45 protein-coding genes and 1 pseudogene are annotated in these 54051 nt (G+C 70.1%); 21 read left to right on the top strand and 25 right to left on the bottom strand.

What is annotated here, in order from left to right; all coding sequences use genetic code 11:
- Nucleotides 1–213: 213 nt before the first annotated feature.
- The 6 genes from LCE31_RS02860 to LCE31_RS02835 are packed head-to-tail and all read right to left on the bottom strand — an operon-like array spanning nucleotide 214 to nucleotide 5043.
- The gene (locus LCE31_RS02860) at nucleotides 214–1446 is read right to left on the bottom strand and encodes an acyl-CoA dehydrogenase family protein (protein WP_225012330.1); all 1233 of its coding nucleotides are present in this window, start codon (nucleotides 1444–1446) and stop codon (nucleotides 214–216) included.
- Nucleotides 1447–1505: 59 nt separating this feature from the next.
- Entirely contained in the window at nucleotides 1506–2126 is a 621-nt protein-coding gene (locus LCE31_RS02855) for a GAF domain-containing protein (RefSeq protein WP_225012329.1), read from the bottom strand.
- Nucleotides 2113–2733: a GTP-binding protein gene (locus LCE31_RS02850; RefSeq protein ID WP_225012328.1), complete on the bottom strand. Its 621-nt coding sequence runs from the start codon at nucleotides 2731–2733 to the stop codon at nucleotides 2113–2115. The genes LCE31_RS02855 and LCE31_RS02850 overlap by 14 nt, the downstream gene beginning before the upstream one ends.
- Complete coding sequence (locus tag LCE31_RS02845; RefSeq protein WP_308042176.1) at nucleotides 2720–3043, bottom strand: DUF742 domain-containing protein; 324 nt, start codon at nucleotides 3041–3043, stop codon at nucleotides 2720–2722. The genes LCE31_RS02850 and LCE31_RS02845 overlap by 14 nt, the downstream gene beginning before the upstream one ends.
- Nucleotides 3044–3074: 31 nt before the next feature.
- Entirely contained in the window at nucleotides 3075–3503 is a 429-nt protein-coding gene (locus tag LCE31_RS02840) for a roadblock/LC7 domain-containing protein (RefSeq protein ID WP_225012326.1), read from the bottom strand.
- On the bottom strand, nucleotides 3481–5043 hold the full coding sequence (locus LCE31_RS02835; protein WP_225012325.1) for a sensor histidine kinase: 1563 nt from the start codon (nucleotides 5041–5043) through the stop codon (nucleotides 3481–3483). Before LCE31_RS02835 ends, LCE31_RS02840 begins: the two co-directional genes overlap by 23 nt.
- 1076 nt (nucleotides 5044–6119) lie before the next feature.
- Here LCE31_RS02835 and LCE31_RS02830 point away from each other — a divergent pair.
- Nucleotides 6120–6533, top strand: a complete 414-nt coding sequence (locus tag LCE31_RS02830) for an ATP-binding protein (protein ID WP_225012324.1) — start codon at nucleotides 6120–6122, stop codon at nucleotides 6531–6533.
- On the top strand, nucleotides 6520–7557 hold the full coding sequence (locus LCE31_RS02825; protein WP_225012323.1) for an aldo/keto reductase: 1038 nt from the start codon (nucleotides 6520–6522) through the stop codon (nucleotides 7555–7557). The genes LCE31_RS02830 and LCE31_RS02825 overlap by 14 nt, the downstream gene beginning before the upstream one ends.
- A 22-nt stretch (nucleotides 7558–7579) precedes the next feature.
- Here the strand turns inward: LCE31_RS02825 and LCE31_RS02820 are convergent, their stop codons facing one another.
- Nucleotides 7580–8077, bottom strand: a complete 498-nt coding sequence (locus tag LCE31_RS02820; protein WP_225012322.1) for an NUDIX domain-containing protein — start codon at nucleotides 8075–8077, stop codon at nucleotides 7580–7582.
- An 11-nt stretch (nucleotides 8078–8088) separates the two neighbouring features.
- On the bottom strand, nucleotides 8089–9300 hold the full coding sequence (locus LCE31_RS02815) for a hypothetical protein (RefSeq protein WP_225012321.1): 1212 nt from the start codon (nucleotides 9298–9300) through the stop codon (nucleotides 8089–8091).
- Nucleotides 9301–9709: 409 nt separating this feature from the next.
- Between LCE31_RS02815 and LCE31_RS02810 the strand changes: the two genes are divergently transcribed.
- Nucleotides 9710–10585, top strand: coding sequence for a helix-turn-helix domain-containing protein (locus LCE31_RS02810; RefSeq protein ID WP_225012320.1), 876 nt, complete (start codon nucleotides 9710–9712; stop codon nucleotides 10583–10585).
- A complete protein-coding gene (locus LCE31_RS02805) occupies nucleotides 10582–10842 on the top strand; it encodes a DUF397 domain-containing protein (protein ID WP_225012319.1) in 261 nt (86 codons plus the stop codon). Before LCE31_RS02810 ends, LCE31_RS02805 begins: the two co-directional genes overlap by 4 nt.
- Nucleotides 10843–11226: 384 nt before the next feature.
- Here LCE31_RS02805 and egtD read toward each other — a convergent pair whose 3' ends face one another.
- The 6 genes from egtD to LCE31_RS02775 form a co-directional block, all read right to left on the bottom strand.
- Nucleotides 11227–12186, bottom strand: a complete 960-nt coding sequence (gene egtD / locus LCE31_RS02800; RefSeq protein ID WP_225012318.1) for an L-histidine N(alpha)-methyltransferase — start codon at nucleotides 12184–12186, stop codon at nucleotides 11227–11229.
- On the bottom strand, nucleotides 12146–13303 hold the full coding sequence (locus LCE31_RS02795) for an MFS transporter (protein ID WP_225012317.1): 1158 nt from the start codon (nucleotides 13301–13303) through the stop codon (nucleotides 12146–12148). Before LCE31_RS02795 ends, egtD begins: the two co-directional genes overlap by 41 nt.
- A 188-nt stretch (nucleotides 13304–13491) precedes the next feature.
- On the bottom strand, nucleotides 13492–14796 hold the full coding sequence (locus LCE31_RS02790) for an ATP-grasp domain-containing protein (protein WP_225012316.1): 1305 nt from the start codon (nucleotides 14794–14796) through the stop codon (nucleotides 13492–13494).
- A 4-nt stretch (nucleotides 14797–14800) separates the two neighbouring features.
- The gene (locus tag LCE31_RS02785; RefSeq protein ID WP_225012315.1) at nucleotides 14801–15670 is read right to left on the bottom strand and encodes a GNAT family N-acetyltransferase; all 870 of its coding nucleotides are present in this window, start codon (nucleotides 15668–15670) and stop codon (nucleotides 14801–14803) included.
- Nucleotides 15671–15926: 256 nt separating this feature from the next.
- Nucleotides 15927–17141 (bottom strand): MFS transporter, encoded by a 1215-nt coding sequence (locus LCE31_RS02780; RefSeq protein WP_225012335.1) that lies wholly within the window; start codon nucleotides 17139–17141, stop codon nucleotides 15927–15929.
- Between the two features lie 133 nt (nucleotides 17142–17274).
- Nucleotides 17275–17541 carry an SH3 domain-containing protein gene (locus LCE31_RS02775; protein ID WP_225012314.1) on the bottom strand — a complete coding sequence of 89 codons (267 nt, stop codon included), beginning with the start codon at nucleotides 17539–17541 and terminating at the stop codon, nucleotides 17275–17277.
- A gap of 1234 nt (nucleotides 17542–18775) precedes the next feature.
- Here LCE31_RS02775 and LCE31_RS02770 point away from each other — a divergent pair.
- From LCE31_RS02770 to LCE31_RS02760, 3 genes and pseudogenes are all read left to right on the top strand, one after another.
- Entirely contained in the window at nucleotides 18776–19702 is a 927-nt protein-coding gene (locus LCE31_RS02770) for a helix-turn-helix domain-containing protein (RefSeq protein WP_225012313.1), read from the top strand.
- A 421-nt stretch (nucleotides 19703–20123) separates the two neighbouring features.
- On the top strand, nucleotides 20124–21368 hold the full coding sequence (locus tag LCE31_RS02765) for a tyrosine-type recombinase/integrase (protein WP_225012312.1): 1245 nt from the start codon (nucleotides 20124–20126) through the stop codon (nucleotides 21366–21368).
- 231 nt (nucleotides 21369–21599) lie between these two features.
- Nucleotides 21600–22046, top strand: a pseudogene (locus LCE31_RS02760) (alpha/beta fold hydrolase); the annotation flags it as partial.
- Between the two features lie 110 nt (nucleotides 22047–22156).
- Here LCE31_RS02760 and LCE31_RS02755 read toward each other — a convergent pair.
- Complete coding sequence (locus LCE31_RS02755; RefSeq protein WP_225012334.1) at nucleotides 22157–23770, bottom strand: tannase/feruloyl esterase family alpha/beta hydrolase; 1614 nt, start codon at nucleotides 23768–23770, stop codon at nucleotides 22157–22159.
- A gap of 564 nt (nucleotides 23771–24334) precedes the next feature.
- Here LCE31_RS02755 and LCE31_RS02750 point away from each other — a divergent pair.
- On the top strand, nucleotides 24335–24892 hold the full coding sequence (locus LCE31_RS02750; RefSeq protein WP_225012311.1) for a CGNR zinc finger domain-containing protein: 558 nt from the start codon (nucleotides 24335–24337) through the stop codon (nucleotides 24890–24892).
- Between the two features lie 114 nt (nucleotides 24893–25006).
- On the opposite strand, the gene LCE31_RS02745 is transcribed toward LCE31_RS02750, so the two are convergent.
- The 5 genes from LCE31_RS02745 to LCE31_RS02725 form a co-directional block, all read right to left on the bottom strand.
- Complete coding sequence (locus LCE31_RS02745) at nucleotides 25007–25855, bottom strand: Gfo/Idh/MocA family protein (RefSeq protein ID WP_225012310.1); 849 nt, start codon at nucleotides 25853–25855, stop codon at nucleotides 25007–25009.
- 246 nt (nucleotides 25856–26101) lie between these two features.
- A complete protein-coding gene (locus LCE31_RS02740; RefSeq protein ID WP_225012309.1) occupies nucleotides 26102–27301 on the bottom strand; it encodes an ROK family protein in 1200 nt (399 codons plus the stop codon).
- A 51-nt stretch (nucleotides 27302–27352) separates the two neighbouring features.
- The gene (locus tag LCE31_RS02735; protein ID WP_225012308.1) at nucleotides 27353–28219 is read right to left on the bottom strand and encodes a carbohydrate ABC transporter permease; all 867 of its coding nucleotides are present in this window, start codon (nucleotides 28217–28219) and stop codon (nucleotides 27353–27355) included.
- On the bottom strand, nucleotides 28219–29190 hold the full coding sequence (locus LCE31_RS02730) for a carbohydrate ABC transporter permease (protein ID WP_225012307.1): 972 nt from the start codon (nucleotides 29188–29190) through the stop codon (nucleotides 28219–28221). Before LCE31_RS02730 ends, LCE31_RS02735 begins: the two co-directional genes overlap by 1 nt.
- Before the next feature lie 61 nt (nucleotides 29191–29251).
- Nucleotides 29252–30670 carry an ABC transporter substrate-binding protein gene (locus LCE31_RS02725; protein ID WP_225012306.1) on the bottom strand — a complete coding sequence of 473 codons (1419 nt, stop codon included), beginning with the start codon at nucleotides 30668–30670 and terminating at the stop codon, nucleotides 29252–29254.
- 147 nt (nucleotides 30671–30817) lie between these two features.
- On the opposite strand from LCE31_RS02725, the gene LCE31_RS02720 reads away from it, so the two are divergent.
- From LCE31_RS02720 to LCE31_RS02705, 4 genes are read left to right on the top strand one after another with little or no spacing between them, the layout of a single operon-like run.
- Complete coding sequence (locus LCE31_RS02720; protein ID WP_225012305.1) at nucleotides 30818–31864, top strand: zinc-dependent alcohol dehydrogenase; 1047 nt, start codon at nucleotides 30818–30820, stop codon at nucleotides 31862–31864.
- A gap of 14 nt (nucleotides 31865–31878) precedes the next feature.
- Nucleotides 31879–32679: a sugar phosphate isomerase/epimerase family protein gene (locus LCE31_RS02715; protein ID WP_225012304.1), complete on the top strand. Its 801-nt coding sequence runs from the start codon at nucleotides 31879–31881 to the stop codon at nucleotides 32677–32679.
- Nucleotides 32676–34031 (top strand): MGH1-like glycoside hydrolase domain-containing protein, encoded by a 1356-nt coding sequence (locus tag LCE31_RS02710; protein WP_374118385.1) that lies wholly within the window; start codon nucleotides 32676–32678, stop codon nucleotides 34029–34031. Before LCE31_RS02715 ends, LCE31_RS02710 begins: the two co-directional genes overlap by 4 nt.
- Nucleotides 34031–36061, top strand: coding sequence for an amylo-alpha-1,6-glucosidase (locus tag LCE31_RS02705; protein ID WP_225012303.1), 2031 nt, complete (start codon nucleotides 34031–34033; stop codon nucleotides 36059–36061). The genes LCE31_RS02710 and LCE31_RS02705 overlap by 1 nt, the downstream gene beginning before the upstream one ends.
- Before the next feature lie 499 nt (nucleotides 36062–36560).
- On the opposite strand, the gene LCE31_RS02700 is transcribed toward LCE31_RS02705, so the two are convergent.
- Entirely contained in the window at nucleotides 36561–36815 is a 255-nt protein-coding gene (locus LCE31_RS02700; RefSeq protein ID WP_225012302.1) for a DUF6158 family protein, read from the bottom strand.
- Between the two features lie 179 nt (nucleotides 36816–36994).
- On the opposite strand from LCE31_RS02700, the gene LCE31_RS02695 reads away from it, so the two are divergent.
- The 8 genes from LCE31_RS02695 to LCE31_RS02660 all read left to right on the top strand — a co-directional run bounded on the left by LCE31_RS02695 (nucleotide 36995) and on the right by LCE31_RS02660 (nucleotide 48654).
- The gene (locus tag LCE31_RS02695) at nucleotides 36995–38293 is read left to right on the top strand and encodes an NAD(P)/FAD-dependent oxidoreductase (protein ID WP_225012301.1); all 1299 of its coding nucleotides are present in this window, start codon (nucleotides 36995–36997) and stop codon (nucleotides 38291–38293) included.
- 440 nt (nucleotides 38294–38733) lie between these two features.
- A complete protein-coding gene (locus LCE31_RS02690) occupies nucleotides 38734–38943 on the top strand; it encodes a type A2 lantipeptide (RefSeq protein WP_225012300.1) in 210 nt (69 codons plus the stop codon).
- 259 nt (nucleotides 38944–39202) lie between these two features.
- Nucleotides 39203–40012 carry an HlyD family efflux transporter periplasmic adaptor subunit gene (locus LCE31_RS02685; RefSeq protein WP_225012299.1) on the top strand — a complete coding sequence of 270 codons (810 nt, stop codon included), beginning with the start codon at nucleotides 39203–39205 and terminating at the stop codon, nucleotides 40010–40012.
- Nucleotides 40009–42282, top strand: coding sequence for an NHLP family bacteriocin export ABC transporter peptidase/permease/ATPase subunit (locus LCE31_RS02680; RefSeq protein WP_225012298.1), 2274 nt, complete (start codon nucleotides 40009–40011; stop codon nucleotides 42280–42282). Before LCE31_RS02685 ends, LCE31_RS02680 begins: the two co-directional genes overlap by 4 nt.
- 1 nt (nucleotide 42283) lies before the next feature.
- A complete protein-coding gene (locus LCE31_RS02675) occupies nucleotides 42284–45142 on the top strand; it encodes an NHLP bacteriocin export ABC transporter permease/ATPase subunit (RefSeq protein ID WP_225012297.1) in 2859 nt (952 codons plus the stop codon).
- Between the two features lie 308 nt (nucleotides 45143–45450).
- Entirely contained in the window at nucleotides 45451–47037 is a 1587-nt protein-coding gene (locus LCE31_RS02670) for a hypothetical protein (RefSeq protein WP_225012296.1), read from the top strand.
- Between the two features lie 109 nt (nucleotides 47038–47146).
- Complete coding sequence (locus LCE31_RS02665; protein WP_225012295.1) at nucleotides 47147–47563, top strand: hypothetical protein; 417 nt, start codon at nucleotides 47147–47149, stop codon at nucleotides 47561–47563.
- A gap of 2 nt (nucleotides 47564–47565) precedes the next feature.
- Nucleotides 47566–48654 (top strand): glycoside hydrolase family 26 protein, encoded by a 1089-nt coding sequence (locus LCE31_RS02660; protein ID WP_225012294.1) that lies wholly within the window; start codon nucleotides 47566–47568, stop codon nucleotides 48652–48654.
- Between the two features lie 262 nt (nucleotides 48655–48916).
- Here LCE31_RS02660 and LCE31_RS02650 read toward each other — a convergent pair whose 3' ends face one another.
- From LCE31_RS02650 to LCE31_RS02640, 3 genes are read right to left on the bottom strand one after another with little or no spacing between them, the layout of a single operon-like run.
- Nucleotides 48917–50128, bottom strand: a complete 1212-nt coding sequence (locus LCE31_RS02650; RefSeq protein ID WP_225012332.1) for a dipeptidase — start codon at nucleotides 50126–50128, stop codon at nucleotides 48917–48919.
- A 60-nt stretch (nucleotides 50129–50188) separates the two neighbouring features.
- The gene (gene purE, locus LCE31_RS02645; RefSeq protein ID WP_225012293.1) at nucleotides 50189–50722 is read right to left on the bottom strand and encodes a 5-(carboxyamino)imidazole ribonucleotide mutase; all 534 of its coding nucleotides are present in this window, start codon (nucleotides 50720–50722) and stop codon (nucleotides 50189–50191) included.
- Entirely contained in the window at nucleotides 50719–51900 is a 1182-nt protein-coding gene (locus LCE31_RS02640) for a 5-(carboxyamino)imidazole ribonucleotide synthase (RefSeq protein ID WP_225012292.1), read from the bottom strand. Before LCE31_RS02640 ends, purE begins: the two co-directional genes overlap by 4 nt.
- Nucleotides 51901–52067: 167 nt before the next feature.
- Here LCE31_RS02640 and LCE31_RS02635 point away from each other — a divergent pair, with 167 nt between their 5' ends.
- Nucleotides 52068–52595, top strand: a complete 528-nt coding sequence (locus LCE31_RS02635; protein ID WP_225012291.1) for a GtrA family protein — start codon at nucleotides 52068–52070, stop codon at nucleotides 52593–52595.
- Between the two features lie 99 nt (nucleotides 52596–52694).
- Here LCE31_RS02635 and LCE31_RS02630 read toward each other — a convergent pair whose 3' ends face one another.
- Nucleotides 52695–53960, bottom strand: coding sequence for an ATP-binding protein (locus tag LCE31_RS02630; protein ID WP_225012331.1), 1266 nt, complete (start codon nucleotides 53958–53960; stop codon nucleotides 52695–52697).
- Between the last annotated feature and the right edge of the window lie 91 nt (nucleotides 53961–54051).

The following is a 54051-nucleotide window of genomic DNA, read 5'->3' as shown; positions in this document are numbered from 1 at the left end:
TCCGTCGCCTGGCCTGACGGGAGCACGAGTCGGGCGACGGAGTTGTGGGGCGCGGTAGTTCGGCGTCTGAGTGAACGGGCCGGGAGGTGGGTGGGATGGATCGACAGTCGGTGAGGTGTGGTGTCCCATCTCCGGCTGCTGGATCGGGGGTATCGCTGCAGCCGTGGATGGGGGTCTGTGTGCCGGCACAGAGGGCTGGCTGGGAGGGGTCGGTCAGGCAGTGGCGGCCACGGTGTCGGGCCGGGCCGGGCGGCGCGCATATTCCGTGGACCACTGGATGGGGTGGCGGCCGACGACGGCCTTGCCGAGCCGGTCGATCTGGATGTCGTCGGGTCCGGCCGGCGCCTCCAGGAAGCTGACGTCGCGCCGGATCCGATCGAGGACGGTGTCAGCGAGTATCGCGTGGCCGCCGTGCAGAGAGACGGCGATGGCGACGGCTTCGCGGGCGCATCGGGTGGCGACGAGCTTCGCGTTGAACAAGTGCTCGTCGCACCCCTCGCCGGTGTCCAGTTTCTGTGCCGCGGTCTGGGTCACTGACTGCGCGGTCACCAGCAGCGATTCCATCTCGCCGAGGTGGTACCGAACGATGGGTTGGTCTGCGAGACGTGTGCCGTATCGCGGGCGTGCGGAGAGGAATTCACGGGTCGTGTCCAGGACGCGGCGGATCATGCCCACGGCCATGGCCGCGAAATTCAGCCGCCCGCACACGATCGACGCCACGTGTGCCACACGCATCCCCTCTCCCATCGCGCCCAGCAGGTTCCCATCCGGCACCTGGACTTGGTCCAGGTGCACGGTGCCGGCGGTGAATCCGTGCATCCCGACCATCTTGGGCTGCTCCACGATCACCCCCGCCCGGTCGGACTCCATCAGGAAAGCTGACAGGCACCGTGCGTCTCGGGAATCGCCCTCGTCCGTGCGTGCGATCACTACGTACAGATGCGCGATGCCCGAGTTCCCGATGAGGCACTTGGTGCCGTCGATCACCCAGCTGCCGCTGCTGGTACGTGTTGCCGTGGTGCCGATCTCCAGGAGGTTGCCGCCGTGTTCAGGCTCGGTGACCGCGATCGTGGGATATACGGCGCCGGAGGCCACTTTCGGCAGCCAGTAGTGCTGCTGGCTCTGGCTGCCGGCGTAGTCGATCGCCAGGCTCGGAATCAAAGACGCCTGCAAGATCGCTGCCGCTGCACCGCTGGAGTAGGAGAGTTCGTCCAGAAGAATGCACCGGGCCACGTGGCCGGCGCCCATCCCGCCGTGCTCGGTGCCGAGGAGGATGCCGAACCAGCCGCGGGCGCCCATCATGGCGGGCAGTGCCCGGTCGGTGTGCGTGCCGGTGGCCTCCAACTGCTCAACGCGAGGCTGGATTTCCTTCCTGGCGACCTGCCGCACTTCGGTGCGCAGGAGCAGGTGGGCATCGGTGATCTGAGGGGGGACCATGATGGACATCCGTGCATCGCCTCCCTGGGGCGTGTCGGCCGAGCCGGGGGATCGGGGATCAAGGTCTTTCAGGAGGCATTCGCCGAATTGCCCGGCGGACCGCAGATGGCGTGGGCGATCTGGTGAGCGTGCCGCTTGATCAGCTCCACGCCGGGCGTGCCCCACGGGGTCTGCGTCTGGCTGACGATCGCCACCGTGCCGAAGATGACGCTGCTGGTGGGATCGACGAGCTGGGCGCCCAGGTAGGCACGGGCCCCGATCTTGTAGATCGCGCCGTTGCTGGCGGCGCGGGTCCAGGCGTAGACGTCCCCCAGAGGGAGGGCTTTGCTGCGCCCCACGGTGATGACGCACCAGCCGTCCTTGAGCTCCATGAACCGTTCTTCATGGCGTCCGGAAGTCGACACGCCGACCGCGTCGGCGAAGCCGGGTGTGGCATACCAGCCTGCGAAGTACTGGTGATCATCCTTGATGAAGTTGATCACGCACAGCAGAGCGACGGGTGCTTCACGGGGCGCGGCCAGCGCAGGGAGGTGGTCGACTGCATCCTTGATCACAAGGCCGGCCATCCGATCCAGCTCGGGGATGGGCTGGTCCTCCCACAAGCCAAGCCGTATCAGCATGTTCTTGCGTTCGGCGGGGTCGACGATCGGCTCGTCGTCTCTACTGGGCGATACGTCAAGGTTGGACATTTTCGGCTCCGACGGAGGTGGCGGTCAGGGACGCACGGTTGTAGGCGTGTTGGACGAGGGCGATGAGCACTGACCGGGCCGACCGCTCTCGGCGGGCGTCGCAGGACACCACGGGCACGGTCGGATTCAGCCGGATGGCGGACCTGACCTTGTCCTCCGGGTAGGGGTAGGCGTCCTCGAAGCGGTTGATGGCCACGACGAAGGGCAGACCGCGCCGTTCGAAGTACTCCACGGCGGCGAAGCAGTCCGCCAGGCGCCGGGTGTCCACCAGGACAACAGCTCCGACAGCCCCGTCGGCCAAGTCGTCCCACATAAACCAGAAGCGGTCCTGCCCAGGTGTTCCGAACAACAGCAGTTGCAGGTCGGGGGCGGACTCGGAGCGCCTGTCCAGCGTCCTGCGGCCGAAGTCCATGGCTACGGTGGTCGTGGACTTGTCCGGGATGCCGTCAAGGTCGTCCGTGCCGACGCCGGCGAGAGTGAGTGTTTCCTCCGTGCGCAGCGGTGTGATCTCGCTGACCGCTCCGACGAAGGTTGTTTTCCCCGCACCGAAGCCGCCTGCGATCACGATCTTGAAAGGGATCGCGTCCCGTGCGCTAGGCGCGCTCAAGACCTTCAAGGACGCTCCTCAGAAAGACTGGGTCAGTGGGGTCGCTGGTGAAGCCGCTAGGCGTGGGCACCACCAGGTAATGCTGGTCGAGCAGATCGGACACCCAGATCTTGGTGACCTGGAGGGGCTGGGCGATGCGTCCGGCGACCTCGTGGACCGACAGCAACCGTCCTCGGCACAGGTTGACGATCCTGGCCTGGTGCGGTCCGAGGAGGGACTTGGGAGGGGAGCTGCTGGCCCGCACCAAGGACGTCCGGTCCAGTTGATGTCTGGGCTCGGTGCGACCGCCCGTCAGCACATAGGGGCGCACCGGCCCGAGGCTGTCGTCGTCGGGGGCCATCTCAGCCTGCCTGGCCGTCCGAGCGAGCCTGAGGGTGGCGCGCCTCGACCGACATGACGTGGGAGACCTGCTTGACCAGGAGCGCGATGTCGTAGCCGATCTGGCCGACGTCGACGGTGGAGTCCGTGAGCACGGTGACGTTGGCGCCCGGCCCCCCGGGGACGACGAACAGGAAGCCGCCGCCGAACTCGGCGACGTTCTGCTTGAGGGTGCCGTCGCCGTCCAGAAGGGAGCCCACGCCCTTGGTCAGGGAGAACAAGCCGCTGGTGACCGCGCTGAGCCTGTCAGAGGCCCCATCCTCCACGAGGTTGTGCGCGGCCAGTTGCAGCCCGTCCTTGGAGGACACCAGAACGCTCGTTACACCGGCCATCTTCGAGGCGAAGGTCTCCAGGAGGAAGGAGAGTTGCTCACTGACGTTCGCGGATGCCATCGGTGTCTCCAGGCAGTTGGGGGGCGGAATGCTCGGTAGTGTGCGTTGTGTACCCGGTGGATCGGTCGGTGTCGGCGTCCTGGCGCCCTCGGGTGAACCGGGCCAGGAGAGTGGGGTCGTGCTCCTGCTTCGAGGGCGGCGTCGGTGGAGCGGCTGGATGCTGCAGGCCGGACGCCAGGTAGCTCCTGTTGGATTGCCGGACCGGCAGATCCGGCACCGGGCCCCCACTCCGGTGCGCACCGGATGGGGCGGGGCCCGATGACGGCCCGTCGCCGGAATCCGCCCCCCGGTTGAGAGGCAGGCGGACACGGGGGCCGACTGTGTGCTGAGGGTGTGTCCGCTGTGCGGATTCCGCTGCCGGGGGTACGGCGTGGGCAGCTTCCGTCGGGAGAGGGACAGCCACCGGTCGTTGGCCCGCGTCTTGGCGGGGCTCGAACAGGCCGTGCGGGATGACGACGTTGGCCTGATTTCCTCCGTGCGGCGTCGACTCAAGGGTCACCTGCAGGCCCAGTGAGTTGGCGTATTCGGTAACGACCCAGATCCCCATCTGGCCGCCGTCCTGGAGGGGATTGCTCGCCTGGTGTGCGGCGGGATCGGACAGGTGCAGGTTCAGCGCGTGGCGTCGCTCCTCCGGCATCGGCACGCCCCGGTCTTCGATCTCGACGAGCACTCCGTCAGGGACCAGCGTGCCGCGGACCTTTACGTTCGTGTGGGGTGGGGAGAAATTCGTGGCGTTGTCGATGAGTTCCGCCAGCAGGTGAGCGATGCCCGCGGCAGCCTCGCCTCGAATGATGCCCAGGTCCAGTGCACCATGCGTGACGCGGCGGTAGTGCTCCACCTCGCCGAGGGCGTGGCCGACTACCTCGAACAGCGAGACCGGTCGTGAGGAACGCTGTGGGCGGGCGCCCCCCACCAGTGCGAAACTCTGGGCCATGCGGCGCACCCGGACGACCGTGTGGTCGAGCCGCCACGCCTGCTCAAGGAGGGCTGGGTCTTCGTTGGTGCGCACCAGGGCATCGAACCCCGCCGAGGCGGTGCTGAGCAGGCTGATCATCCGGCGCCCGATGGTCACCAGCGCGGCCCGCTCTTGCCGGCCGGCAGTGTCAACGACTGTCTGGGCGCGTGCGAGGAACATGCCTACTTGGGACTGCAGGACGGTGAGGTTCTCCACGAGCCCCGAGGCAACAGGGAACCTGTGCTGTGTCTCCGCGGCGATGCCTTTTCGCTGCAGTGTCTCCTCGATGGTGTGGATACCCTCCGCCAGGTCCGTCGTCATCTGCTGGACGATGCGCTCGGCGATCCTGCGTTCTTCCTCCCGTTGCGCATGCCACGCGGCGTCCGTTGCGCGCTGTCTGAACGCAGAGGCCACGGTCCGTCCCACCGCAACCCAGCCAGCGGCCATCGTGATGCAGCTGAGCGCGACCGCAACACCCAAGGCCTGGCCGGCGTCCACAGGCGTCGAGGGGTGGCGGAGCAGGTAGTCCGCTGACAGGGCCACGGCACCTGATGCGGCCGCCGGCACGACGATCAGCGCACGCATCCGGGCACGAAGCGCGGAGTCGGTGGCCAGCCCCTCAGCCGGTCTCCCGTGCCGTCGGCGGGAAGCAGATGGAGTGTCAGACATCGTGATCCTCGGTGGGTGGGTCGTCATCGATGCGGCCTCGCCTCTGCCAGTTGCGCTGCAGTGTTGATGAGGCCGATGTGCCGCCATGGACGAAGTGCGCATGGTTGCTGGAGCAAGCGGCCTTTCTGCGTGTACGTGGTGAGCGAGAGGCGCAGCGTGAGCCAAGCGCCGATCTCTCCCGGGCAGAGGGCTGTCCTTGCCTTGCGGGGGGCCACGGAGGGGAGCCCCAGGGCGTGCCGGCTGCCGGCGGCCATGTGAGGAGAAGGCCGCCAGGCAGCGTTCATGGGTTCTCCGGCCGGGCCTGCGGAGCTGGCCAGGAGACCTCCAGCGCGGGGGAGGGCGCCGGGAACCGACCAGACGAGAGTCACCACGGCAGCAACCTTTCCGCGACGGGGACGAAGGAACTGCGCATAGCCTTGCCGATTCTTGGCATGCTCCGATAGCTCATTCGGCCCCCACTTCTCCCCACTTCGGGGGTGCGGCGGAAAGCAGAGAACCCCCGTCCAGCTCTCGCCGAGGTGCCTACAAATAGGCCTAATTCCGTCGTCATGCCCGGCGTTGATGCCGTACCTGGGACCTCGCAGCTGAGGAATGGGCTTCGCCACCCCACTTCTCCCCACTTCTCTGGAAGTGCTTGACTGGATGTGAGCGCAGTGGTACATGCGTTTGGCCGAGTGTGTTGGTAATTGTGATCAGATCCCCAGGTGGGAGCGGGTTTTCGGCACACTGCGCCGGTCGCGCCGATGGGTGGCTGCCTGCTCCCCTCCGCACGCCGATCGTGTCCGAGCGCATGAATGTTGCTCGTCAGGCGAAGTGGGGAGAAGTGGGGTGGCGAATGAGCTATCGCCTGCACTGCGACATGGGCCACGGTATGCAGCAGGACTTCCTGTCCACGCCCCCCGGGCATCGCGAATGCAGGAGGAGTGATCCCCGTGCTTGGTCCCACCAGCACTGTCTTGCCATGCGGTCAAGAACGCGACGACCGTCGCGAGATGATGCTGCACGCCGCGATCGACCTCCGCGACCTCGAAGCACCGCAGAGCGCCGCTCGCCGCATAGTCCGAACGACCCTCGCGGGGAAGGCCGACAGCGGATACACGGATGACGTGGTTCTGGTGGCCGACGAGCTGGTGGGCAACGCCCTGGAGCACGCTGGGGCGGCGCTCGACATCTGCCTCGATGTGTACAGCTGGGGAGTGTCGATCCAGGTTCGCGACGGTGGTGAAGACACCACGGCAGTTCCGGGGACGCCCCTGGTCGCCGCCGAAGGTGATGAAGGCGGGAGAGGTTTGTTTCTGGTGGACGTACTGGCGAGCGCCTGGGGAGTCCAGCGCGACGAGAAAGGGAAGCGGGTCATCGCGATCTTTCTTTACCGGGCGGGGGTGTTGACCGATGTCACTGAGTGATCTCGCGCCCCGCCGTCTGGCCCCGGGGTTGATGGTGCGGCCCCTGGGTGTTAGCAGCGGAACGTCCCGATGGGCGCCGAACGCCCGTCCACTGCGGGACGCACGGCTGCTCGACGGGCTGCGCCGTGTTCTGGACACCGGCGGCGACGGACTGCAACTGCTCGACACGGCTGACAGTCACTGCCGTGGCCACGCCGAGCGGCTGGTCGGCAAGATCCTCAAGGATCACCGGGGTCACAACGTGCAGGTCGCGAGCAAGGTCGGCCGGGTACTGGGCTCTGCTGCCCACCCCTACGCCGGCCCGCGGGTCCGTCACCAGCTCGAACAGACTCTGGAGAACCTGTACTCGGACCAGTTGGCCCTCTATACCCTGGAGTCCTACGATTTCGGGCGCGGCGACCGGTATCTCGACCCGGTCGTTGAGCAGATGCGGGCCCTGCGCGATCTCGGCGAGATCCGGGCCATCGGGCTGCGGGGTCCGTGCTTCGGCTCCTCGCCCCGTTCGCTACGACGTTTCCTGGATCTGTTCGACTGGATCCGTCCTGATGTGGTTTGGACGCAGGCGAGTGGGTTGCTGCCGCTGGCCGACCTTGGGGACGGCGAGGACCTCGGGGCCTTCGCAGTGCGCCGTGGTGTGGGTCTGGTGATCGCCTCGCCCTTGGCCCACGGGGTGCTCGCGCGGGGCTCAGTAGACCGTGCTCTGGCCGCGTGGCCGGGCACGGCGGCCGATCGAGAGGCGGCAGCGGAAGCAGTCAGACACGGTCTCGCACAGCTGGCCGACCGGTTCGGTCCTTCTCCGCAAGCCCTGGCCCGGGTGGCCCTACGATCCATCCTCCAGCGCGCGCACAATGCCGTGGTGGTGGTCGGCGTCGGAGACGAGGAGCAACACCGGCACGACCTCGGCCTCCTCGGCATGCCTCTGTCCGAGCAGGAGCTCACAGTGGCCGACGAACAGTTCACCCGCATGCGGAATGTGCTATTCACGCCCGTGGAGCCTGCTCCATTCGTGGAAGTCGTCGTGTGACCGCCCGATGGGCCGGTCTCTTTCAGAGAGCGACACCGTTTCGGAGGTAGCGCGGAACTCCGTCTCCCAGGATCTCCAGGGCGTTGACGGCCCGGGCTCGCTGACGTCCGGGAAGTAGCTCTAGTGCTTCCGGGATCTCGAAAAAGCGGTGCTCAGAGATCTCCTCGTCGCTCGGCTTGAGCCCGGTAACCTGCTTGGGTGACAGAACACCGGCGTCGAAGACGAAGCCGAAGAGGTCGTCCCACGGGCCGTGGCGCCCGACCCAGTCGACGCACAGAAACCGCAGACCGGCGACGGTGAGGTCGAGCTCTTCCCACAGTTCGCGCCGAAGGGCGTCATCGGGAGCCTCGTTCTCCTCGGCCATGCCACCGGGCAGATCCCATTTCGATTTGTAGGTCGGGTTCACCAGAAGGAGTCTGCCGGCCTGGTCCCGGATCAGCGCGTCCGCGGCGGTACGCTTCCGGGCCTGCTGGGCATTGCCCTGGGCAAGGTATGCCTCACGGCCGGGTTCGCCTGGCATCGGTGCATCGTTCACTGTGGACCTTCCGGGAGCGCGAGACTGCCGAGCAGCAATCTACGGTGCTGTCCGGTGGCAGTCATCCACGTGAGGAGCTCGCCTACCTTGGAAACCTGTCGATAGGGATCGAAATCGGCCTGCAACGCGGCGAGTTGACCGCTGAGGCGCACAGATGTCACCGACTGGCAGGCGTGGAGCAACTCTCTGCCGACCGCGCACGCCGCGTCGGGCTCCCCTTGCGCGAGGAGGACTCGTGCCAAGGTGACCTGCCCGAACGCGCGGCTGCGGACCCGGCTCGCATCACGCAACGCCAAGGCGTACTCGGCTTCCTTGACTGCCTCCTTGAGCGCGCCGAGCTCCAGGAGGACGGAGGCTGCCTCGCTGGCGAGCGCCGCTTCATCGAAGGGAGCCGCCCAGCGGGACGGCGGCGCGGTCCGCGCGAGCACGAGGGCTTCGCGTGCGCATTCGAGCGCGCGCTGCGCCTCGCGCTCGGCGTTGAGCTGGGCCAGCGCGCGGGCCTCCATGGCGTGGAGACGGGCCGTGATGGTGGGTACCCGCGGGCCGGCCGTGAGGCGGGCGAGTCCGCTGCGGGCGAGATCGGCGGCGGCGTCGGCCTGATTGGTCTGCAGGGCCAGGTGGCTCATGCCGGCCATCACGTTCGCGCCGGCCGTCACGTCGGTCAGGCTCTGCGACAGCCGAAGGGCCCGGTCGAAGTGGGCGGACGCCAGATCGTCTCGGCCGGCGTCGTGGGCCATCCACGCTGCCATCTCGGTGAGGACCACCGCTGCGCCGAAGGTGGTCTCGCTGTCGTCGCTCTCCGTTGTGCTGAACAAATCCGGGGCGACGACCGCGTTGAGGTAGTGCACCACGGACCGGTAGACGTGCGCGCCGCCGAGCTGACGGTCAGCGAGGCGGAATGACTCCATCGCGACCAGGTGCGGCGACATGAAGTCGTGCCCCGCCTCGCGAGCGAAGAGCTGCTCCGCCGGTTCGCCGAACAGATGCTCAAGGACACGGCATGTCGTGGGCCGTGGAAGGGTCTTGATGTCTCCGACCATCCAGCGGTCCCAGGTGGACTGTGCGACGTGCACGGAGGCGAGGGAGGCGTTGCCGTCGATCTGGGCAACATCCCTGGCTGCCCGCTTGAAATGGATCGTGAACGTCTCGAAGAGGCCCATGCGGTGGGCCTCGACCACCTGTGGGAAGCGGATTGCCCTGCGCATCATCACCTACCGCCTTCAGATGTCCGTGCCGAAGCCGAGGAGGGGTACGTCCAGGTTCCCGCCACGCCGGCGCGCAGTGACGCTGCTGGTAACGGCCCTGCAGCGGGCCTGGGACCATCGATTCGATGCACGACGGACGTTGACCCAGTGGTGCATGTGCCCCTCAGTGACATGGTGTTGGCCTCCGTCCGCAGAGGTTTGGCTTCAAGCCATTGCACACGGGGGCAGGTGCAGCCCAGCCCAATGACGCGGTGGCTGACATGGACATGTGCATATGCGACATGACGCCACGGCGATGTCGCATGCTGTTACCCGAGTAGCATGCTCCTCACAGCATGGCTCTGGCAATGTGACTGGTCAAATTGCCTCGCGCCGGTTGTCCCGACCGATGCCAGACGGCAGACTGACAGCCATGGTCCAGTCGAAGAGCACGGTGCCGGCCTCTGTGCCGCGGCGGGAGCTGGCGCAGATCTTGAAGGATCTCCGAGTCGCGAGTGGTTGGACGCTAAAACAGGTTGCGGATGAAGCTGGAGTGGATCACGGACACCTCAGCCGGGTCGAGCGAGCCACCCGCGGCATCTCGGAGGAACTGCTCGGCAAGCTGATGGACGGCCCGTACGAACAACTCGCCTCAGTCGGCGAGCGGGACCGTGCCTTCGAACTGCTGCACGCCGACCTCGCCGAAGAGGATCCGTACAAGCGGCACAGCCACCTCCTGACTCCGACCCAGTACGGCGGCTACCTCAAGTTCGAAGCGGGTGCTTCGTCCTTCAGCGCCTACGAGATCGCCCTGATCCCAGGCCTGTTGCAGACGAAGGAGTATGCCGCAGCGGTGATCGAGGCGATGCGCCCCGATCTCAATAGCCGTGGCGTGACCACTTTGGTGGAGATCCGAATGCAACGGCAGGAACGCCTCCTCGGCGGCCACAAACCATTCAAGGTCGTCATCGACGAGGCCGCCCTGCGCCGACCGGTCATCGCGAGCGAGGCGATGAAGCGCCAGTTGCAGCGCCTCATCGACATCGTCGAGTACCCCTCCGTCTCCGTGAGCCTCCTACCGATGACGACTGGGTGCCACGCAGGCCTGTACGGCTCCTTCATGATCATGGACTTCCCCGAACCGACACCCAGCGTGGTGTGGGTCGAGGGGCTGGCGGAGTCGACATACTTCGCGAAGCAGGACCACGTCGATAGCTACATGGCGGCATTCGACAGCCTCTGGGAGTGGGCGGTCCCCCTGACCGCCGGCTCCGCCCTCGTTGAGAACGTGATCAAGGAGCTTACGTGAGCAGCAAGTCCCCCGTCGAGTCCGCGCGCGCCGGAAAGCCGACCGCGGATGATCTCGATCTTGGAAACGTCGAATGGCGGCGTACGTCGTTCACCGGCGGCAACAACAACTGCGCCGAGTTCGGGCGCGCCGGTGACTTCATCGTCTGGCGGGACTCGAAACGCCCCGAGCAGGAGCCACTCGTCTACACCCAGGCTGAAGTGAAGGCCCTCATCGACGGCGTACGGGCCGGCGAGCTGGACTACCTGCTCGACTAACCGCCTAACTCGAACCGTCCCTCACGGGAGGTGACCCACGGGTAGTGGGGTCACCTCCCACGCTTTCTCCCCTTCCGCTGCGGCCACCGACACCGAGCAGTTCACATTCTCAGTGTGAGACCCGACCGTGTACCCCTCCTTCCGCTCCCACGGAGAGCCAAGCCGCAACCCTGTATGCGGCTTCGGGCGCGCACCGTTTTTCTTCCTGAACGACGTGGAACGGGAGCTGATGGAAGACCGTCCAACTGCCCACCGATTCCTGCTGACTAGTCGGAACATGTCGGCCGGGTCAGTGATCGCTAACGAGCTCTACGCCGCACTGCGACGGGCCGTCGAAAAGACTGGGGCACGATCGAGTTGGGCCAGCGCTCGGGGTTGTGCTAGTTACCCTGCGCGATGAGACGCGGTGGGGGTCGCGAGCGTGAGACCGTAATACTCGTGCGGGTCAGTCCACCAGTGCTGGGTGGTTAGGCCCGACGCAGCGAGCTCGCGGGACAAACTCGTGGGACGGAACTTCGCCGAGACCTCCGTACGCAATTCCTCGCCGGTTGCGAAGCCGATAGTCAGGCCTCCTGCCAGGGTCGTGACCGTCTGTTCGCGTCGGGAGTGCAGCCGCATCTCGATCCACTCGTGGTCCGCGTCCCATACGGCGCGGTGCTCGAAGGCCTCCAGATCGAAGTCGGCTCCGAGTTCACGGTTGAGGCGGGCCAGAAGGTTGAGGTTGAAGGCTGCCGTAACGCCCGTGGCGTCGTCGTAGGCGCGCACGAGGGTGTCTGGGTCCTTGACGAGGTCGACACCGAGCAGCAGGGCGTCGCCGGGCTGCATCTGGCCCCGCAGTGAGATGAGGAATCGGGACCGTTCGGCGGGCAGCAGGTTGCCGAACGTGCCGCCGAGGAACGCCACCAGCCGCGTACCCTTCGGGAGGCGGAAAGTCGTGAAGTCGGCGACCACCGGCTCGATGGTCAGACCCTGGTAGGACGGGGCGAGGGAGCTGGCCGCTGCGTCGAGGGCGCTGGTGCTGATGTCGACTGGGCAGTACCGCTGTAGGTTGCCGATACTGCCCATCGTGTCGAGGAGCAGGCGGGTCTTCTCGGAGAAGCCCGACCCGAGCTCGATCAGCGTGTCGGCTTGGGTGAAGCGGGCGATGGTTGTGCTGTGTTCGGCGAGGATCGTCGCCTCTGCCCGGGTGGGGTAGTACTCGGGGAGGTGGGTGATCGCCTCGAACAGGTAGCTGCCCACCGCGTCGTAGAGCCATTTGGGCGACAGCGTCTTCGGTGTCGAACATAGCCCTTTGCGTACATCGCTAAGCAGATCGAGATCGATTGTGGCTGTCTGCGTGCTCATGGTGTCCTCCAGCCAGATGGTGCGGTCGGGAGCGGGGGCGGGCCGATGCTGTGGCGGCCGTCACGGCTGCGGCGGCAGCGGCAGCGGGCAAGAACAGGTCGCTGGCGAACACGCCTGCCGCGGCAGTTCCCAGGGCGCAGCCGATGCCCAGTGACGACGTCACGAGCGCGGTAGTCTCGGTCGCGTGCCCGGCGGGAGCCAGGGTGCTCGCAGACAGGTAGGCGGCAGAGATCATGGGAGCCATGACCAATCCTGGCGCTACCGTGGCGATAGTCAGGGCGGTCGCGCTGCTCGCTGCCAGCGGCAGCAGCCACCCGGCCGCGAACAGGGAGGCGAGCCAGGCGAGTTGGACGAGCGGACTCGTGAGCCACGCGCGCCGCCCGTATGCCAGGCCGCCAGTGACAGCGCCGACGGACAGCGCGGCGGGCAGCACGCTTGACAGCGAAGCCGTGTCCAGGCGGGCCGCAGCACGCACCGCCACGACTGTGATCGCCCCCATTGGGCCGCCTGCGCACAGCATGGCGAGGCAGACGAGGCGGAGGCGGACGGAGCGCAGTGGCCCGATCCAGTCGTACCGTGGCGACACGGGGCGACGGCGCGCTGGGGGAGTCCGAATGATCAGGACGGTCCCGAGAGTGCTTGCCAGGGCACAAGCGATGAACGCTAGGCGTGCGGATGCCGCCGTGGTGATACCGGCGGCGGCCAGGGGGCCCATCACGTAGATCATTTCTTGGGACGCGGTGTCGAGGGCGAGGACGACGTGTAGATGGCGGCGGCTGGGCATCGTGACCGGCCATAGTGCTCGCGTTGTGGCGTCCAGTGGCGGAGCGATCGCCCCAGCAGCCAGGATCAAACCGACGGCGAGAGCCGCGTGGTTGATCACGCCGAAGGCGAGGCAGAGCATCGCCAGGGCGCTCACCGTGTTTGCGGCCGGCAGGACCACCTGCGTGCCGAGTCTGTCGATGAGGCGCCCCAGCACAGGCCCGCTGACCGCGCCAGCACCCAGATACATTGCGGCCAAAGCGCCCGTCCACGCCAGATGCTCTGCCCGGACGGACATCAGCAGGCTCAAGGGAATCATTCCGCCAGGCAGGCGCCCGACCAGACTGCCAATCATCAACTGGGCGGTATGTGGCAGCTGCCAGACTTCTCGGTACCGGACGCCCTCTCTCGGCTCTGCCGGGCGTGCCATGAGTGCGCTCGGGGAACCGTCTGGGCGGTCGTGGGGTAGAGGTGAAGAGTTCATGGCGAGGCCACCGACAGGGCGTCGACGAGGGCCTGGTGGCGTGTCTGGGCCGGGGGAGGTTATGCGACGCATGCCTGACCGCGGGTGGGGGCGATTGTGACGTCGATGTTGCGGATGGTCAGTGAGAGGCGGTCGTGGCAGATGTCGGGGCTGTCGCCGGTGACGACGACGTGGGCGAGGCGATCCAGGATGGTGGCGTGCGGGGGCGCGCTGACCTCGTCGCCGGGGTGGGCTGTCGCGGTGCAGGTGTCAAGCCAGGATGTGTAAAAGCTTGGGAGCGTCAGCCGTACGACTCGTCCTGAGCTGCTGGGGTAGATAAATCGGACTGCCGCGGTGCCGGCGCGGGTGTGCTGCAAGTCCAGGGCTCGCACCCGTTGCCCGCTGGCGAGAGCGGCGGCGACGATGGGTAGGTTCACGCCGGTGGCCAAGTAGACGAGGTGGGGGATGAGGTCGCCGCCAAGGCGGGCGTTGATCTCGATGATGTGCGGGTTGATGCCGTCGATGAGCCGCATCTCCAGATGCATCACACCGTGGGTGATCCCGACCGCGTCGAGGGCGGCGGTGGCCACCTGGTGGATGCGCGGGTCCGAGGTGAGCGGATCGGTTGCGTCCACGACGTGCCCGACCTCTTCGAAGACGGGCTCCGGGCCGAGCTGTTTGTGGGTGACGGCGACGACGTGGACATCGCCGGGACCGAGGACGACACACTCAACGGAGATTTCCGGCCCGTGCAGGTACTCCTCCAGCAGTACGCCAGGTTCGCCTGTCGCTTCCAGGCCTAGGGCCCGCGCAAAGCGTGCGGCGCGAAAGGCCTCGCGGACCTCGGCTTCGGAGTCTGCTCGCCGCACACCGGCGCTGCCGCCCATGGAACGCGGCTTGAGTACCACCGGGTAGCCGAGCTCGGCGGCGTTGCGCGCTGCGGCGTCCTCCGAAGCCACCAGCAGGGAGCGGGCGGAGGGGACGGTCGCTGCCGCGAGCAGGGTCCGCGTGGCGTGCTTGTCGCGGGCCGCGGCGACGGACTCCGACGGGCTTCCGGGCGTATGCAGGTGTTCGGCCAGACGGGCGGCGAGGTGGACATGATGCTCCATGTAAGTCATCACGCCGGCGATCTCATGCCGGTAGCCCAGCTCCCGCGTCGCGGCGAAGACTGCCTCGTGATCATGCAGGTCGACGGCGCGCGATACGGCAGCGTAGGTCATCGCCCAGGCCGGCGGTCGCTCGTCCAGCAGCGCGACAGAGAACCGTTCACCGATGGAACGCAGGCCATAGGACCTGAATTGCTGATTTCCGGCGCCGACCACGATGGTGAGGGGCCCGGGGGCGCGTGTTTTCATGTGCGTGACCTGTTCTGTCGTGTCGGACAAGGGCCTAGGCAGCGGATCGGGCGCCGGTCTGCCCCCAGGCGCGGTGAACTTGCGTCTCCAGCGCGGTGTTGAAGGCGCGCAGGCGGGAGATGGGGCGAGTGTTGTGCCGGGGCAGGTAGACCAGGCTGGTCAGGGGCTCCGCACGGAAACCCATACGCCGTTTGTAGAGGTAGTTCGAGCGTCCGGCGTCAATGGTTCGGGCCCCGGTCTCTGCCGCGTACACGACGCTTTGATGCATCAACCAGCCGTACGTGTGAAGCCGGGAGTTGCGCGTTTGGTCGATCGCTGCTGCCCACAGGTACAGGCCAGAGCCGTAGCGGAAGGCGAAGAAGCCGCCGGCCAGGTCGCCATCCCTGTCCAGCGCGAGCAAGCCCACGGCGCCGGGCACCTGGAGAAGACGCTCCAGCATCTCCTCTCCGTAGAGGGCAGGACGACGACGCTCGCTCGTGGCCCGAGCCTGCTGCGTGAAGACGGACAGATAGCGGCGCAGCTGGGGGCCGCGGGCTATGTGCAATCGCAGCCCCGCCTCGCTCCCGCGGCGGTACTGACGCAGGAACTCGCTACGGTGCTTGGCCGAGGTTCCGCCGAGAAAGTCGCGGACTCCGTTGCCGACCAGGGCCTGATGTGCCCAGTACAAGGTCACCTGCGCATCGGCCGGCCGCGCGGTGTGCCACTGGGCACACTGGGAGGGCGGCAGATTGGAGACCACCAATGCCTCAGCGCTCAGCTCCCTGGTCAGCTGCCGCCCACGGTCGATCGCCTCGGCCTTGACAGCGAAGGGTGCCGACGGCAGGCCTCCGTACTCGCCGTAGACGGACGGCGCGTACAGCACAGGACCGGTGAAGGCAGGAGCGACGCCAGCGTCGTGCTCCATCGCTCGCCACAGCGGCGACCCATCCACCAAGGAGAACGATAGGCGGTAGCCCGGGTTCGAACTGGGGTCATTGGGGCGTAGGTACAGGTGTCGGTGTGACAGCACCGGCTCCGTGCGCACGGACTGCCAGGCCGCAGCCCACTCACGCGTTTGAAAGGGGGTGGGGGCCGGTCGCTCCCGTGGCACGCTCGTGAGCGTCGAGTACCAGTGGGAGGTGACGGTAGTGGGCAAGGACACAACAGTGGACATGGACGGCTCACTCTTCAAGATGAGTAGAAGTGAAAGCCGCGCGTACGCGCGCGAGAGCGGCCAAAGGCGCGCTGAGGGCGGCACCGAGGACCCCCGTAGCGAGCGTCGTGAGCGCGACCAGTTCTCCACCGCCCGTCGCAAGGGACCACGACGCCAAGACGGGGGCGACAATGACGGCGACCGCGAGAGATGACCCCCAGACCCCTGCGTAGGCGCCGCGTAGATGCGGAGGAGAGATCTTTGACAAGACATCGGACGCCCCGAGATAGAGCAGGATTTCACCGGGTACGGCCGCGCCCACCGCGGCGCTGTACTGCCACGTGGTGTGCGCTAGACCCGCGCTGCCCATGCCAGCGCCCAGCAGCAGGGAGCTCAGTGCGAGCATGCCCACCCTGGGGCGGTGGCCGGCGCAAAGTCGGCTGAGCCACGGCGTCAATAGCGGAGTCAGGATGAGCACTGCAGCGCTGTTGGCGACTTGAGTCCACCCGTAGGAGGTCGCGGGAAGACGATCACTTTGCATCAACAGCGGCAGGGCGCTGAACATGTCGCTGGCGCAGGTGAGTGCACACAGGCTGGCTGCCCACAGCAGCCACAGCAGCGGATCGAGCCGCAATCGCGGTTGATCGGGAGTCAGCGCTCGCGGGTCAGCGGCCAGACGGTCAGGGGGCAAAACCCGCACCACAGCCAGTGCACACATTGCAGAAGCCGCGCCGTTGAGCCAGAACAGGGCCGCGTAGCCAGCAGCGGAGGCGAGAAGGCCCCCCGCGGCACCAGTGAAAGCCGCCCCGACATTCACGGCTCCGTAACGCCATCCTGACACGGCTGCCTGACGCGCCGGATCTGGCAGCAGCTCCGCGATCAGCGATGTGATGACCGGCCGCGGGGCATCGTAGACCGTCCCGGCAATGAACGTTCCGATACACACCATGTCCAGATCCCGGGCCTGCGCGAGCAGCGGCAGCGCGAAGGCCGCTGTCGTCAAGACAGTGACCAAGACGCGGCGCCGGCCGAACCGGTCCGCCGCCCACCCGGTCGTCAACTGCCCAACTAGCCAACCGACACCGAATAGTGAGGCGATCTGACCAGCCATCGTGGCTGAATACCCGATGTCCGACAGGTGATAAGTCAAGAACGGGTACGAGAATCCGGCGCTTCTGGTGACGAGGGTAGTGACCAGAAGAGCTCGAATCCCGGGTGGCCAGCGATCTGTGCGGGTGCGCAAAACGATTACAGACAAGGGTGCTCTCCGCGAGTAGGCCGGGCCAGCTGAATACCGAAAGGAAAAGGTCGCCCGCCTGCCCGTCCTTCGGGGCAGGCCCCGAAGGACGGGCAGGCAGCCTTCAACCGCCGGATGTTCAGCAGTACTCAGGAATGCACGTGTGTACGTCCCCGGACCCGTGCACGAGGTCCTCGCGCACATAGCCCACGACGCCGGTCTTGGTGATCCTGAGGTGGTACCACCAGTAGCTACCGGTGAACTTCCCACCGGTGAGCTCCGTGCAGCTGTAGTTCTTGTAGGCGACCCCGACGATCGGCGCGCCGGTCGACGCGGAGGCTCGTACGTTGGCTGCGCTGGCCGTGATGTAGCAGCTCGGTGCCGCACTTGCAGAGGTAGCGGCCACTGCGCCCGCTCCCCCCAAAGCGGCCGTCATCGCCAGGGCCGTACATACTCGGGCAGTTTTCATGCGCATGACAGAACTCCTCGTGGATGTTGGAAACGAGCAAGGGAGGGAGCCCGAGCTAAACCGGTTCATTGCGCGGAACTCCCCCTATGTCGGCAGTCCTCGGATGAGATCGCAGAGCTGGGTCGAAGTAAGCGCAGCCATCCGCCGATTTCTGTGACGTGGTCGCACATGCCAGAACATCTCCGGACTCAAGTAATTCTTCAGGTAATGAAGCAGTACTCGTCTATGGCGAGCCGGCCGCGACCTGACCTACTCGAAAAGGTCAGTTGTGATGCGCTGCCTCTGCCTAGCCAGGACCGGGAGTCACGGCGATGACATTCCTTGACGCCGCGTCAGGCGGCGCGTTGTTCGGTGCCACCACGGACATGCCGAGGATGCTTCTTCCTCCTAACTAGCGCGGACGCCACAGTTGTGAGCCGTCTGGCCGGCAAGCGGTTAGTGCCGAGTTTCATTCCAGACCATCCGCAGAATTTTCGCCAGTGCGAACTTATTTCCTGAAATTCAATTTCAGGAAAATGTGCTTCCTTTGGGTGATGGACGAGGAATGCGGCGTCCTAACTGCCCGCGCCGGGCGTGGAGGGTGGTGGCGTGACCCCGCGTCGGGGCCGCAGGAACGGACTCTCTAGAGGTTCGGTGTGGGAGAGGTCTTGCTGAGCAGGACGCTGCTGCGGGCGTGTGCCTGGAGCGGGCGTGGCCACTGCGGCTACGGAACCGAAACGCGTCACCCCACCGACCGAAAAATGCACGTGAACCGGTCAAAGCGCGGGGCTGGAGCAAGCGGATTGATCGCAGGAGCCCTCACCCCGCTGGACTCGATGGTGAGGCTGCTTGGCGGCTTCATTTCGGCTTGTGACCTGCGTAAACACGTTCATGAGGCAGAGTCAGGACAACGACTGCTCGCCGAGCCTGAGTAATTAGGCGCACCAATCAGTCACCTTATTCGTCTTCCCAAAGGCCTCGACACTGTTAGAGGCTTGCCGTGGCAGCCGTTGTCCTTGGCCGAGGAAGAGGGTCGGGCATCGAGGTGAAGTGGCTGCGGTAACACGGGCAGAGGTGGCCAGCGTGATGCGATTAGATCGGCAGCGTGTGTAAGTAGACCGCGCGAAAACGATCACATCGTTAGTCATCGAATTCACCCTTCTATGGGGCAGTCGCCAGTTTCCTTGTCGTGATGGAGCGCGCGGACGGCGGAGCTGCAAAGTCTTGGGAGTTTGAAGTGACCAGTCGTCAGTGCCTGCGGCAGCTACTTGCGGAAAAGCGGGATGCTCTCGCGCCGGAGGATCTCCTCCCTCCCGGCTCGTGCCAACCCGTCGGTCCCCGGCGCGGAAGACGTCAACACGGCGTCTCTCAAAGGCAAGTGGCAGAGGCCATAAAGGTCAGTGAGAGAACCTACGGAGACTTTGAACGAGGCCTTACTGTGCCGACGGTCGAGTTCTTGGAAAAAGTCGCCGTCAAGCTGCGTATGAACGATGGTGAGCGATTTGCGCTTTTCGCCTATGCTTTGAGGAGAGACCCGCCCATTCGGCATGACACGTCGAGTTCTCCGCTACTGTCAGAAGCCTGGATCAGAGCGCTGGCCAACACCTCTGGACAGCCGATCTATATCGGTGACATTGCCTGGAACATACTCGCGTGCAACTCCGATTTTAAGTCGATCTTTCCTCGTGTAATCGGCCGCCCGCAGCACCGGCTTCCGGAAAGCAACCTGATGCGCTGGATACTGCTCTCAACTGCTGCCCGCGAACACCACCTGGTCGACTGGGAGAGATCTTGGGCGCGGCCCTTCGCCGCCAAACTACGGATGAGTGTCGCCGCTTATCCGGAGAGTCAGGATCTTAGGGCGCTAGATCGGGCTGCATCGTCCGACCCAATCGTCGGGGCAATCTACCGCGAGAGGGGTCTGCCGTACGGCGGCGTTGACGCCGGCGCCTTGCCCATCCGCAGTTATCGCTCAGCCAGGGGCAACCGCTGCTGTAACCGGCATGACCGATCGGAACTCACTACCGCCGCCTTGTGCACTGCACAGCTGGCAGGGGCCAGGGGAACGCACCTCGGCTTCATCGTCTTCGACGAAGGTGAAAATACGAGCGGTACCTAGCCGACTCGAAACGAACCGGCAATCCTGGGGACAAAAGATTTCCACTTAGTCGATTTCACAGCTGAGGACGCGACGATGACAAGTCTAAGCAAGAAAGCCAACATTGTTTCTTCGCCCCCTGTGGACCGGTATATGATGCCAAGGGAGGTGGAGGAGCGACTTGGTATTTCACCTTCAACTCGGCGTAGGTGGACGAATCGTGGTCTGCTGCGCGCCATTCCTCTTGGCCCGTACTACCGGCCCGGTCCAGGAGGTGGCCGCAAAGGGAACAGGAATGGTAGTCGGGTGCGCTACAGTGAGCTTGAGGTAAATGATCTCTTCGAGCGAATAAAGAAAGGTGAGCTTGCCCGCCCACCCAAACCTGTAGATCCTTAGATGTGGCAGTCTTGGACGAGCTGGATCTTTCGAAGGAAGCGAAAATATGGCTGAGTCTGACGCGCCATTTGATCGATGGCACAAGAAGCATCCGAAGGTGGGTGATGTGAAGTGTAAATGTGGCACGAAGAAGAATCCGCTGTACCCGTCGGCCGATCACGGGCGCGGTCTGCAGTGGCAGGCCCGCTACAAGGACTCGAACGGCCGGCCGCGTCGGCCGATGTTCGCTACGTGGGAGGAAGCCCGGGATCATCTGGACAAGGTTCGTGCAGCCCTGCGCACCAATTCGTGGGTGGATCCTGAGCCCGGGAGGAAGCCCGTGGCGTTCTACGCGGACGAGATGATCGCGCGGCGGAGGAAGATGAGGGGGAACGAAAATACGCTCGTCGGCTATGAGGGGCATATACGACGCTACATCAAGCCATTTGCGGGCTTCAGGCCTGCGCAAAGTCTTGCTCGCCGGGACACGGCCGCCTTCATTGACTTCTTGTTGGAGCGGCCAGCTCTCAAAGAGGCGTCCAGCGTGGTCCAAGTCTTCAGGACTTGGCGCATCCTCATGAACTACATGATTGACGAGGATGTTCCACTGCCCGCTAATATCTGTGCCCGCATCGCACTTCCAGAGGTTGTGCCGCGAGTCAGTGTTGCGCTGTCTCCAGAGCAGGTGGTCGATCTTGCCACGGCCATGCGTGAAGTGGAGCCGCGGCTGGAGATCCTAGTGTGGATCGGATGTTGTGCCGGGCTTCGTGAGGGGGAGGCCTTCGGACTCACCAGGCAGGCCGTGGAGTGGGACCAGGACCTGCTCTATGTAAGGGAGCAGCGCCAACGAGGCAAATCCGTGAAGCTTAAGACGCGGGCGAGCTACGCGACGCTTCCGGTGGATCATTTCCTCATCATGCGGCTGAAGGAGCACCTTGAGACTTTTCCTCAGGTGGCTCCGGTCTGCGCTGACACCAAACGTCTGCAGCGGGCGAGGGGATATGCTCCGCCGCCGGATGAAGGCCTGATCGTCACCAATCGGCTAGGGCGGCCCCTCACTCCAGGGGCTTTCGAGCTCCACTGGAAGCGGGCCGTGCGATTGGCGGGGCTCCCTGGCGAGACCCGGTTTCACGATCTGAAGCACTTCTACACGACGCGCCTCGGCGCTTCCGGCCAGTTCGACCCCAAGACGGTGCAGGCTCTCTCGCGACACGCCAAGTTCACCGAGACCTGGGACAGGTATGCCCACCCTCCGCTTGCGGTTCAGGGCGTCAGGGTGAGCACCTTCGGATCCCTGTTCACCGTGTCGTGACCGACGTCCCCGCCGGCGCGCAGTCGCACTGTGGGGACTTGACCCGACCCGGCCCTGTTGTGCGAGACTTCCTGCCAGTTCGAGGCTTCCCATCGCGACGCGAGGGGACACCGGTCCGTGGAACGACCGGTGCACTTGATTCGACCCCGATTCGACCCCGTGAGTATCAGCAGAGTGGATCAATGCTCTGACCAGGGAAGACGGGGTGCGGTAGATGCTACTGGTGATTCCCAGTGGTACTTCGCCTCCGAACGCGGCAAGAAGGCGATGGAGAACGAGGACGAGCGCCTCGCGCTGTGCCGCTACGTGTGGACGCTCGTCTCGCCGAACTGGAACTTCGACGACGCCACCTTCGAGCGCACGGCCCAGGCGTTCAAGAACCCCGACTACGCCGCCGTCGTGCTGTACAACTACCGCTGGCGCATCGGCCTGATCGAGGGCGAGAGCCGCTACGACCGCTACGAGAAGCAGCTCGCCGCCCAGCCCGTGATCGGTGTCCCCACCGTCACCCTGGACGCCGCCCTCGACCCGTTCACCCCGGCCGGCGACGGCTCCAGTTATCGCGGTTACTTCACCGGCCCCTACCGGCACCGCACCATCGCGGACGTCGGCCACAACCTGCCGCAGGAGGCTCCCACCGCGTTCGCCCAGGCCGTGATCGACGCGGACCACCTCTGAGGGCCGTATCCGTTCCCGGGCCGAGGCGCCGGCCGGTGCCGGGGTCCGGGCGCCCGTTCCCCGGCCCCGGCGGTTCGAGCCGCTGGGGCCGGGTGTTGCCGCCCGCTCTTTCAGTGACCGGGCGGCAGGACGCAGCGGAAGCTGGAGGCGAGGGCCGGGTCTCCCTCGCCCTTGTAGCGTGACACCCCGGGGTAAGCGCACAGGTCGCGTTCGACCCGCTCGCCTCCCGCGTTGATCAGGACGGCGGGCAGGGTCGCGGGTGCCTTGCCGTGCTCGACCCAGCCGGTCAGCGCCGCGAGTCCGTCGGCCGAGCCGTCGAGACCGTCGAGACCGCAATGCGCGGTGTTCGGGGCGAGGAAGAGACGGTAGAAGCCGTCGGTCCTGCTGGAGCCGCCCGTCTCCCGTTCGACCCGCGTGCGGTACCGCACGGTGCCCTGGGTGGGGATGTACTGGTCGGCGCTGCCCTGCCAGGTGATCAGCTTGCCACCGGACTTGCGGAAGGCGGACAGGTCGGGATCGCCGGTGCCGATGATCTTGCCGTACTCGGCCTCGGACTGCTCGAACAACGTGGTGAAGTCGCGGTAGGTGATGGTGGACAGGTCGAAGGACGGGTCCTTTTTCAGGAAGAGCTGGGTCCACGCCGCGGGCACCTGGAAGGGCACGCCCTTGGTGGTGCCGTCGGTGTCCGTCGTGGAGCCGGCGAGGCCGCTCAGATCCGCGCCGATCGGGACACCGGACCACAGCTTCCTGCCCGAGGCGGTGCGCGGACCGTCCCAGATCTTGCGGACCACCTCGGCGTCGGCCGCCGTGATGGTCAGTTTCCCACCGTCGCACGTGACCTTGGTGCCGATCAGCCGGCGCGGGTCGAAGTCGCAGCGGGACACGTCGTCGACCAGACCGTCCTTGAGGCCGTCGAGCTTGTCGCACGCCGTGACGGCGGCGTCGGTGAAGGCCTTGAACTCGCAGTCGGTCGGGTAGGTCCTTTCGTTGTTCATGACCACCTGCGGCCACAGGGTGGCGACGACGTACTTGTCCCAGTTGATGGCGGGGGCGTCCGCGAGGATGCCGTCGTAGTCGTCGGGATAGCGCTCAGCCTCCATGTAGCCCTCGCGTCCGCCGGTGGAGCAGCCGGTGAAATAGGAGAAGGCGGCGCGCTTGCCGTAGAAGCTGTTGACGACGGCCTTGCCGAGGATCGCCGCCTCGTGCTGAGAGCGCGAGGCGAAGTTCTTCAGCAGCGCGGTATTGACCTGCCCCTTGCCGTTCAGCACCCAACCCGTGTCCAGGACGTCACCGACACCGGCGTCCGTGGTGGTCGCCGCGTAGCCGTTCTTGACGGCGGCGCCCAGGCCGACGCCGTTGTCCCCGGCGCTGAAGGCGGTGCCGCCGACGGCCTGGAAGCGGCCGTTCCACGCCGTCAGGGGCAGCCACGTCCGCACCGTGGCGTGGTCGCCGTCGCCCGGGTGGGTGAGCGTGAACGTCACCTCGCAGAAGGCCGGGACATCGGGGACTTCACCTCCGAGATACCCGGCGCCGTGGATGGTGCCGCCCGCCCGGCTGTCCGCCGCTGCCGACACCACCTCGGTGCCGGGCGGGGCCTGCACGGCCGGCGCGGTACAGGCCGGCGGCGCGCCGGCGGAGGGCCGGGGCTCCGCCGAGGCGGTGGGCAGGCACACCGCCGCCACCAGCGGCACTCCGGCCGCGAGGACAGTGAGAACTCTCTTCATCGCTTTCCCATCCGAGAAGTAGGTGTGCGCCTGGTCGCGGCGGCACAGGTGCTTGTCCGCACGCATGCAGGGCAGTGGGGGGCGGCAGACGTGCGCGGGCGGCGCCCGCACGCGACTCCGTTGCCCCGGTCGCGTGTAGCGGAGCCCTCGGGGCCGACAAGGAACGCCTGACGGTATCACCGGTTAAAGCGGTGACGGAAGAAGACATGCCTTCGCCGGGCGCGCGGACGGCTCGAACCGCCGCTCGACGGCCCTGCGCTGACGTGACGTCACGCGTGGCGCGTCAGGCTCCTGACGGCCGGGCGCGGCGCCATGCCGAGCGCGTAGGGCCGGGCGCGACGAGGTGACCGCCGGGACCGGAGTGTCGCGGACGAGGAGCCCGCAGACGCGTGGGACGAGGGGCGGTGGCCCTGTCGGTCAAGGGGTGCGCCCACCCCGCGACAACACCGCTCTGACCTGCGCGGACGGCCGGTCTGTCGTACGGTCGCGTACGCCGGTCGCGGCGCACCCCGGGGTGGTGGCGGGGGCTTGCACCCGGCAGGAGTCACCTGTCAGGATGGTGATGTGAATCGTGACCATGTATTCGTGTGCGGGCACCCCGCCCTCGACTTCGCCGCCACGCTCCGGGCCCGGCGCTCGACCCGGTTCGAGGTGCTCGTAACGCCGGAGCGGCTGAACGCCTGGTATCTGGAGTCCGGGCTGGTGGACAGGATCACGCCGGGCCGTGAGGGCGACGTCAGGGAGGCGGTCGCCGTACGCGAGGCGCTCTACCGGCTCGTCACCGACCGCCGGCTCGGAGAGGACTTCACCCCGGAGGCACTCGACGTGGTCAACGCCGCCGCGCGCAGGCCCCCGGTGACACCGCAGCTCACGAGTCATGGACGACGCACGGAGGCCACCCCCGGGCAAGCACTGGCGACCGTCGCCGGGCAGGCCGTCGAACTCCTCAGCGGCCCGGACGTCCCGTTGATGAAGGAGTGCGGCAACCCGGAGTGCACACGGGTCTACATCGACCGTTCCCGGGGCATGCGGCGGCAGTGGTGCGGCATGGAGTCCTGCGGCAACAAGATCAAGGCCGCCGCCTACCGAGCCCGCAAGAAGGCGGCCCCGGCCACGCACTGATGTCTCGGCCTGGGGCGCGCACCGGGCGCCCCGGCGGCGGACCCGCCTCCGGTCTCGGGCCGGAAGCACCCCTGAGTGCGGCCCGGTCCGGACGGAAGGCCCAGGCGCGACCGGTCAGGCCGCCTGCGCGATGAGTCGCTGGAGCCGCAGCCCGCGCGCCGCGTCCAGGGACGTCGGCACGCCGGAGCGCACCGCCGCGGCGAACTCCCGGCGCAGCACGGGCCAGCACTCGTCGTGGTCGAGTTCCGCCGTGTCGTAGACCAGGGCCTCCGACCCGGGGCCGTAGAGCTCCACCCGCGTGGTCGCGCGGGCGAGGCCCACGGCGCCGGACAGCGATGCCTGGCTCACCGCGCCGTTCTCATGTTCGCAGGTCAGCTCGATCCAGCGGCGCGGGTCACCTGCGGAGCGGACGGACGCGATGGGGCCGACCGCGGCGTCCAGCAGGTCCAGCAGATGCGGCCCGAGGTCGGGCAGCGCGCCCTGCTCCAGCCGCCACGATGTGGCGAACTCCCCGCCGAGGAAGGCGCCGTGGAGATAGCGGGAGCGCGCACCCGTGATCTCAAGGTCCGCGGCCTCGCGCAGGAAAGCCCGGGTGGCGGGGTGGTAGCGCTTGGTGAGGACGAGCTGTGACACGACCCCCTGCTCGGCTACGGCGTCCGCCAGCCGGATCGCCGCGTCGAGATCGGCGGCCAGCGGCTTCTCCAGGAGAACGGCCTTCCCCGCCCGCACCGCGCGAAGAGCCAGGTTGGCCTGGACCGCGGGCGGGAGGGCGAACGCGACGGCCTCGCTGCGGTCGAGGAGTTCCTCGAACGAGGCGGCGACAGGGGCGCCGTAGGGGGCCGCGGTCTCGGCGGCGGCCTCGGGCCGCCGGGCCCAGACGGCGCTCAGCCGCGTCTCCGGGCCGGCCGCGAGCATCCGCGCGTGCATGGTGCGCGCCCAGGGGCCCGCACCGGCCAGCCCCACCCGCACCGGTTCCCGGAGGGGCGGGGACGTGCCCTGCGGTGAAGCCGGGAAGTGCGTCGGATGCGGGAGGTGCGGGGGATCGCTCTGCGGTGGCACAGGTGCTCCGGGTTCGGAGGAGAAGGAGTCGGAGGAGTCGGAGAAGGGGGAGGGGAGCCGGAGGTGAAGGGGGCGGAGCAGAGGAGAGGCAGGAGGAGGGAACGGGCGAGCGGCTGAGTGCGGACGGGCCCGACGCACCGCGCCCGCTGCTCAGCCGCCGCTCAGGGCGGCGAGTCTGATGTCGGCGCGGTCGGGGGCGTAGAGGTGCTCGACCACCATCGCCCCCGCGCCGCTGAGCGCGGCCAGGTCGCCCAACTGGGAGGTCACCACGTTGAGATGGGCCGTGGTGCGCGGCATGGCGCGCTGGTAGAGGAGCTCGCGGACGCCCGTGAGGAAGGGGGTGCCTGCCAGGTCTCCCGCGAGGACGAGTACCCCGGGGTTGAGCAGGGTGACGACCGTGACGAGGACGCCGCCGACGCGGCGGCCCGCCTCCCGGGCGAGCCGTACCGCGTCGGGCTGCCCCGCGGCGAGGTGTTCGCGCACGTCCGAGCCGGACGCGGTCGGCACGCCCGCGGCGGCGAGCTGCGCGGCGATGGCGCCGCCGCTCGCGACGGCGGCGAGGCAGCCGTAGGAACCGCACATGCACAGGGCGTCGGGGGCGTCGTGCAGCCGGATGTGCCCGATGTCGCCGGCGCCGCCGTCGATGCCCCGGTAGGGCTCGCCGTCCACGACGACCCCGGCGCCGATCCCGGTGGAGACCTTGACCAGGACGAAGGCCGAGCAGTCGGGGTAGTGCAGGCGCTGTTCCGCGTACGCCATGAGGTTGGCGTCGTTGTCGAGAAGGACGGGGATGTCGCCGCGGTCCGGATCGACGTGACGGGCGTACGCCTGCCGCATGCGGGCGGGCACCGGGAACCCGTCCCAGCCGGGCATGATCGGCGGCTGCACGATCTGCCCGACGCTCCAGTCCACAGGACCCGGCACCGAGAGACCGATCCCGAGCACCCGGGACACCTCCGTGCCCGCCCGGTCGAGCAGGGGGCTGAACCAGCGTGCGAGGGTGTCGAGGACGGCCTCGGGGCCGTCCGAGATGAGCAGGGGCGCCGAACTCTGCGCCAGGACAGCGCCGTCGAGCGAGAGCACGGCGACCGTGGCGTGCCGGGTCTCCAGGTCCACCGCGAGCACGACGCCGTGCGAGGCGTCGAACTCCAGGCGGGCGGACGGGCGTCCGCCGGTCGAGGAGGCCGAACTGGTGTCGCGCAGCCAGCCCGCGCCGAACAACTGGTCAAGCCGGTGCCCGATGGTGGACCGCGAAAGGCCCGTGGCGTGCTGGAGTTCGCCCCGGGTGGTGGCCTGCCCGCTGCGGATCAGCCGCAACAGGTGCCCCGCGCTCGCCTGGTTGGCCGGCATCGTCGTCCGTTCTCCTCGTGCTCGTCGTGCCACCGTGTGTCCCGCCTGTCCTCAGCCCTTGTCGGCGCCGCTGGTCAGACCCTCCGTCAGCAGCCGCTCCGCCGCGTAGAACAGGAGTACCACGGGGATGGTGAGGACCACGGAACCGGCCATGAGCACGGTCTTCGGCACCTCGATGCCGTTCGACAGCTGCTGCAGGCCCAGGGAGACCGTCCACTTGTCCGGGTCCGCGGCGAGGAACAGCAGCGCGAAGAGGAACTCGTTCCACGCGATCATGAAGATGTAGAGGCCGGTGGCCATGAGCGACGGCAGGGCGAGCGGCAGCACGACCTTGCGCACCGTCTGCAGCCGGGAGGCGCCGTCGAGGGCGGCGGCCTCCTCCACGCTCGCGGGGATGGTGACGAAGTAGTTCTTCAGCATGTAGATCGACACCGGCACCGTCTGGGCGATGTAGACGATCGCCAGGCCCACCAGGCTCCCCGACAGGCCCGCTTTCGCGAACATCACGAAGAGTGGGACGGCGAGAAGCGTCGCCGGGAAGAGGTACACGGCGAGGAACAGCGCGCTGACCTGCCGCCCGCCGAAGAACCGCAGCCTGCTGATGGCGTAGGCGCCGGGGACGGCCGCGGCGAGCGTCAGCGCGACGGTACCCAGCGACACGAGCGCCGAGTTGAGCAGCAGCTTCAGGAAGCCCTGCCCGCCGTCGGAGGCCGGCTGGAGGACGTTCTCGTAGGTGGCGAGCGTGAAGTCCTTGGCGGAGACCCACATCGAGCCCGGGTCGAGCAGCAGGGCGTCGATGGGCTTCACCGACAGCAGCAGCATGTAGTAGAAGGGCACCAGGGTGATGAGGCCGAGCAGGACGATGACCACCCAGCGGGCCACGCCGAAGAACCGCTCCTCGAACTGTGCGCGGGTCATCACGCCTCCTCCTGCACCTTCTTGGCGAAGAACTTGAAGTAGATGCCGAGCAGCACCATCAGGACGACCGCGAGGACCAGCGCCTGCGCGGCGGCGGCGCCCACGTCGAAGTTCGCGGTGAGGAAGTCGTACACGCGCACGGCGACGACATCGGTGCCCGAGCCGCCGCCGGTCAGCAGGTAGACGTCGTCGAACTTGTTGAACGTCATGATGAAGCGCAGCACGCACAGCAGCGCGATCACCGGCATCAGCTGCGGCAGCAGGATGTACCGGAAGCGCTGCGTGGGCGTCGCCCCGTCCACGCGCGCCGCTTCCTCAAGTCCCCCGGGTACGGCCTGGAGCCTGGCCAGCAGGAAGAGGAACGCGAACGGGAAGTACCGCCAGGTCTCGAAGGCGATGACGGTGAGCAGGGCGAGCGGGATGCCGACGTGCCACCCGAGGAGGTCGACCTCGTAGGAGCGGGTCGAAAGGAACGCGATGGGGTTGTCCCAGCCGAGCAGCTTGGCGCCCCACTGGTTGACGATGCCGTACTGCGGGCTCAGCGCCGTCTGCCAGACGAAGGCCACCGCGACGACCGGCGCCACGTACGGCAGGAGCATGGTGCTGCGCAGGAAGCCCCGGCCCCGGAACGGTTTGCGCAGGGCGAGCGCGGCGACGAGGCCCAGCACGACGGAGCCGAGGGTGCCGCCGACGGTGTAGGCGAGCGTGGTGAACAGGCTGGACCAGAAGCCGGGTGAGGTGAAGACCTCGGTGAAGTTGTCCAGCGACCAGTTCCCGAAGATCCCCATGCCCTGGATGTCGACCAGCTTGGCGTGCTGGAAGGACAGCAGCACGGTCCACAGGATCGGGACGACCACGACGACGAGGACCACCACGAAGGTGGGGCTGACGAAGGCCAGACCGGCCCGGTTCTCCCGCTGGGAGGTGGTGAGTCGGCGTCGCTTCTTCGCGACGCCCGGTGCAGTGCTCATGATGCGTCTTCCTCGTGGTGCGGCCGGTGGCATGGGTGTCTTCCCGTATGGCGGCCGGTGCCTACTGGAGGGACTTCTGGAGGGCGGAGACTTCACTCTGGGACTGCCGCGCCGCCTGGCCGGGCGTGATCTGGCCGCCGGTCAGGGCGCTGACGGCCTTCGGGACGGGCAGCTGCCCGTTGGTGGCGCCGACAAGGGCGCCCTGGCCCTCCTTGAAGCCCCAGCGCTGCATGTTGCCGACGCCCGCGATCAACTGGTCGAGCAGCGCCTTCGGGTACGCCCGGTCGAGCCGCTCGCGGGTGTCGGTGCCGATGGTGCTCGCCCGCCAGGCGTTCAGGTACTTGTCGGTGTCCGCGGCGGTGCCGTGCCTGACGGGGATCTGGCCCTCGGGCGACATGCCGAACCAGCTCGTGTAGCCCTGGTCGAGCATGTAGCGGACGAACTTCTCGGAAGCGCCGGTCTCCGCCGTCCTGGTCACGGCCCAGGAGGCCACCTCGCCGAACTGCGCCGGCTTCTTGCCGGGCGCGGCGGCCAGGGAGGTGACGACGCCGCTTTCGCGGGCGAGGAACCCCTTGTCGCTCTTGCACTGCGGACAGCTCGGCAGGGCGTCGTTCCTGAGGCCCGCGAGTTCGTCCAGCAGGAAGGTGGACCACAGGACCATCCCCGACTTGCCGGCGAAATAGGTGGCGCGGGTCGAGTCGACGGTCTGCGTCCCGGGTTCGCCATACGTGCGGCCGAGCCGGTCGTACAGGGCGAACGAGGTACGGCAGGCCGGTGAGTCGAGCGTCACCCGGCCCGCCCCGTTCACCAACTGGCAGCCGCCCGCCAGGGCGATGTCCTCGAAGCTCTGCTGTGTGAAGACGTCACCGGGGTCGGTGGCCACCGAGATGCCGTCCCGGCCCGAGGTCTTCATCGCCTTCGCGGCCTTTTCGAGCCCGGCGTAGGTGCTGGGGACGGGCAGTCCGGTCTTCGCCAGCAGGTCCTTGCGGTAGACGAGGAGCTGCAGCCAGGCGTCGGAGGGGACAGCGAGGTCGTGCGATCCGTCGCTGGTGAGGCTCAGCGCGTTCGCGTCGAAGGTGGACCGGCCGAGGCCGTCGACCACCTGGCCGGCCGCCTTCGTGTTGAGCAGGCCGTTGGTGTACATCTGCCAGACCTGTCCGATGGGCACACCGCCGATGACGTCCGGCAGGGTGCCGGACGCGGCGGCGGACATGATCAGCTGCGGGAGCTGGTTCTCGTCCACACCGACGACCTTGACCTGGACCCCGCTCTGCTTCTCGAACCGGTCGACGATCTTCTGCGTCGCGGCCATCTGCGGCGGCAGGTTCTCCTGCGACCACACCGTGATCTTGTTGTCCGGCCGCGCGGGACCGGTCCTGCCCGCGCATCCGGCGAGCAGGCCCACGCCCACCGCCATGGCCAGACCTGCCGCCAGGGCCGAACGCATCCGGTGCTCGATGGGGCGATTCCCTTTGTGCATGCCTTGTACTCACCCTACTTCTGCTGACTACTGAGGCATCTCAGCACCACTTTTGCGTATTGACAAGACGTAACTCTGAGATATCTTCGACGTAAATCATCGACCGGCCCCTTCGGCCGGGCCCCACACCCCTTCTCGGAGCCCCACGTGGAACGCGTCGTCCAATTCACCGGCCCCCGACAGGTCGAGGTCGCCGAGCACCCCGCTGCTCCGCTGCCCGCGGGCCACCTCCGCGTCCGTACGCGGTACTCGGGGGTGTCCGCCGGCACGGAGCTCACCGCCTACCGCGGCACCAACCCGTACCTGACCCGCAGTTGGGACGCCGAGGCCCGCATCTTCCGCGAGGGCGCCGCCGGCATGGAGTACCCGGTCGCCGGATGGGGCTACTCCGAGGTCGGCGAGGTCACCGAGGTCTCCCCGGAGCTGGCGGGCACCCCCGGCCTGCCCACCGTGGGCGAGCTGGCCTGGGGCATCTGGGGCCACCGCAGCGAGGGCGTCGTACCGGCCGAGCGCATGATCGGGCACGCGCTGCCCGCCGGACTCGCGCCGCTCGCGGGCACCTTCGCGCGGGTCGGCGCCATCGCGTACAACGCGGTGCTCGCCTGCGACATCCACCTCGGCGAGGACGTGGCCGTCTTCGGACAGGGCGTGATCGGCCTGCTCGCCACCCGGCTCGCCCAGCTCAACGGCGCGCGCGTCACCGCCGTCGACGCCCTGGACGGACGTCTCGCCACCGCCCGTACCTACGGCGCCGCCGCCACACTCAACGCCCGTACGGACGCGGTCGCCGAGCAGGTGCGCGCCGCGACCGAGGGCCGCGGAGCCGACATCGCCATCGAGATCAGCGGCGTCTACCCCGCACTCCACGAGGCCCTGCGCTCCGTCACCGTCGGCGGCCGGGTCGTGGCCTCGGGCTTCTACCAGGGGGACGGCGCCGGACTGCGGCTCGGCGACGAGTTCCACCACAACCGGGTGCAGTTGATCTGCTCGCAGATCGGCGGCGTGCCGCCCCAGCTGTCCGGGCGCTGGAGCGTGGAACGCCTCCAGCGCACCTTCCTCGCCCTCGTCGCCGAGGGCCGCGTCGATGTGGAGTCCCTGGTCACCCACACCATTCCGGTCGCCGACGCGGCCGACGCGTACACCCTTCTGGACGAGCGTCCCGCCGACGCCCTCCAGGTCGTCCTCGAATTCTGAGAGGCTCCACCACCGTGCTCAAGACCGCATGCCAGGAGCAACTGCTGCCCGGCGAAACCCTCCAGCAGAAGTGGGACTTCGCGCAGGCCGCCGGGTACGACGGCATCGAACTGCGAGGCAAGGGCGACCTGAGCTTCGAGCAGCGCCTGCCCGAACTGCGCGCGGCCCTCGCCGACGGTGTCGTCATGCCGACCGTCTGCGTCGACATGCTCCACTTCCTCGGGGCGTTCGACGCGGACCTGCGCAAAGACGCCGTACGGCAGATGAAGTCCCAGCTCTCCGTGATCGCCTCGCTGGGCGGCCTCGGCGCGCAGACCCCCGCCTCGTACGGGATGTTCTCCCGCCGCCTGCCGCCCTTCGAACCGCCGCGCGGCGAGGCCGAGGACCGGGCCGTCCTCCTGGAAGGCCTCACCGAACTCGGCGAGCACGCCGCCTCGGAGGGGGTGGCGCTCTTCCTCGAACCCCTGAACCGCTACGAGGACCACATGGTCAACCGCCTCGAACAGGCCGCGGACCTGATCCGGGAGACCGGCCTCGACTCGGTCAGGATCGGCATCGACAGCTACCACATGAACATCGAGGAGGCCGACCCCGCCGCCGCGATCCTGGCCGCCGCGCCCTACATCGGGCACGCCCAGGTCAGCGACTCCAACCGGTTCCAGCCGGGCGCGGGACACCTCGACTGGCCGGTCTGGCTCGCCGCCCTGCACGCGGCCGGCTACGACGGCTACCTCGCCGTGGAGTGCCGCCTCACCGGCGACCCGCTGGACGCCGTCCGCTCCATCCCCGCACACCTGCGCCGGAGCGGCGCGTGACGGCCCTCGCCCGCGAGACGCCCGTGGACCGGCCGAAGGAACACGCCCCCCTCCCCGGAACCGGCCTCGCCCGCGCCGCGGTACAGGTCCTGCTCGGCAACTGGACCGGCGCCTCGACGATTCCGTCCCCCACCCTGTACCCGCACCAGTGGAGCTGGGACTCCGCGTTCATCGCGATCGGGCTGCGCCACCTCTCGCCCCGGCGCGCCCAGCGCGAGCTGGAGTCCCTCTTCGGCGCGCAGTGGGCCGACGGCCGGGTCCCGCAGATCGTGTTCAACCCCCGGGTCCCGAACGCGGCCTACTTCCCGAGCCCGGACTTCTGGCGCTCCGGCCGCACCGCCCCGGCGCCCCGCGGACTCGACACCTCCGGCATCGTGCAGCCGCCCGTCCACGCGCTCGCCGCGCTGCTCGTCCACGAGGCCGATCCCGGGACCTCCCGGGCCCGCGGCTTCCTGCCGCGGCTCTATCCGCGCCTGGCCGCATGGCACGCCTATCTCATGGACCGGCGCGACCCGGGGGGCCGCGGCCTGGTGTCGATCGTGCACCCGTGGGAGGCCGGCATGGACAACAGCCCCTGCTGGGACGAGCCGTTGTCCGCGGTCGAACCGGTGCCCCCGTCCGCCTTCCGGCGCGCGGACCTCACCGGCGGCAGGGCCTCGGAGCGCCCGACCGACGCCGACTACGGACGATACGTACGCCTGGCCGGCGACTACCGCGACGGCGGCTACCGTGACGACGCGCCACCGGCGTTCGCGGTCGAGGACCCCGGGTTCAACGCCCTGCTGACCGCTTCCGAGTACGCGCTCGCGGCCATCGCCGCCCACGTCGGCGCGGACCCGCGTCCGCACCGCGAGCGCGCCGCCGCGCTCTCGGCGGCCCTGGTCGGGCACCTGTGGGACGCGGAGTACGGCATGTTCCTGTGCCACGACGCGGTGGCCGGGCGGCGGGTGTACGGGCGCAGTGTGACGGGCCTGCTGCCGCTGGTCCTGCCCGACCTGCCCGCCGAGGTGACCCGCGCCCTGCTGCGCACCCTCGCGGGACCCCACTTCGGCCTCGGCTCCACCACGTCCCTGGTGCCCAGCTTCGACCTGCTCTCCGACGCGTACGACCCCGCCCGCTACTGGCGCGGACCCGCCTGGTTCAACACCAACTGGCTTCTGCGCAGGGGGCTCGCGACGCACGGGGCGGCCGGGGCGGCGCGGACACTCGGCGAGGCCATGCTCGAAGCGGCCGGGACGTCGTCCTTCGCCGAGTACGTCGACCCCCGCACGGCACAGGGGCGCGGCACCAGGGACTTCAGCTGGACGGCCGCCGTGGTCGTGGACCTGCTCGCCACGGAGGGGCGGTACTGATGTCCGAATCAGGCGGAACGGGCCAACTCCTGGTGCACGCGGGCACGTTCGCCGCCCTCGGTCCCGGTGGGGACATCACGGGGACACGCGGCCGCTCACCGGACGGCCTCTTCGTCCGCGACGGCCGTCACCTGAGCCGCTGGCGGCTCCTCGTCGACGGTGCCGTCCCCGAGGTCCTCACCCCCGGCGGGTCCGCGGGTGGCGCCGCCGTCCTCGCCCGGGAGGGCACCAGGGACGAACCCGCCGCATACGTGGTGTTCCGGCGGCAGGCGCTGTACGGGGGCACCCTCACCGAGCACACCAGGGTGACCAGCAACGTCGCGTACGACACGACGCTGACACTGGTCCTGGAGGCCGACGCCGACTTCGCCGACCAGTTCGAGCTGCGCTCGGACCGGCGCACCTACCCGAAGCCCGGCGCGGCCAGGACCGTCGCCGTGACGGCGGACGAGGTCACCTTCCACTACCGGCGCTCCGGGTGGCACTCCGCCACGACCGTCTCCGCCCGCCCCGCCCCCGACGAGGTGCGCGCCCTCGGCCCCACGGGCCGGGCGCTGGTGTGGCGGCTCGTCCTGCCCGCCCACGGCGAGGCGGAGCTGGCCGTGACGGTGACGGCCCGCCCGCACGGCACGCCCGCCACCCGCGCGCCCGGCCCCGCCACACCGGAGGCGGTGGCACACCGGGTGCGCCGTGAGGAGGCGGACATCCGCCGTGACGACCTCCCGGTCCTGCCGGGCGGAACGGGCGGCGCGAACGGCACGGACGGCGTGCTGCGCGACGCCTGCGCACAGGGCCTCGCGGACCTGGCCGGGCTGCTCGTCCCCGCGCGGGGGCCCGACGGCGAGCCCGTGTCCCCGCCCGGTGCCGGAGTGCCCTGGTTCCTCACCCTGTTCGGCCGGGACTCCCTGCTCACGTCGTTCTTCGCGCTGCCCTACCGCCCCGCGCTCGCCAGGGCCACCCTGCTGGCGCTGGCCGCGACCCAGGCCACCCGCTACGAGCCGGAGCGCGTCGCGCAGCCCGGCAAGATCGTCCACGAGGTCAGGCACGGCGAACTCGCCCACTTCGGCCAGGTGCCGTACGGACGCTACTACGGGTCCGTCGACAGCACTCCGCTCTTCCTCGCGCTGCTCCACGCGTACACCGCGCACACCGGCGACCCGTCGGTGGCGAGGCGCCTGGAACCCCAGGCGCGGGCCGCGGTGGCCTGGCTGCTCGGCGACGGGGGCCTCGGCGGCCGGGGCTACCTCGTCTACGAGGCGGACGAGGCGGGGCTCCTCAACCAGAACTGGAAGGACTCCGCCGGTGCCGTCTGCCGCGCGGACGGCACCCAGCTGACGGGTGCCGTGGCCGTCGCGGAGGCGCAGGGATACGCCTACGACGCGCTGCGCGGGAGCGCCGCGCTCGCCCGCGAGGTGTGGCACGACGCCGCCCGGGCCGCGGAACTGGACGCGCTCGCCGCGGATCTGCGCGAGCGCTTCCACCGCGACTTCCTCATGCGGGAGACCGGGTTTCCCGCGCTGGCCCTGGACGGCGGGACAGGGGCACACGAGCCCGGCAAGATCCGAACGGATGGCCCCGGGCGCGCGGACGTGCTGGCGTCCGACGCGGGCCATCTGCTGTGGTCCGGCATCCTCGACCAGGACACCGGGGAGCGGGTGGGCCGGCGGCTGACGGAGGAGGACTTCTTCTCCGGCTGGGGCATCAGGACGCTCGCCGCGGGCCAGCGGCCGTACCACCCGCTCTCGTACCACCGGGGGAGCGTCTGGCCGCACGACACCGCCGTCGCCGTGCTCGGCATGGCCCGCTACGGCCTCCACCGGGAGGCGGCGAAGGTCACGGCGGGCCTCCTCGCGGCCTCGGAACACTTCGGCCACCGGTTGCCCGAGGTGTATTCCGGCCACGCCCGCCCGGAAACCGGCGTCCCCGGCGGCCCGGTGCCCTACCCGCACGCCAACTCTCCCCAGGCATGGGCCGCGGCCACACCGCTCGCCCTGCTCACCGCCGCGCGGGCCGGGCGCCCGGGGTCCTGACGCCCCGGACGCCCGGCCCGTGCCGGGACACAGCCCGGCGCCGTCCCGGGCCGCCCGGCCCTGCCCGCCGCGCGGCCGGGAGGGCCGGGACCGGTTCCGGGCTCGGGCCGGCCGCCGTCCCGCGACCCTCCCCGGCCGCGAGCGCCGGAGCGCGGGGCACGCCACGGCCGCACACTGACGCCCCGGCCCGGGCCGCACCCGAGGCGCCCTGCTCCAGCCGCCACGGCGTGGCGAACCCGCGCCCCGCTCCAGCCGCCACGGGATGCCGCCGCGACGTGGCCAACTCGCCGCGCGGAAAGGCGCCGTGGCGGCAGGAGGAGTGCGCACCGCCGCCGACCCCGTGCACTGCCGGCGCCGCGCGGGCCGCGGGCCCGGCGTCCTGACGTCCCGAACGCCCGGCCTCGCGCCCGCTGCCACGACCCGGCGCCGCTCCGGGGCAGGCCCGCGGTACGGGCGTCCGAGCACCGGGACCGGAAGGCGCGCTGCGGCGCCCGCGCGGTCAGGCGCCGCGTCCCCGGGCGCCCGCGCGGGTGCGTCCCGCGAGGACATGCCGCTTCGGGTGGCGCCGCAGGTACTCGCCCTCTAGCTGTGCCGTGCGCGTGTTGTGCGTGTCCAGCGCGTCCTTCGACCCGTGCAGCAGGGTGTCGTGCCGGGTGCGGTGCAGTGTCTCCAGCTCGCGCAGCAGCTGCTGGTCCTCCAGGAGGCCCGGGTCGACACCCTGTGCGGTGCGCTCCTCGTCGCCCTTACCGGTCATGGGAAGACTCCTTCCGTCGGGTCCGCCTTCCTACACGTACCCGCTGGGGACGAAACGTCTCCGCCCTCTTGGCGGTCCTTGCGCCCGGCTGCCGCGCCGGAGGGAGCGCGGGGCTGAGAGGCTACCCGTACGACCGCCCCCGCGCCCGCGGGCCGCGGGACCTCCAGGAGGTAATGCGCATGGCCACCCTGCCCGCACACTGCGACGTGGCCGTCGTCGGGGCCGGTCTCGCCGGTCTCGCCACGGCGCTGGAGCTGACCGGCCGGGGCGCCGACGTCACGGTGCTCGAGGCGGGGGAGCGCGTCGGCGGCCGGGTCGCCACCGACCGCACCGGCGGGTACCGGCTCGACCGCGGCTTCCAGGTGCTGAACACCGCCTACCCGGAGGCCGGGCGCGTGCTCGGCCTGTCCGGCCTCGACCTGCGGCCGTTCGCCCGCGCCCTGACCCTGTACGCGGACGGGCGCCACAGCGTCCTCGCCGACCCGCGCCGCGACCCGCTCGCCCTGCCCCGCCTGCTCCGCGCGCCGATCGGGCCGCTCGGCGCCAAGACCGCGCTCGCCCGCCACGCGCTGGAGGTGTCCTTCATGTCGACGGAGGGCATCCTGCACCGCCACGACGTGCCCGCCGCCCGGCACTGGCGCGCCCGCGGACTCGCCGACACGACGGTGGAGCGCCTGCTGCGGCCGTTCTACACCGGGCTGACGCTCGACCCGGACGCCATCACGTCCGGCCGCTTCGCCGACCTCATGCTGCGCATGTTCGTGCGCGGCGAGGTCGCGGTGCCCGCGTCCGGGATGGACGCACTGCCGCTCTCCCTCGCCGCCCGGCTGCCCGAGGGCACGGTGCGCCTCGGCACGCCCGCCCTGCGGGTGGACGGCGAGCACGTGGTCACCGACGCGGGCACCGTCGGCGCCCGCGCCGTGGTCGTCGCCACGGACGCCCGCGCCGCCGCCCGTCTGCTGCCCGGGCTGCCGGAGCCCGCCTGGCGCGGCGTGAGCACCTGGTATCACGCCACCGACGCGGGGACCCTTCCGGACACCGGCGCGCGGCTCCTCGTGGACGCGGACGACTCGCCCGTCGACAACAGCGTCGTGATCAGCGCCGCCGCGCCCGCGTACGCCCCCGCGGGCCGCGCCCTCGTCGCGACCTCGGCGGCGCACCGCGAGGGCGTCCCGCGCGGCGAGGCGGCCGAGGCCGCCGTACGGGCCAGGCTGGCCGACCTCTACCGCGTGCCCACCCGCGACTGGGACCTGGTCGCGACGTACGACATCCCGTACGCCCTGCCCGCCATGACGGCGCCGCACCCCTTCACGCGGCCGGCGCTCGCCGGCGACGTGTACGTGTGCGGCGACCACCGCGACACCAGCTCGCTCCAGGGCGCCCTGTACTCCGGCCGCCGGGTGGCGCGGGCGGGGGGGGGGGGGGGGGGGGGGGGGGGGGGGGGGGGGGGGGGGCCCCCCGACGCGCGGGACCGTTGAGGCGCGTGCCGGGACGGTGGGTGACCGGGCGGACGCGTTCCGTCGCGAAAGCCTCCGCGACGCGCCTCTGCGAACAACCCGCACATTGCAAGCGTCCGGAGCCCATCGCTGCACAGGGCCTTTGCCTCCCCGTGTGGAGCGGCCCCGGCGGTACGGACGGAATGCGAGGTTCCGGACGCTCCGCGTCCGTGGGACTGACCGATGTTCGGACCGCGGCGTGAAGAAAGCGCGACGCGCCGATGGGGGGCCGGGCACAACACACCACAAAGGCACGGCACATATGAACCGGGGGCCGGTCGCGGGAGTGGCTGCCCCCGAGAGGTCCGTGCTTACATCCCATCGCATGCCACCGGCACACCGGCGGTTTCGCCCCCGACGGGGCGAGGACACGGGTGCTGTGTGGGTGCCGTATCAGAGCCATGCGAAGGGAAGCATCACTGATGAACTCCACCCCCCAGGTCGAGACCCAGGAAATCGCCGACGCCGACCTGGACAACGTGTCCGGTGGTCTCGTGGGTGACACCGTTTCCGGCCTCGTCGGCACGGTCTCCGGTGTCGTCAACGTCGGCGGCGTGCTCTCCACCGTCGACAACACCGTCGACCCGATGGTGAACACGTCCGGCGTCACGGGCCTCGTCGGCGGCATCTGAGCAACAGGTCGGCCGACCGGTTGTGACTGACTGACTCGTGTCCCGGGTCCGTATCCCCTACGGACTCCGGGGCACGTTTCCGTGTGCCGTACGCCCGGTCCTGCCGCCCGCGATCCAGAGCACCGGGACATCCGGTCCGCCCGCCGCGTGATCCGGAGGACCGGGACGTCCGATGCGGCCGCCGTGCGATCCGGAGGACCGTGACAGCCGGTGCGGCCGCCGTGCGATCCGGAACACTGGCAAGACCGGGAAGACCACCGTGCAATTCCGCCAACAGGCGCTCACCAAGCTCCAGTCACCGGAGGAACTCGACCTCCCCGTGCGGCTCGCCCGCCCGCGCGGCCTGCTCACACTCGCTGTGACCCTCGCCGCCATGGCGGCGGGCGCGCTGTGGGCCGTGACCGGCTATGTGACGTCCACCGTCGCCGCTCCGGGCATCCTCACCTACGGACAGGGGAGTTACGTGCTCCAGAGCCCGGTGGCCGGGCAGGTCACCGCCGTGCTCGCCCAGGAGGGGCAGCGCGTCGAGGCCGACGCGCCGCTCGTCAGGGTGCGGATCGCACACGGCGGTACGGACACGGTCCGCGCGATCGCGGCCGGACGGGTCACGTCGCTGACCGCCGCCATCGGCGCCGTCGTCACCACCGGCTCCGACGTCGCGACCGTCGAACGCGCGGCCCACCCCCACGACCCGCTCCTCGCGGTGCTGTACGTACCGGCCTCGGGCGGCCCATCGCTCGCCCCGGGGCAGCCGGTCGACCTCAGCCTGCCGTCCGCGCCCGAGCAGACCTACGGCGTCCTGCACGGCACGGTCAAGGCCGTGGGCCGCGGCACCCAGAGCCGCCGGCAGATCGCCGCCTTCCTCGGCGACCCCCAGCTGGCCGAGCAGTTCAGCCACGACGGGCAGCCCGTCGCCGTCCTCGTCACGCTCCGGACCTCGCACCGCACCACATCCGGCTACGCCTGGTCCTCGCCCTCGGGCCCGCCCTTCACGCTCACGTCGATGACGCCCGCCAACGGTTCCGTACGGGTGGCACGGCAGCACCCCGCACAGTGGCTGCTGCCGTGAGCGGGCCCCGCGTACCGCCGCAGCGGCAGCTCCCGCCCGGCGCCCACGGCCGCCACCGCACCGGGCCCACGCGGGCCGCGGCCCGGCCGCAGGCCCCGGACAACACAGGCCGCGCGATCAAGTCCGCGCGCACCCCCACCGTCCTGCAGATGGAGGCCGTCGAGTGCGGCGCCGCCTGCCTCGCCATGGTCCTCGCCCACCACGGCCGCCACGTGCCGCTGGAGGAGCTCCGCATCGCCTGCGGCGTCTCCCGGGACGGCTCCCGCGCGAGCAACCTGCTCAAGGCCGCCCGCAGTTACGGACTCGGCGCCAAGGGCATGCAGATGGAGTCCGCCGCCCTCACCGGCGTCCAGGGCCCGGCGATCCTCTTCTGGGAGTTCAACCACTACGTCGTCTACGAGGGGCACGGCCGCAGGTTCGGCACCCGGGGCGCGCACATCAACGACCCGGCGAAGGGCCGCAGGTTCGTGCCCGCCGAGGATTTCGACACCAGCTTCACCGGCGTCGCCCTCGTCTTCGAACGCACCGCCTCTTTCACCGCGGGCGGGCGCAGGCCCGGTGTGCTGCGCGCCCTGCCCGCCCGGATGCGCGGCACCGCGGGCACCCTCTTTGCGGCGCTGCTCGCCGGACTGCTGCTCGTCGCCACCGGCGCCGCCGTACCCGCGCTGAGCCGCACGTACATCGACATGTTCCTGGTCGGCGGCCAGACCTCGCTGCTCGGGCCGCTGTTCGCCGCCATGGCCGCGATGATCGCGCTGACCGCCGTGCTGACCGGGCTCCAGCAGGCCAACCTGCTGCGCGGGCGCATCATCTCCTCCACGCTCAGCAGCGCCCGCTTCATGCGCCACCTGATGCGGTTGCCCGTCACGTTCTTCGCCCAGCGCAGCCCCGCCGACCTCGTCCAGCGCCTCCAGTCCAACGACTCCGTCGCCGAGACCCTGGCGCGCGACCTCTCGGCGGCGGGCGTCGACGGCCTCGTCGTCCTGCTCTACGCGGTGCTGCTGTGGACCTACGACCCCCAACTCACCGTCGTGGGCGTGCTGGTGGCACTCCTCAACGTGGTCGCCATGCGCGTCGTGATCCGCCTGCGCGCCACCCACACCCAGAAACTCCGCGCCGACAGCGCCCGCCTCACCACCACCTCGTACACCGGACTCCAGCTCATCGAGACGCTGAAGGCGACCGGCGGTGAGGACGGCTTCTTCCGCCGCTGGGCCGGGCAGCACGCCACCACCCTGGAGGAGCAGCAGCGCCTCGGTGTGCCGAGCGCCGTGCTCGCCGTCGTCGCGCCGCTGCTCGCCACCCTCAACAGCGCGCTGATCCTGTGGATCGGCGGCCTGCGCGCCGTGGACGGGCACATCTCCATCGGGCTGCTCGTCGCCTTCCAGGCGCTCGTCACCCGCTTCACCGCGCCCATCACCCGGCTCAACGGAGTCGCGGGCCGCATCCAGGACTTCGCGGCCGACGTCGCCCGCCTCAAGGACGTCGAGAACTTCCCCGCCGACTCCCTCTACGCGCGCGGCGGCGGCGACCCGAGCACCCGCCGCCTGACCGGCCATGTCGCCCTGGAGAACGTCACGTTCGGCTACAGCCCGCTCGACACGCCGCTGCTCGGCGGCTTCTCGCTCACCGTGGGACCCGGCCGGCAGGTCGCCCTCGTCGGCGGCTCAGGCAGCGGCAAGTCCACCGTCTCGCGCCTGATCTCCGGGCTCTACCGGCCGTGGGAGGGCACCATCTCCATTGACGGCCGCCCGATCGAGGACATCCCGCGCGGCGCGCTCGCCGCGTCCGTGTCCTTCGTGGACCAGGACGTCTTCCTCTTCGAGGGGACCGTACGGGACAACGTCGCGCTGTGGGACCCCTCGATCCCGGACGGGGGCGGCGTCGCCGCACTGCGCGACGCGGCCCTCTACGACGACGTGATCGCGCGCCGCCCCGACGGCATCCACACCCGCGTCGAGCAGGACGGCCGCAACTTCTCCGGCGGCCAGCGGCAGCGCCTGGAGATCGCGCGGGCGCTGGTGCGCGGTCCCAGCGTCCTCGTGCTCGACGAGGTGACCAGCGCGCTGGACGCCGAGACCGAGCGCGTCATCATGGACAACCTGCGGCGGCGCGGCTGCGCCTGCGTGGTGATCGCGCACCGGCTCAGCACCGTGCGGGACAGCGACGAGATCGTCGTCCTCGACCACGGCACCGTCGTCGAACGCGGCCGGCACCACGAACTGGTCGCCGCGGGCGGCGCGTACGCCGGCCTCGTCAAGGAGCACTGAGATGGCGACGGCCACCGGGCCCGGCACCGGGCACGCGGAGGGCGACAGCGTCACGGCCGCACTCGGGGGCTTCGGCGCCCCCGTCGACGGCGGCGCGGAAGGGGCCGCCGAGGGCAGCGGCGTCAACCTCGAAGGCCCGCTCGTGCTCTGGCTGGTGGCCGCCGGAGCCCTCGACCTGTTCGCGGTCGACGCGGCCGGCGGCGGCCCCTGGCACTTCCTCGGCCGCCTGGAGGCGGGCACCCTGCTGCTCGGACCCGTCGAGGGCCCCCGCCACACCCTGCTCGGCAGACCGGGACCCGGCTGCGCGCTGCGCCGCATCCCGCTGCGCGAACTCACCCGACCCTCCCTGTGGCAGCAGCCGCCCCAGGGCACCTCGCCGCTGGAGGACGCCTTCGCCCTCGGTATCGGCCGGGGCCTCGGCGCGCTCTTCGAGGCACCGCTCGACGCGCGGCTGGCCGGGGACGACCCGGCCTCCGGCGCCGTCGCCGACGACGACATCCTCTGGATGCCCGTCCCGGCGGGCAGCGTCGAGGCGGGCGCCGCCTACAGCGCCGGCTTCGCGGGCGATCTGCTCGTGGACCCGGAGATGTGGCAGGGCATGGTCGCCCAGCAGTACCGGCTGCTCGCCGCCGTCGACCGGTGGATCGACAGCCGCGAGCGCGCCCACGAGGACCGCACCGCCGCCGGCATCCGGGCGGGCGAGCGGGAACGGGAGAGCGCGGACCGCGCCCTCGTCGCCTCCATCGGCCGCGGGGGCCGTGCGGAGAGGGAGCGCGGCGGCGCGGCGCCCGAGGCCGGCGACGACGCGGTCTTCGCGGTCTGCCGCCAGGTCGCGGCGGCAGCGGGCATCGCACTCGGAGACCCGCCGCGCGACACCGCGGGCACGGGCGCCCGACTCGGCCCCGTCGAACGGATCGCCGCGCACGCCCGGGTCCGCACCCGGCAGGTCCGCCTCGCCGGCCAGTGGTGGCGCACCGACGTCGGCCCGCTGGCCGGCACCCGGGCCCGCTCGGGGGCGCCCGTCGCACTGCTGTGGCGGCGCGGCCGGTACGAGGCGGTCAACCCGCTCAGCGGATCGCGTTCCCGCGTCACCGCCGAGAACGCCGGGGAGTTCGAGCCGCACGGAGTGATGTTCTACCGTCCGCTGCCCGAACGTCCCCTCAACCCCGCGCGGTTGCTGCGCTTCAGCCTGCGCGGCGCCCGCGGCGACCTGCGCGGCCTGGTCCTCGCGGGGCTCGTCACCGTCGCCCTCGGCGCACTCGTACCCATCGCCACCGGCAAGGTACTCGGCGTCTACGTCCCGCACGCGCAGACCAGCCTCATCGTGCAGGTGGCGATCGCGGTCATGGTGGCCGGCGCGGTCTCCGCCGCCTTCGGGCTGCTCCAGAACCTCACCATGCTGCGTATCGAGGGCCGGATGGAGGCCACCCTCCAGCCCGCCGTGTGGGACAGGCTGCTGCGGCTGCCCACCGCGTTCTTCGGCGAGCGCTCCACCGGCGAACTCGCCAGCGCCGCCATGGGCGTGAGCTCCGTGCGCCGGGTCCTGTCGGGGATCGCGCCCGTCGTGCTCCAGTCCACCACGGTCGGCGTGATGAACCTCGGGCTGCTCCTCTTCTACAGCGTGCCCCTCGCGTTCGCCGCGCTCGGCATGCTCGCGGTCGTCGCCGCCGTGTTCCTCGCGATCGGGCTGTGGCAGGTGCGCTGGCAGCGCCGCCTGGTGAAACTCGGCAACAAGCTCAACAACCAGGCCTTCCAGACCCTGCGCGGACTGCCCAAGCTGCGCGTCGCCGCGGCCGAGCCGTTCGCGTACGCCGCCTGGGCCAGGGAGTTCGCGAGGTCCCGGGGGATGCAGCAGCGCGCCGGGCACATCAAGAACGTCAACACCGTGGTCGACGCGGTGTACCTGCCGCTGTGCACCCTGCTGATGTTCATGGTCCTCGCGGGCCCCGCGCGCGGCACCCTCTCGTCGGCGTCCTTCCTCACCTTCAACACCTCGCTGACGATGCTGCTGACCTCGGTCACCCAGCTCACCGGCGCCCTCGTGTCGGCGGTCTCCGCGCTGCCGATGTACGAACAGGTGCGGCCGGTGCTGCGCGGCGAGCCGGAGGTACGGGGCGGCAGCGCCGCGCCGGGCGTCCTGACGGGCGCGTTCGCCGCCCGCGGGGTGTCGTTCCGGTACGGGGACGAGGGCCCCCTCGTCCTCGACGACGTCACGGTCGAGGTCGGCGAGGGCGAGTTCGTCGCCGTCGTCGGACCGAGCGGCTGCGGCAAGTCCACCCTGCTGCGGCTGCTGATCGGCTTCGAGCGGCCGGTGTCCGGCAGTGTGCTCTACGACGGCCAGGACCTCTCCGCCCTCGACCTGAGCGCCGTGCGGCGCCAGTGCGGGGTCGTGCTGCAGAACGCGCAGCCGCTGACCGGTTCGATCCTGGACTGTGTGCGGGGCGCCGAGTCGTTCACCCAGGAAGAGGTGTGGGAGGCGGCCGAACTCGCCGGGCTCGCCGAGGACATCCGGCGCATGCCGATGGGTCTGCACACGATGATCGCGGGCGGCGGGGCCGTCTCGGGCGGCCAGCGCCAGCGGCTGATGATCGCGCAGGCCCTCGTACGGCGCCCGCGCATCCTCTTCTTCGACGAGGCGACCAGCGCCCTCGACAACGCGACGCAGGCCGTCGTCATGGAGAGCACCCGGCGGCTGCGGGCGAGCCGGCTGGTGATCGCGCACCGGCTGAGCACCGTCATGGACGCCGACCGCGTGATCGTGATGGACGCCGGCCGGGTGGTCGAACAGGGCGCCCCGCAAGCACTGCTGGCCAACCCCTCGGGCCGGCTGACCGAACTCGTACGCCGGCAGTTGGCATAACCGGCGACGGTGACGCAGGGGAGGGGACCGCGCCGGGCGGCGCGCGGGGCACGCTGACCCGGGAGGGCGCCAGACGCCTCCCGATCGGTCCTCACCGGCTCCTGACCTGGCTGCCGTTACCGGTCGGCGCCGCCCTGTGGGCCTGGTCGCTGCCGCGGATTCGCTTCCACCACCTGGGGGATTTCGGGCTGCTCGACCGTTTCCCCGTCGCGTTCTACGCGTCTCTCGCCATCCTCACCGTCGGCTTCGTCGCCTCGCTGCGCCGCGCGGGTACGGCCCCCTGGTGGCCGCTCACGTACAGCCTGGGCATGCTGTTCGCGCTGAAGGCGCCCACGGCGCTGCTGTACGACACGGTCCGCTACGCGTGGGCTTCCAAGCACGACGCGGTCATCGCCCGCCTGCTCACCGAGGGCACGGTCCATCCGCACGACGTACTGAACGGCGGCATGTCCGCCTACGACCAGTGGCCGGGCTTCTTCTCGCTGAACGCCGCCCTGATCCGCGCCTTCGGCGTGCACGGGGCCGCCGTCTACACCAACTGGGCCCCCGTCATCTACGGCGCCCTGGCGCTGCCGATCCTCGTCCTGATCTACCGCACGTTCACCGACGACTGGCGGCTCGTGTGGACCGCGGTGTGGATCTTCCAGCTCGCCAACTGGGTGGGCCAGGACTACCTGTCGCCGCAGGGGTTCGCGTACGTGCTGTTCCTCGCCGTCTTCGCGGTGGTGCTGCGCAACTTCGTCCGGCCGGGCACGGCGGGCGCGCTGCGCGAGAGGGACCGGCTCGACCCGGCGGCGGCGCCCGTGCCGCCGTCCACCACCTGGCGGCAGCGGGCCATCGGCGTCGCACTGCTGGCACCGCTGATCGCCGCGATCAACTCCGCGCACCAGCTGACACCTGTCATGCTCTGCGTCACGCTGTTCGCGCTCTGCCTCACGCGCCGCTACCGCAACATCGGGCTGTTCGTGACCGCCGCCGTCATCATGGGCATCTGGGACCTGACCATGGGCAGGCCGCTGTTCGTCGACACGATGAAGACGCTGAGCGGACAGCTCGGCGACCTGCTCAGCAACGCGAAACCCGGCATCGGCGGCAACCCGACGGGCGAGGGCGCGGAACTCGTCGGCATCGTCAACATCGTGATGGTGGTGGCGCTCGGGGTGCTTGCCGTGGCGGCCGTGCTGCTCCGCCGCAGGCTCGCCCGGTCGGCGCTGCCGCTGCTCCTCGCGGCCGTCGCGCCCGCGCCGCTGCTCGCCGTCAACAACTACGGCGGCGAAATGGTCTTCCGCGTCTACCTGTTCGGCCTGCCGGGCTCGGCGTTCTTCGCCGCCGCCGCGCTGGTGCCGTCCGCGGCGTACGCGGGCAGGGCCCGCAGGGTCGCCCAGCGGGTCATGGTCGTGGCACTGCCCGCGGGCGTCCTCGTCCTGCTCGCGGGGTTCCTCCCCTCCTACTACGGCAAGGAGAGCATGCAGTACGCGCCGCCGCAGGAGGTCGCCTTCGTGGAGCGGGCGTACGACCGGGCGCCGGTCGGCTCGCTCGTCATGGCGGCCACGGGCTCGTTCCCGGGGGCGTACTACCACTACAGCCACTACGACCACTGGTTCTTCACCGAGCAGGACGCCGCGGCCAACCAGAAGCTGCTCAAGGACCCCGGCGACTACCTGGCGGAGGGCATCCCCGCGGGCTGCCCGGCCTACATCCTCCTCACCCCGACGCAGCGCGACGCGGTGCAGGGCGAGGGATACCTGCCGCCGGGCGGATACAACCGGCTCGTCACGGCGTTGAAGGCGTCCCCGCACTTCAAGATCGTCGAGGACACCAGCCACGGCCTGCTGCTCCAGCACCTCCCAGTGCCGACGAAACCCGAGCCGCTGCCGCCGGACGTCGAGCCCTGACCGCCCCCGCCGCCCCTCCGTCACCTCCGTCACCTCCGTCACCGCCGTCGCCTCTGTCGTCGCTTCCCACCGTCGTCGCCTCCACCGCCACCAGGAGCCATGCCACGCCATGAACCGCACCCAGGCACAGTTCAGAGCCGCCCTCGCGCTGTCGGGATGGGTCGCCCTCGCCGCGACCCTGCTGCCCTCGGGCGCGTTCCTGCGCTGGGCGCCCGTCCTGCTGTTCGTCACCTTCGGTCCGGGGCTCGCGCTCCTGTACCCCCAGCCGGGCCGCCCGCGTCCGGCCGCCCGCCTGGAGACCCTGGCCCTCGCGGCGCCGTTGAGCTGGTCGCTCGCGACGCTCGCCGCGACCGCGCTGTTCCTGGTGCAGGGGTTCTCCGCGACGGTCTTCCTGATCTCGCTCGCCGCGTTCTGCACCGTCGCGGCACTGCTGCCGGGGCTGCCGTTCCCGACCGCGATCCGCGCGGCCCGTGACGAGGCCGCGGAGGCGGCGGGCGCGCGGGCCGGCGCCGGCCGAGAGCCCTGACCGTGCGCCACCGCACGGCGCGGCCACGGGCCCGGTTCGGCGGTACGGAACTGCTCCTCGCCCTGGCGACGGTCGGCGCGCTCCTCGCCGGCCTCGGCGTCTGGTGGTCCGGCCGCTCGGCCGACCACGCGCGGGCACCCGGAGACTGCGCGCCGACGAAACTCCTGGAGCCGCCGTGCGGGGCGTGGTGGGGAGCGTACGTGCCCTACGCGCGGGACGGCTCGCTCACCGAGGCCGTCCACGGCTTCGAGCGGAAGATCGGCCGCACGCTCGACCTCGTGTACACCTACCACGACATGTCCAACACGCCGCGGGACGGAGTGCTCCTGACGCCGGACGAGCGCGAGCTGGGCGAGCACCGGATGCTGATGCTCGCCTGGGAATCGACGGTCTGGACCGAGCCGCACCACAAGAACTACACGGAGACGCAGCTCGGCTGGGGCCGGGTGGCCGCGGGGGACTTCGACAGGACGGTCATCGATCCCGAGGCGGAGCGCGTCAAGGCGTACGGGAAGACGGTCTTCTTCTCGTTCGACCAGGAGTCGGACTTCCGTACCCCGGCGGCGGGCACCCCGGCCCAGTTCGTCGCGGCCTACCGTCATGTGTACGACCGCTTCCGGCGGCTGGGCGCGGACAACGTGATCTGGGTGTGGACCGTGTCGGGCTACCTCGGCCACAAGGACCTGATGAAGGAGCTGTATCCGGGGGACGCCTACGTCGACTGGATCGGCATGGACCAGTACAACTACTACCTCTGCCACAAGTCGCCCGACTGGCTGGACTTCCGGCAGAGCCAGCAGCCGTCCTACGACTGGCTGCGGAAGAACATCTCGGCGACGAAGCCCCTCATGCTCTCCGAGTTCAGCACCGCCCCCGATCCGGCCGATCCGGACCGGCAGAAGGGCTGGTACGAGCAGATACCGAAGGCCGCGCCCGGGCTCCCGGGCGTGAAGGCGATGGTCCAGTGGGACAGCCCGGTCCCGGGGCCGGACTGCGATCTGCGCGCGGACCACGGTCCGGCGCTCCAGGGCTACAGGAAGGCGGGCGAGGCGCCCTACGTCAACCAGCCGCTGCCCGCGCAGGCGCGCTGAGAGCGGCCCCGGGGGGGGGGGCCGGGGGGGGGGGGGGGCCCGGCCCCCCCCCCCCCCCCCCCCGGGGCCCGGGGGGGGGGGGGGCGCCGGCCGGCGCCGCCCCCGCCCCGCCGCGGCGGCGCCCCCCCCCCCCCCCCCCCCCCCCCCCCCCCCCCCCCCGGGCGCCCCCCCCCGGGGGGGCCCCCCCGGGGGGCCCCCCCCCCCCCCCGGGCCGCACATGCCGCCGGGCGGCGGACCGGAGTGGCGTCGGCGGAGGCGCGCGTCACGCGGCGGGCGCGCCGTCCAGCTGCTCGATCGTCGCCAGGGACGGCCCCCGGCGGGCCCGGAGGCCGCGGGCCGCCTCCTCCGCGCCCCGCAGCGTGCGGACCGCGTTCTGCCATGTCAGCTTCGCCAGGTCCGTACGGGACCAGCCGCGGGTGAGCAGCTCGGCCAGCAGGTTCGGGTAGCCGGCCACGTCGGACAGGTCGCTCGGGGTGAACGCCGTGCCGTCGAAGTCGCCGCCGATGCCGACATGGTCCACGCCCGCGACCTCGCGCATGTGGTCCAGGTGGTCGGCGACCGTGGCCGCCGTGGCCACCGGGCGCGGGTTCGCCGCCTCGAACTCCTCGTGCAGCCGCATGGCGCGCGGCGTGGTGTCCAGGTGGTGCAGGCCGTGCGCGCGCAGGTTCTCGTCCGCGGCCTGCGTCCAGGCGACCGCCTCGGGCAGGACGAACTTCGGGACGAACGTGGCCATCGCGACGCCGCCGTTCGCGGGCAGCTGCGCCAGCACGTCGTCCGGGATGTTCCTCGGGTGGTCGCAGACGGCGCGGGACGACGAGTGCGAGAAGATCACCGGCGCCTCGGCCACGGCGAGCGCGTCGCGCATCGTCGTCGCCGCCACGTGCGAGAGGTCGACCAGCATGCCCAGCCGGTTCATCTCCCGTACGACCTCGCGGCCGAAGGCGGTGAGCCCGCCGGCGCGCGGCTCGTCCGTCGCCGAGTCTGCCCAGCGCAGGTTGTGGTTGTGGGTGAGCGTCATGTACCGGACGCCCAGCTCGTACAGGGCGCGCAGGGTGCCCATCGACTCGGCGATGGACTGGCCGCCCTCGGCGCCCATCAGCGACGCGATCCGGCCCTCGGCCCGCGCCGCCTCCATCTCGTCGGCCGTACGGGCCGACGCCAGGTCCTTCGGGTAGCGGGCCAGGAGCTGCCGGACGAAGTCGATCTGCTCCAGGGTCGCCGCGACGGCGTTCTGGCCGGGGCCCAGGTCGGACGGTACGTACACCGACCAGAACTGGCCGCCGACACCACCGCGCCGCAGCCGGGGGATGTCCGTGTGCAGCTCGCCGCTGCGGTCGCCCGCCACGTCCACCGCGTCGAGGTCGTAGCCGGCCTTCTCGCGCATCGCCCACGGCAGGTCGTTGTGCCCGTCGACCACCGGGAACGCCGCCAGCAGGTCCCGTGCCTCGTCCAGCCGTCCGTTCGCGTCCGCCATCGTGCCGCTCACTCTCCGATCACTCCCGCCCGCTCGGGCCTGCTCCCGGTCATGTCCCACTCACTTGCCGAAGCCGAAGGACGCCTCGCCCTGGGTCTTCGCCCGCAGGCGCTTGCCCTTCTCCGTGGCCTGGTCGTTCAGCTCCTGCTGGAACTCCCGCATGTGCGCGAGCAGCGCGGGATCGCCCGTGGCGAGGATGCGCGCCGCCAGCAGGCCCGCGTTGCGCGCGCCGCCCACCGACACCGTCGCGACCGGCACGCCCGCGGGCATCTGCACGATCGACAGGAGGGAGTCCATGCCGTCCAGGTACTTCAGCGGGACCGGTACGCCGATCACCGGCAGCGGCGTCACCGACGCCAGCATGCCCGGCAGGTGCGCCGCGCCTCCCGCGCCCGCGACGACCGCCTTCAGGCCGCGGTCCGCCGCGCCCTCGCCGTACGCGATCATCTCGCGCGGCATGCGGTGGGCGGAGACCACGTCGACCTCGTAGCGAATCCCGAACTCGTCCAGTGCCTTGGCCGCGGCCTCCATCACCGGCCAGTCGGAGTCGGAGCCCATCACGATGCCGACGAGCGGCGCGTTCTCTGAGGTCATTCGGTGATCGTTCCTCGCAGGTAGCCGGCGGCGTGGCGGGCGCGCTCCAGCACGTCGTCCAGGTCGTCGCCGTAGGTGTTGACATGTCCGACCTTGCGGCCGGGCTTCACGTCCTTGCCGTACATGTGGATCTTCAGCCGCGGGTCCCGGGCCATGCAGTGCAGGTACGCCGCGTACATGTCGGGGTAGTCGCCGCCGAGCACGTTGCACATCACGCTCCAGGGCGCGCGCGGGCGCGGGTCGCCGAGGGGCAGGTCCAGCACGGCCCTGACATGGTTCGCGAACTGCGACGTGATCGAGCCGTCCTGCGTCCAGTGGCCCGAGTTGTGGGGGCGCATCGCCAGCTCGTTCACGAGGAGCCGGCCGTCGCGCGTCTCGAACAGCTCCACCGCGAGGTGGCCGACGACGCCCAGTTCCTTCGCGACCCGCAGCGCCAGCTCCTGCGCCTCGCCCGACAGGTCCTCCGACAGGCCGGGCGCGGGCGCGATCACCGTGTCGCAGACGCCGTCGACCTGCCGCGACTCGACGACCGGGTAGGCCACGGCCTGGCCGTGCGGCGACCGTACGACGTTGGCGGCCAGCTCCCGCGCGAAGTCGACCTTCTCCTCGGCGAGCACCGGCACCCCGGCCCTGAAGGGCTCGGCGGCGTCGGCCTCGGACCGTACGACCCACACACCCTTGCCGTCGTAGCCGCCGCGCACGGTCTTGAGGACCACCGGGAACCCGTCGCCCGCGCCCGGCGTCCCGCCCGCGTCGGCGTCCCCGGCGACGCCCTCGGCCGCGAAGGCCGTCACGTCCGCCGGGTCCGTCACGATGCGGTGGCGCGGGCACGGCACGCCGAGCGCCGTGAGCCGCTCCCGCATCACGCCCTTGTCCTGGGCGTGCGCGAGGGCGTCCGGTCCCGGCCGTACGGTCACACCGTCGGCCTCCAGCGCCCGCAGGTGCGCGAGCGGCACGTGCTCGTGGTCGAAGGTGATCACGTCGCAGCCGCGTGCGAACGCGCGCAGGGTCTCCAGATCGCGGTGGTCGCCGACGACGACATCGGCCACCACCTGCGCCGCGGAGTCCTGCGGTGTGTCACTGAGGAGCTTGAACTTCAGGCCGAGGGGGATGCCCGCCTCGTGGGTCATACGGGCGAGCTGACCGCCACCGACCATGCCGACTACGGGGAACGTCACCCGACCAGGGTATCCGGCGCCCTCCCCGGCGCGGTGGGCCGCTCGCCCGGCGCCCGCGGGGAGGCCGCGGGGCCGGGCCCGGGGCCCGTCGGCCGGACAGCGAGCCGGGGCGCGGACGGCTGGTTAGCATGTGGTGCGACGACACCGAACGGACGGGGCAAAATCAGATGAGCGTACGGGGCGTGGGCGCGGGCGCGGCACCGCGGGCGCGACCGCACCGGCTGCTCCAGGAGATCGTCAAGTTCGGCGCCGTGGGCGGGGCCGGCCTGCTGGTGAATCTGCTGGTGTTCAACCTGGTCAGGCACGCCACGAGCCTGCCCGTCGTGCGCGCGTCGGTGCTGGCCACGATCGTGTCGATCATCTTCAACTACATCGGCTTCCGCTACTTCGCGTACCGGGACAGCGACAAGTCCGGTCGTACGCGCGAGCTGACGCTGTTCCTCTTCTTCAGCGTGATCGGCCTGATCATCGAGAACGGCATCCTCTACACGGCCACGTACGGGTTCGGCTGGGACTCACCGCTCCAGAGCAACGTGTTCAAGTTCATCGGCATCGGCGTGGCCACGCTGTTCCGCTTCTGGTCGTACCGCTCGTGGGTGTTCAAGGCGCTGCCGGCCGGCGAGTCGTTCCTGGAACGCGAGAGGCGGGAGAGGCGCGAGAAGGACCCGGAGGCCACGTCGGACCGCGTGGGCTGAGCCCGGACCGCGGTGGCTGAGCCCGGACCGCGTGGGCTGAGCCCGGCCAGTGGCTGAGTCCGGACCGCGTGGGCCGAGCCCCGTGGGTCTCCGGCGAACTCACCGCACCGGACGTTCCGGTTCCTCCCGCTCCTCCGTCTCGCGGCTCAGGAAGAGCGCGAACACCGGCGGATTCGGCTGGAGCAGCTCCAGGCGCCCGCCGTCCGCCTCCGCCAGGTCGCGTGCGACGGCGAGGCCGATGCCCGTCGAGTTGTGGCCGCTGATCGCGCGCTCGAAGATGCGCGCTCCGAGGTCGGGGGAGACCCCCGGCCCCTCGTCCGTCACCTCGATGACGGCCTGGTTGCCCGTGACACGCGTACGCAGCGCGACGGTGCCGCCGCCGTGCATCAGCGAGTTCTCGATCAGCGCGGCGAGCACCTGCGCGATGGCGCCGGGTGTCGCCATCACCCACACGCCCTGCCGCCCCGAGCGCACGATCGCGCGCCCCGCGCCCCGGTAGACGGGCTTCCACTCCTCTATCTGCTGCTTGATGATCCGGTCGAGGTCGAGCGGGATGGCGGACCCGGTGCGCGGGTCGCGCGCGTTGGTGAGCAGCCGCTCCACCACGTCGGTGAGCCGTTCCACCTGGTTGAGCGCGATCGACGCCTCGTCCCTCGCGGTGTCCAGGTCCTCGGTGACCGTGATCTCCTCCAGCCGCATGGACAGCGCGGTCAGTGGCGTACGCAGCTGGTGCGACGCGTCGGCGGCAAGCCTGCGCTCGGCGGTCAGCATGCGGGCGATGCGCTCGGCGCTGGAGTCGAGGACATCGGCGACCCGGTCGAGCTCGGGCACCGCGTACCGCTTGTGCCGGGGCCGCGGATCGCCCGAGCCCAGCTTCTCCGCCGTCTCCGCGAGGTCCACCAGCGGCGACGCCAGCATGTTGGCCTGCCGTACGGCGAGCAGGACGGCGGCGATGATCGCGAGCAGCGCGACCGCGCCGATGATCAGCAGTGTGCGGCCGACCTCGCGGGTGACGGACGAGCTCTGCTCCTCGACGGTGACGACCTCGCCCTGCTCGCCGCGCGCCTGCCCGCGGATGACGGAGCCCGCGGGCTCGCTGCCGACCTGGACGTCGTCGTGGCCCGGCACGTCGATCCGCGCGTAGCGGTGGGCGGTGATCTGCTGCTTGAGGACGCCCGCGCTGATGGGCTCGCCGCCGAGGAGCCGGCCGTCCACGATGCTGACCACCCGCAGGGCCTCGGAGTCCACGCTCTCCTGGGCGCTGCTCGTGATCGTCCGGGTCTCCACGATGACCAGGGACACGCCGAAGACGGCGATCACGACGAGCACCACGGCCAGCGTGGAGTTGATCAGTCGACGGCGCAATGTGCCCTCCGGGTGGGGGTGGGCGCGGCCCCCCCCCACGACTCGCTGCGCACCTGCGAGGAGGCCCTGGAGTGGGCCGTGCTCGCCGGGG

The sequence above is a fragment of the Streptomyces sp. 8L genome, assembly GCF_020176795.1.
GTDB lineage: Bacteria > Actinomycetota > Actinomycetes > Streptomycetales > Streptomycetaceae > Streptomyces.
The sequence above is the reverse complement of the archived record's forward strand: the minus strand, read 5'-3'. Positions and strand labels throughout refer to the sequence as shown.

Coding starts and splice junctions, on each gene's coding strand:
- LCE31_RS02665 (WP_225012295.1), top strand. CDS start 47,147: ATGAACCGCACCCAGGCACAGTTCAGAGCCGCCCTCGCGCTGTCGGGA.
- LCE31_RS02770 (WP_225012313.1), top strand. CDS start 18,776: ATGGAGCGCGCGGACGGCGGAGCTGCAAAGTCTTGGGAGTTTGAAGTG.
- LCE31_RS02810 (WP_225012320.1), top strand. CDS start 9,710: ATGGTCCAGTCGAAGAGCACGGTGCCGGCCTCTGTGCCGCGGCGGGAG.
- purE (WP_225012293.1), bottom strand. CDS start 50,722: ATGACCTCAGAGAACGCGCCGCTCGTCGGCATCGTGATGGGCTCCGAC.
- LCE31_RS02675 (WP_225012297.1), top strand. CDS start 42,284: ATGGCGACGGCCACCGGGCCCGGCACCGGGCACGCGGAGGGCGACAGC.
- LCE31_RS02740 (WP_225012309.1), bottom strand. CDS start 27,301: ATGCCGGCCAACCAGGCGAGCGCGGGGCACCTGTTGCGGCTGATCCGC.
- LCE31_RS02830 (WP_225012324.1), top strand. CDS start 6,120: ATGATGCTGCACGCCGCGATCGACCTCCGCGACCTCGAAGCACCGCAG.
- LCE31_RS02650 (WP_225012332.1), bottom strand. CDS start 50,128: ATGGCGGACGCGAACGGACGGCTGGACGAGGCACGGGACCTGCTGGCG.
- LCE31_RS02765 (WP_225012312.1), top strand. CDS start 20,124: ATGGCTGAGTCTGACGCGCCATTTGATCGATGGCACAAGAAGCATCCG.
- LCE31_RS02815 (WP_225012321.1), bottom strand. CDS start 9,300: ATGATGCGCAGGGCAATCCGCTTCCCACAGGTGGTCGAGGCCCACCGC.
- LCE31_RS02825 (WP_225012323.1), top strand. CDS start 6,520: ATGTCACTGAGTGATCTCGCGCCCCGCCGTCTGGCCCCGGGGTTGATG.
- LCE31_RS02755 (WP_225012334.1), bottom strand. CDS start 23,770: ATGAAGAGAGTTCTCACTGTCCTCGCGGCCGGAGTGCCGCTGGTGGCG.
- LCE31_RS02635 (WP_225012291.1), top strand. CDS start 52,068: ATGAGCGTACGGGGCGTGGGCGCGGGCGCGGCACCGCGGGCGCGACCG.
- LCE31_RS02705 (WP_225012303.1), top strand. CDS start 34,031: ATGTCCGAATCAGGCGGAACGGGCCAACTCCTGGTGCACGCGGGCACG.
- LCE31_RS02855 (WP_225012329.1), bottom strand. CDS start 2,126: ATGTCCAACCTTGACGTATCGCCCAGTAGAGACGACGAGCCGATCGTC.
- LCE31_RS02785 (WP_225012315.1), bottom strand. CDS start 15,670: ATGGAGCACGACGCTGGCGTCGCTCCTGCCTTCACCGGTCCTGTGCTG.
- LCE31_RS02840 (WP_225012326.1), bottom strand. CDS start 3,503: ATGGCATCCGCGAACGTCAGTGAGCAACTCTCCTTCCTCCTGGAGACC.
- LCE31_RS02690 (WP_225012300.1), top strand. CDS start 38,734: ATGAACTCCACCCCCCAGGTCGAGACCCAGGAAATCGCCGACGCCGAC.
- LCE31_RS02795 (WP_225012317.1), bottom strand. CDS start 13,303: ATGATTGGCAGTCTGGTCGGGCGCCTGCCTGGCGGAATGATTCCCTTG.
- LCE31_RS02730 (WP_225012307.1), bottom strand. CDS start 29,190: ATGAGCACTGCACCGGGCGTCGCGAAGAAGCGACGCCGACTCACCACC.
- LCE31_RS02700 (WP_225012302.1), bottom strand. CDS start 36,815: ATGACCGGTAAGGGCGACGAGGAGCGCACCGCACAGGGTGTCGACCCG.
- egtD (WP_225012318.1), bottom strand. CDS start 12,186: ATGAGCACGCAGACAGCCACAATCGATCTCGATCTGCTTAGCGATGTA.
- LCE31_RS02725 (WP_225012306.1), bottom strand. CDS start 30,670: ATGCACAAAGGGAATCGCCCCATCGAGCACCGGATGCGTTCGGCCCTG.
- LCE31_RS02695 (WP_225012301.1), top strand. CDS start 36,995: ATGGCCACCCTGCCCGCACACTGCGACGTGGCCGTCGTCGGGGCCGGT.
- LCE31_RS02820 (WP_225012322.1), bottom strand. CDS start 8,077: ATGCCAGGCGAACCCGGCCGTGAGGCATACCTTGCCCAGGGCAATGCC.
- LCE31_RS02860 (WP_225012330.1), bottom strand. CDS start 1,446: ATGTCCATCATGGTCCCCCCTCAGATCACCGATGCCCACCTGCTCCTG.
- LCE31_RS02835 (WP_225012325.1), bottom strand. CDS start 5,043: ATGCGTGCGCTGATCGTCGTGCCGGCGGCCGCATCAGGTGCCGTGGCC.
- LCE31_RS02670 (WP_225012296.1), top strand. CDS start 45,451: ATGCTGTTCGCGCTGAAGGCGCCCACGGCGCTGCTGTACGACACGGTC.
- LCE31_RS02735 (WP_225012308.1), bottom strand. CDS start 28,219: ATGACCCGCGCACAGTTCGAGGAGCGGTTCTTCGGCGTGGCCCGCTGG.